The sequence below is a fragment of the Sinorhizobium sp. 7-81 genome (assembly GCF_030124405.1).
Lineage (GTDB): Bacteria > Pseudomonadota > Alphaproteobacteria > Rhizobiales > Rhizobiaceae > Sinorhizobium > Sinorhizobium psoraleae.
In genome coordinates, this window is record NZ_JASKLT010000006.1 from 149092 (window position 1) to 205916 (window position 56825).

Below are 56825 nucleotides of genomic sequence, written 5' to 3' on the forward strand. Positions count from 1 at the left end.
GGATCGCGCCGCAAGGCGGCGCAGTCGTACGGCGATCGGCATGTGCAAATGCCGAAGCGCAAGGGGGTCGGCGAGCGCGGCCTTCAGCGCGCCGGCCAACGATCTTTTTTTCAACTGCTCGACCAGCAGTAGAAACGAGCGCGCCTGGTGGAAGCCGCGGGTACGCTTGCGCTGCATCCTTTCCGACAGGACATCGAGCGGATAGCGGCGCAGGAACGCTTCATCTGCGGACATCATGGCGTCGATATGCTCCAGCTTGAGCACGCGTGAGATGGAACCCTCGCGGATATGATAGATGTAGCCGGCCGAGGGTTCGATGGCGCAGCGGCCGCCGGAGGCAAGGGCGGAGGCAAGCAGAATATAGTCTTCGCCGATCCGGAGCGTCTCGTCGAAACGAAGATCATGCTCCTCGAGGAAGCGCCGCTCGAAGACCGGCTTCATGTAGCCGAAGTTGTGCTGCGAGCGAAAAATCACGTTCGACCCGATGAAGGCGGCGAGTGTCAACAGCGGCTGTCGAGCGAGCTCGGCCTCCGAGAACATTCTAACGCTGCGCCCATCAAGCGAAACGACGTCGAGATTGTCGACGACGACCTGGGCTCCGGATTTCTCGGCGCGCTCGATCATTCGCGCCAGCCGATCCGGCCTTACGGTGTCGTCCGAATCGAGAACCGCGATCCATTTGCCGCGCGCCGCTGCCAAGCCCACATTGCGGGCCCCGCCGGGGCCGCGATTGTGCTCGAGCGCAATCAGCCGCACCCTCGGATCGCCGATCGTCGAAACAATGCCCACCGTCCCGTCCGATGAACGGTCATCGACGACAACCACCTCGACGGCAACGCCTTCCTGGCGAAGCGCGCTCTCGACGGCGCGGACAATCGTGTCCGCGGCATTGTAGGCAGCCACAACAAAGGTGACGTCCGGAACGAACTCACTCATGCCGACGTCACTCCCGTTGCTCCGTACTGTTCGAGTTGCTTGTGACCGAGAAGCCCGCTCACGACGCCGGCGTGCATGATCGCGCGCAACGCAAAACGATAGCGATGCACGGGAGAAGGCAGGAAAAGCAGGGCCGCCAACGAGCAATAGACCGACTTGGCAGACGCCAGAGCCAGATTCCACGGCTGCCGTGAACCGTTTGATTTCTCCGCCAGCAGGCGGCCGTGCGTCTGGCCGGAACGAAAGCGACGCTTCGAAAGCCATGAGAGGGAGGCGCGTTTTTCCGGAACCGGCTCATCGACCCAGGCCTCCGAAGCAAAAGCGATGGTTCCGCCGGCGTCATGCATCGCGGCGAAAAAGTCCGTGTCCTCGCCACCGCTCTTGCCGAGTGCGAGCTTGAAGCGGCGGCCATTAAGCGCAGGCGCTCCGATGTTCAGCAGGACGTTGCAGGTATAGCCGGTGCGAATTTCACCGCCGACCCAAACGGGCCGGGTCGAATGAAAGTCGCCGCGACGCATCCAGGCAGGTGCCGACGTGCCATAGGTGGCACGGACAGGCCCCAGAACCGCATCGGAGCGGGTCGTGCGCGCCGCTTCCAGCAGGCTTACCAGCCACTCTTTCGAAGCGGTCTCATCGTCATCGATGAAGGCGAGAAAATCGCCTGTGCTGCTGTCGAGGCAGGCGTTGCGTGCGAGCGAGATGTTCGACGCCGGGCAATGGACATAGGTCAAGTCGAAGGGCATCTCCGCTCGGAGAGCCTCCACGAGAGGTTTTGCGCTGGGTTCGATGTCGTTGTCCGCGACAATGATGCGGATCGCGGCCCCGGCAGGCACCGCGATTGCGCCGAGCGAACGAAGCGTCTGGACGAGCTCCGGCCGCCGAAAGGTGCAGACGGCAATATCGATCCGCACCGGCGAGACTTTCTCGGTCGCTGTCATCATGGGATCACCCGAAACCGTCGCAAGTCGAGAAGCTCGCGCCAGAAGCCGGCCGACCAGGCGAGGTGCATGACCATGGCCGAGATCGCGGCCAGCGGTCCATAGGGATTTCGCTCACCGAGCACCATCCATGCTCCATAGCCAAGGCACGCGAGCGCCCAGACACCGAACGGGATGACGGCGATCCAGTTGACGACCGCAAGCAGCGCCCCGACTGCCACGGGTGCTACCGCCAGCGGCAACAACTGCCGCAAGCCGGGCATGGCGCGATGTTTCAGGAAGTTCTTCGCCCGGCCCCGGCCATAACCGAAATATTGCCGGAAGAGCGGACCAACCTTCGAGCGCGGATAGTAAACCATGTTCGTCTTGTCGGTCATCCAGATACGGTAACCGGCTTTTCCCAGGCGATAATCCAATTCGGCGTCTTCGTTGTGGCTGAAGGTCTCGTCATAACCTCCGACCGCCTCGAAAGCGGCGATGCGCATGAGCGCATGGTGTCCGTGGTCGGCCCAATGGCCGGTGGCGCCGGCTCGATGCTTGGAGCCACCGTTGCCAAGCTTTGAGTTCTGCGCGAAGGCGGTCGCCTTCTGAAAGGTGCTGACGCCGACGGTCTCCATTGCCACGACCACGGCGTCGGCGCCGGTCGCCAAGGCCTCTTCGACGAGACGCTGGCAATAGTCGTCCGGGTAGCTTCCGTGCGCGTCGATGCGGATCAGGTAGTCGAAGGAGGCTCCAAGTTCCGAAACGGCGCGGTTTATCGCGGCGCTCTGTATGCGCATCGGGTTATCGAGGAAAAGGACACGCTCGTCCTCGGCTGCAAGACGGCTCGCAATCTTGCGCGTGCCGTCGGTGCTGCCGCCGTCGACAATCGCAATCGTTGCGTTCAGCGGCCCCAACGACGGCCGCAGCTTCGTGACCAGTCCCTCGATGTGCTCAGCCTCATTGAGGCAAGGAATGACGATCAGGCTGGATGTCAAACAGTCGGTGTTCATAGCAATCCACCCTCGTTGTGGCGGGGCTGCGGCACGGCCGGCGTCGGCATCGTCTCAGGCGTTTCGGCGGCGAGCGCCGTGAGGCGCCGCACCAGTGCCTCGCAGTCCGTACGATCGAACACCCAGGTTCCCGGGTTGCATTGGGCGACACCCTCAGTCGCCTCGATGTATCGATCCGGCGTCATCGGACCGAGCAGAGCGGCCAGGCTCTCGGCGTTGGCCTCCTCCAGCACCAGCCCAATGCCCCGCACCGAGAGAAAGCGCGCCGTCTCCGTGCCTTTCATGGCTATCGGAACCCGCCCGTAACGGCATCCCTCATAGAGGCGGTTCGGCAGCAGCCATGCGGAGTTCTGGCCTTCCTCGAAGAAATCGATCGCCCAGGTGAAATGGACGCCGCCATAGATGTCGGCGAGATCTTCGGGATTGCGATAGGCGCCCTCGAAGCTCATGAAGGGCTCATTTCGGACGAACGCGTCAAAGTCCTCGAATTCGGAGTAGGCGGGCCGGCCGCGGAGAACGATTTCGAAGCGGCCCTCCATCTTTCGCGAGAAGTCGGCAAGCAGCGCCAGCGACTTGCTGCAGCGCAATGCCCCAAACCAGCCGATCTTCCACGGTGGACCGGGCACGGGGCATTGCGCCGAATCGGCGATCCGATCGGCGGGGCCATCGATTTCGAGGACCTTGTTTTCGAGAAGCAGTGCTGGTGCATCGAGACCCGAGAGCGGGCGAAAATAGTGCTCGATGAAAGCCGGCGAACTGGTGATCAGCCAACGTGCGTCGCGTCCGAGGTGGGCTTCGGTGGCACGCAGCGCGCGCCCGACGACGTCCTTGCGCAAGAGCAGCCGGTGTATGTCAAGGCATTCATAGACAATCGGGACCCCGCCGCCGAAAAGCGCCACGGCGCGCTTGGCAACGGCCAGCATCTCGAGGTTGCGGGCGATGATGAGGTCGGGCTTTCCGACATTCGCCAGCTTGCTCTTAAGCGAAAGGCAGGCGGAGGCAATCGCTCCGATCCGTTGCGCGAAACGTCCGTCGGCTGTCACGCCGAGTTCGATCGGCTCAATGCCATGCGTCGCGGCGAGCGAATTGACGTCGCGGCGAAAGCCGGCAAGCGTCACCTTCGCGCCACCCGCGACAAGCGTCAGAATTCGACGACGCACCGCAGGATCGGCAAGGTCCTGTGCCAAATAAAGTATCTGCAGCATGAAAACATCCGTTTCCGTGCTCAGCCCCGGCCGAGCTTAGTTCAGTTTCTTGTGCATCGCAACATGTTGCTGCATATGCTCAATACTTGGTCAAATGCTCAGAAATCACTCACTCAAACGGCATGCGACCGACTCGGCGAACTGGCATTCGTCGCCGGGGGCCGTGAAAGCGACGCGGTCTACTTGGAGCCTTGTCGGCTCCATGTAGGAGAATGTGCCCATCCAGTCCCTGAGGGTGTCCGTGCCCCAGAGACTGAAGAATATCTTCTGCGCGTTGGTCGGTATCTTTTTCGGATCCGTGACCTCATGGACCAACTCGCCGTTGACGTAATAGCGGATCCGCTCCTTCTCCCAGACAAAGGCATAGTCGTTGAAGCCCTGGTTGGCGCCACCAGGAACATCGGCAAGATGTTCGTTGCCACCCTTGGCCGAGACATATTGATTGAGCTGGACCTTTGCCGGGTTCTTGCCGAGCACTTCGAAATCGATTTCGTCGTGCGGCTTCTTGTCGGCCGGACCGATATAGGTGAAGAAGGCCGAATTCAGCCCGGAACCGTCCGCTGTCTTGATCCGTGCTTCGTAGGTGCCATAGCCGAAGCGCTTGCGGGTCTGAATTTCACCGCAGACAAAATTGCGTTCGCCTTGCTTGCCCTCTTGAAAGACCAGCTCCAGTATGCCGTTGGCTATTTTTACCTGCTTCTTGGACCAGGTGCAATTCTGGTGAGGACCATTGTTCCACCCGTCCGAGACATACCAGAAGCCGGTGTTCAGTGTGTCGAAGTCGTCCATGAAGGACGCGCCGTTGGCGCCCGTCTGGGCGGTCGCGGTTCCGGCGAGGCTCGCAAGCGGGAGTGTGACGAGTGTGAGGCGGCGCAGACGCGCATAGCGGTCGGGTGTCATTGTCATTACCTTTGTTGCGGCGAATAGCTTGCGTGCCCGCCATCTTGTGCCGGAAGCGCCATTCGCCCGGAACCTGATCGGCTTCCCGCCAGGACGCCGAGCAGATCGGTTGCCAGTCGCTTCACTAGATCGTGGCAAGCGACCAGGACTGCGATCACCAGGATCGGCATCGTGAAGTCGGAGACGGGGTAGTCTGCAAACCTGCTGCCACTCCAGAGCAGACCTTCACCGGGATGGAAGAGGAGCCAGTCCAGAAAACCGTAAGCGCCCGGGAATGCGCTCGTTTGCCGATCAAACGGGACGTGCACGAACACGATGCCGCAAACCAGCACAATGCGCAGCAGATCGACTCGCGACGAAACATTCGCGTCCATACCCACGATGTCAGTCACTCCCTATCTGGCAGCGCCTCGGCGGCAGCCGTTTCAACAGAGCAGTCTTGAGCTCGTAGGAGACAAACTAGGGCACGGGCGAAGAAAAAATATGGCAGTGCAACAGAAAAATGAAACGAATCATGTTGCACTGCACCTAAGGAGCGAATCCTAAAAAAACCGGCGGCTACCGCCCCATGCCGCCCTTCTTCAAAAAACCTCGGATTCGCCGCATGTTGCAGAAATTGTGCCCTGCAAAATTCTGGGGCAATCAAGGGTTGAGTCCCGGAAATATGTTTTTTTTAATTGAATGTTTTTTTTCGAGAATAATCTGGCCTTGGAGCGAGGACGCGACGAATTGCGGCAAGGTTTGGGCAGCTTTGTAGCATTCGATCGAAGGTAAAGCCCGCAAGGCGACAAAGCCGTTGAACATGCTCGGATATTTCGCCGGTCCTGTTATGCAAGCCCGCCTTACCTTGTGGCGGTTACGCGACCTCGGTGCATAGTGGGCGCTGTGCAAATTGCCGTGCCGCGGAGCTGCCTTTCGCGATCTACATCGCCCTTTGAATCGCTGCATGGTTTTAGGCTACGGAAACATGCAGTGGCGCGGCGTATGTCAGACGCGCGAAGGCTCACTCACGCGGGTCAATCATCGTCCTGCTTTGCGGAAACGGTGTGCGCTTCGTCCTCCAGCAGCGGTCTGGCACTGTTCTCCGCATTGCCGTTTTGCTCGGCTGCCGCAGCCCTGTTCTCCGATTTCAACGAAGGCATCAGAAGCGCTGCAATGATGCCCACGGGGCCGAGAACGCAACCAATCAGCAGCCAGCGAAGACTGTGGCCGCCCCTGAGCGCGGCCACGACCGCGGTCACGATGCTGCATAAGATCCAGATTTCAACGATCATTGATTTCGCTTGCTGCCTTCACAGGTCGGCTTTCGGTTCACGCGTCCGGCCAGCGCCGGACATGACCGGCCGAACTGACTGCGCCAAATTCCGGCGCCAGCCGAGCGGGCGGTGGCCTGCGCGTCAGCATAAGCGCCCTTGCTGTGTTCTTCCCGGTCAATGGCATTGCCGGTCTCCACGAGCCAGCGGTTCACGTCTTTGCCGTCGGCGCGAAAGCAGGTGCCGACAAAACGGCCGTAGCGATCGCGCTTGACGAGGTCGCAGCGCGTAGGGCGGGCCGCCGCCAGAAACGCGTCCAAAGCAGAAGCCGCATCCTTGCCACATCGGAAGTCTGAGCCTTTCTCATCCGAGCAGACTTGCCAGCCTTCCGGTGCGTCGACACCACTGAACTGGATGCGCTCGCCGGCGATTTCAATGGTATCGCCATCGATAACCGACGCGTGGCCAACGATCGGCTCTGCTCCTTGCGCGCTGTTGGCCATGACCAACAGAACCAGGAAAAAATAAACTTTTCGCTTCGTTACTGGAGACACGGCGCTGCAACTCGATTTCGCTCGGCGCTGAAAAGCGGGAAGTCTGCCGTCGAAGGCCGCTGCCGCCATCTCAAAGCCGATCATGCGCCGTTCCCGTCCAGCCTCGTTGGCTGTCACACTAACTCAGGTGCCCCGTCGTGCGTATCCTGCAAAACTGGGGGTGAGTGGCCGTGTGAGGCGCTTTACCGCTGATTGAGCAGTTCTGCAGGACGGGGCCGGGACGTGAAGCGCAAGGGTGAGGCGCTCAGAAGACAAACATGTAAAGCAGGATGATGACGACCAGGGGAACACCCATTAGCCACAGAATGATGCCTTTCATACCGCTCACCTTCATTTCGTTGCTGTTGAGGCGGTAACGCGAAGGCCGAAGAAGCGTTCCTTTCCGGCATGCAGGCAACAAAAAAGGCCGGGGCAACCCGACCTTTCCTCTTCGCTGCTCTACCCTGCCAGTACATCCGTGGTCAGCGGCATAAGCGCAAAGCCTACCTGCAGGTCAGGCGATCTCGCCGACATCTGCACAGGCAATTTGTTAAGCGGGATGTGGGAACTCCAATGGAGGATTGCAAGGTCTGTCACGTCTAATCTTTTTCAAAGCCACTCTACGTAGGCCACGATCCGGCGCGCTGCCTCGCGAGCGCGGCGTTACGGACTCTGTTGAGCTTTGCCGCTACTCCCCGGCTCGATCATGGGCGTTTCAAGCAGGTAGCGGATGGCACCTGAGCCGCCGAGTGCGACCGGTGCCGACGATTGACGCGGCCGAAAGCGCTCGGTCTTGTCGGCAAGGATTCCGCCGACGATCGCCGGGAGCGCACCGGGATTTTTGAAACCATAGCCTATCGCGCGCAAGTAACCCGCCTGGTTCTTGAGATCGAGAAAGTGGCGCAGTTCGTAGCGGTCCCGGATGTGGCGCTCATGGCGACGGATGGCGGTCGCGGCATCGGCGCTCAATGGACTTTCGGTAAGGATCGCCCGGTCCGCCTCGTAAAGTCGCTTCAAGTCGTCCGTGCGGTGGCTACCGCTCAACGAATTGCCACGTACGACGGCGGCATAGCCGCAGCTGTGGATGATCTTGTAGCGAGCGCCCTTGGCCAGTGCTCTGGCATAAAGGTCGTAGTCTTCGCCGAGGCGCAGGTCTTCCTTGTAGCGGAGCCGATGTTCATCGAGGAACGAGCGTCGCATCAACGGCTTAAGGAAGCCGATCTCGCCGCGACGAACGCCGCGCCGGGAGATATTGCCCTCTACGAAACCGATAAGATCGAGCAGGCGGGGACGGGGCGTGAAACGGCCGATCCTGCCGTGCGCTGTGTCGGCCTGGCTAGCGTCGATGAACGCGATGTTGTCTGCAATGAAGTCCCAGTCTTCCTCTAAGAGGAGCTGACGAAGTCGACCAGGGAAAAAGAAGTCGTCGGCATCCAGCACGCCAAGAACCGGCGATTGCGAGATTGATATCGCATGATTGCGTGCGGCGGCCGGACCGCGGTTTTCTTCGAAGCGGACCACCTTCAGTCGGCCACTTCCGTCGTCCGCCGCGTGTGCGGTGCGGGCAGTGTCATCGGTCGAACCGTCGTCAATGATCACGACTTCGGCAGCTTCCGGTTCGGCAAGCGCGGAGGCGATCGCCCTGGTGATCGTGTCGGCGGCGTTCTTTGCGGCAATGATAATGCAGACGTTCGTCGGCGCGGCTGCGGTCATACTGGCCTCCAGCAGGTGATCGAGATGCGTCGGTGTAATGCAAGTTCCACCAGACCCGCAAAACATGTCCGGCGATCATGTCGCAAACGCGTCAAGCTCGAAATTTTTTGCAGTGCGGCAACGCAGCGGCTGATGCGGCCCCCGAATTGCTGCCTTGATCAGAGGCGATCGACGGAACCGGAACCTAGCGGTTGGAGTGGCCCGCGCGGTTCAAACGGCGGATCGAAACCTTGCCTGTTTGCTTGTCATCGGAAGCAGGTTCGACCGGCACCTTGCCGGTAGATAAACTGCGCCGGGCCCGAGCCTCCTTCCAGACCAGGAAGACGACGGCGATGAAATATCCGACTTGCATCAGCACGGCGCAGATCAGTGTCTGTATCGCCGCCGATATCAGTGAGCCGTTCAGGATGTAGGTTGCGATGGCAAAAGCCACCAATGCGCCGATCATGCTGGCAAAGACGCGTGGTGCGAACATCCCGCTACCCCGCCTTCGGATTCTTTATGCGAATGACCATCGGACTCTTACGCCTCTCCTCCCACTTTTTTCACTATATTAGTGGTCTCTTTTCTCTTCAACATGCAAAGCAGAACTTTGTCGCTACTGTTTTTTACCGCGAAAATCTTTCCGTCACGTTCACTGCGCGTGAGAGGGCGAATCACGTTGGAGTGATCATTCCTGGAATACAATGGGTGGTTGTGTGGCTGAAAGAAATGCAACAAAACTTGTGGAGATCGGGTACGAACTGGTTCGTTTGCGGACCCCTAAATTGAGAGGGGTAGATGCGAACTCATTCTGATCGCTGCATCTTTTGGCGCTGCGAAAGGAGTTTTCCTGATCAACTTTTGTTACAAGTAGTGTTCGTAAAGGTCGAGAAAAATGTGCACTGCAAAACTATGGTGCAATGCAAAAAATCGAACCGGATCGAACGTTTGTCAATTTCGTGCCGGCGCCGCTGCCGCCCGTCCGAGTGAAACAATGATAGGATCGCTGTAATACTTCGCGATCCGCAAGAGTTACGCGCCGCCAATGTTTCAACATGGCGGCCTTGTGACAAATTATCATGATTATAAGTTGCGGATGTTTGTAATTAAATTTTAGTAATAGTGCGTGCGCCCAAAGGGTTAAAACGCTCTGGCGAGGGTGCCCGCGGAGGCGGCCTTGTTTTTGCCTTCAAAAAACAAAATCTCACCATACACTCGCGCTAGATGACCCGCGTCCTGCGGGACCGACACTCGCAAAACGTAAATGGAGTCACCTCTATGAAGTCCGCGACTCGCTCGGCCACTTCGCCGTTTTTCATCGCACAAGAGACCGGGGTCTTCCGGCCGATAGGTGGCATATCAAAACGAAGTTTTGACGTTGCCGCGGCATCCTTGGCTCTTATCTTCTTCAGCCCGCTCTTCCTGCTCATCATGGCGCTCGTTAAGCTCTCTGATGGTGGGAGTGTTTTCTATGGACACCGCCGCATCGGCCACAACGGTCAGGCCTTCAAGTGCCTGAAGTTCCGGACGATGATGGAAAACGGCGATCGTGTGCTGAAGGACTATTTCAAGCAGAATCCAGCCGCCTACGAGGAATGGCGCACGACCCGCAAGCTCCAGCACGACCCGCGGGTTACCGCTGTAGGCAGCGTGTTGCGCAAGCTCAGCCTCGATGAATTGCCGCAACTTCTCAACATCATTCGCGGCGAAATGAGCGTGGTCGGCCCGCGCCCGGTCGTCGAGGACGAACTCGAGCTTTATGATTCGGCTGCCGTCTACTATCTGCGTTCCCGGCCTGGTCTGACCGGCCTTTGGCAGATCAGCGGCCGCAATGACGTATCTTACGAGGCCAGAGTGGCCTTCGATACGCAATACGTCCAGAACTGGTCGCTCCTTGCCGACCTTGCCATCGTCGTCAAGACGATCCCTGCCGTCTGCTTCTCACGCGGCAGCTATTGAAATCTTGGCACTGACCGCATGGTCGAGACAGTGTCAGGCATCAGGAAATCACGAAAATGCAACCTATCAGAATTTCGGGGACGTTCGCCGTCCAAAAGCTTTCCTGCTTCGCGCGTGTTGCGCTGATCGCGGTCATGGCCGTGGTAGGGGGCGCGGCGGCACAGGCCGACGAATACCGGCTCGGCGTGATGGACAAGCTGCGCGTCCGCGTCGCCGAGTGGCAGACTGCCGAGGGCGCCGTCCGCGACTGGTCGGCCGTCAGCGGCGACTATACGATCGGTGCATCGGGGAACCTCTCTCTGCCCTTTATCGGCGACCTGCCAGCCTCGGGCAAGACGACAACGGAAGTCGCTGCCGAGATCGGCATCCAGATGCAGAAGCTCTTCGGCCTGCGCGACCGGCCTACGGCGTCGGTCGAAATGGCGCAATACCGCCCGGTCTATCTTACCGGCGAGGTGGAGACTCCGGGCGAATACCCCTATGCGCCGAAGATGACCGTACTCAAGGCCGTCAGCCTCAGCGGGGGATTGCGCCGCGCTCCAAGCGGCCAACGATTCGTCCGGGACTACATCACCGCGAGCGGCGAATCCGCCGTGCAGGTCTCCGAGCGCAACAGGCTGCTCATTCGCCGCGCCCGGCTTCAGGCTGAAATCGGCAAGCGCGACAAGATCGAATTGCCCGACGAACTCAAGAACGCCGAGGGGGTTGAAAAGCTGCTCGCCAATGAGACGGCTTTGATGCAGTCGCGCGACAAGCGGCAGGAGCGGCAGCTGGCAGCCCTTGCCGATCTTAAATCCCTTCTTCAAAGCGAGATCGAGTCGCTTGCGAAGAAATCCGAGACCCAGGCGCGCCAACTCGAACTCGTCATGGAAGACCGCGAGAAGGTCGACAGCCTCGCCGAAAAGGGGCTGGCGTTGAGCCAGCGCAAACTCGCGCTCGAACAAAGGGTCGCGGACGTGCAGTCGTCGCTGCTCGACATCGACACCAATTCGCTCAAGGCAAAGCAGGATTACAACAAGGCGACGCAGGACGAGACCAATCTGCGCAACGATTGGGACGAGCAACTCGCCCAGGAACTGCAGAACACCGAGGCCGAGCTCGAAACGCTCTCGCTGAAGGTCGGCACCAGCCGCGACCTGATGGCCGAGGCACTGCTGCAATCGGCCGAGGCGGCACAATTGGAAGAGCAAAACGCCGAGGCGAACATCACCTATTCGATCATCCGTGAAAAGGATGGCACGCCGACGGAGATCGCGGCAAGCGAGAATACCGAGGTGCTGCCCGGCGACGTCATCAAGGTAAGCGCCGCGCTGGCGATGCGGTGAGTTCACCATGCGGATTTCGAAGGCGAGCCTCGTCAGCCCTGGGGTGAATCAGCTTTACGGCGCTGTGGCCGTGGCGCTGTCGTTGTTCGTCTTCGCCTATTCGCCCCGCTTCGGGCAGGTTTCGATCCTGCTCTATTACGCTTTGTGGCTGCCGCTGGTCCTCGTCGACTACCGCAAGGTTCTTGGCAACTACGGCAAGTATCTCTGGATCTTCGCCTTCACCATATTTGCCTGTCTTTCCTTCTTCTGGTCGGCGGCGCCGGCGATGACGATGCGCACTGGAGTGCAATATCTCAGCCACGTCGTCTGCGCGCTGATCGCCATGCGGACGATCGATATCCAAACACTGACGCGGGGAGGGATCGCCGGCGTCGCCATTGTCCTGCTCTATTCGCTGCTTTTCGGCGTCTATCATTACGATCCGCTGGACGGCACGTACAGCTTCGTTGGCGCTTTTGCATCGAAGAACCAACTGGGCTTCTACGCTTCGCTAGGCATCTATTTCGCCTTCGTTGCTGTTTTCACCCTTGGCGAACGTGGTTTCTGGATGGCGGCGGCGGGCGTCGCCGGGCTGATCTCTGCCTATTCTCTGCTGGCTTCCCAGTCGGCAACTTCGGTCCTGACGGCTGCGGCAATCATCAGCCTCTGCCTCGGAATGCGGGTGATATCCGCCCTGCGGCCCTCGAGCCGCAAAGGGCTTTTCGTCGCCGCGGCAGTGTTCGGCATCGTTGCCTCCGTGGCCGTGGTCTATGGCGGCGGGCTCGACCTGGTGCTCGGCGCCTTCGGCAAGGATTCGACCCTTACCGGCCGAACCTATCTGTGGCAGCAGGGCATCGAAGCGGCCGCGGCTGCGCCGATCGTCGGGATCGGCTACCAGGCCTATTGGATCCAGGGATTTTCGGAGGCGGAACGGCTCTGGGAGGAGTTTTACATCACCGCGCGCTCCGGGTTTCATTTTCACAATACCTATATCGAGGCGATCGTGGAAACGGGGGCGATCGGCCTCCTGTTGCTGACCACGATCCTGCTCACGACCGTGTTCGGCCATCTGAAGCGGCTGCTTTCAGAAGACCGCGATCCGGATTCGCTGGTGCTCTTCGGCATTGCAATGCTGCTTCTCATCCGATCCTTCGTCGAGGTCGACATTCTCAACCCGTATCACGTCGGGTCGTTCTTACTGTACTTTTCGGCGGGCAAGCTGACGATCCCGCGCACGCGACCGACCACGAACTGGCTCTGGCCGGAAGACGGGCGTTCCACAGCCTACAGGGTTCGTTTCAGCGCGTAATACTGCGTCATGGGGGCGCTCAATGAAAACGATCCACGGGGTCCAATACCTGCGCGCGGTGGCAGCGCTCGCGGTGGTGATATTCCACGCGGCTGAAAAGACCGGTCATCATTTCACGATCGGCGCGGCCGGCGTTGACGTCTTCTTCGTCATCAGCGGCTTCATCATGTGGGTCATCAGCGATCGCCGGCCCGTCACACCCGCAAGGTTCGTGATCGATCGCCTCCGGCGAATCGTGCCCGTCTACTGGATGGCGACGATGGTCATGGTCGCCGGAGGCGTCGCGGGGCTTTTCCCGAATATGGTTTTATCTGTGAAGCATGTGCTCGCTTCATTGTTCTTCGTGCCAATGCGCTCTCCGAGCAATGGCGAGATATGGCCGGTCCTGGTGCAGGGCTGGACGCTCAATTTCGAGATGCTTTTCTACGCGGTCTTCGCGGTCTCGCTGCTGCTGCCGCGAAACTGGCGCTTGCCGTCGATTGCAGGCCTGTTCTTCCTGCTGGTATTGGGCGGACTGGCGACCAGCATCGACAATCCCCTGATGCTGACTTATACGCGACCCCTCATCCTTGAATTCGTGGCAGGCATGGTCATCGGCGAGTTCTGGCTGAAGGGTAGGGTGCCACCGCTCGCGGCCGGCGTGGCGCTGATCGCCTGCTCGCTCGGCGGCTTCGCACTTATCGGCCTTCTCCGACTGCCGTTCGATGAATTCACAGTCGGCCCGTTGGCGACGATGCTTGTTGTCGGCGTCCTCTCAGCTGAGGCTAGCGGACGTGTCCGTTCGATGTGGTTGCCTAACCTTCTCGGCAACGCCTCCTACTCGATTTATCTTTGGCACACTTTCGCGATTTCCGTGGTCGCCAAGGCCGCTTCCATAATCAGGATCGATGCCGCCCTGTCGATGGCCATTTGCGTGCTTTCAGGCATCCTGATCGGCATTGCCGGCTATACGATGCTGGAGCGCCCGTTGCTTCATCGAAGCCGCATACAACCGGCGGCCCAGAGCTTGGCTGGGTAAGTCAGCAAGTGCTCGCCTGTTGAGGCGCGGCATGTTCCTCGGACGAGAACATGCCGCAGCGCCTGGCGCAGAAATCAGGCCCCTTGATTTCTGCGCGAGTGCCAGTTCCAGGCGGACTCGGTGATCGCCGCAAGGTCATATTGCGGTTGCCAGCCAAGCACCGCGCGAGCCTTGTCGTTGTTGGCGACCAGCGTGGTGGAGTCCCCTTCACGCCGCCCGGCATAGCCGATATTGAACGGTCGCTTGGCGACCTTTTCGATCGCGCTCAGAAGCTCCTTGACCGTCGTGCCGGTGCCCGTGCCAAGATTAAGTTCGACGCTCTCGCCGCCATCCAGCAGATAATCCACCGCCCGCACATGCGCATCGGCAAGGTCGAGGACGTGGATATAGTCGCGCACACAGGTGCCGTCGCGGGTATCGTAGTCGGTTCCGAACACGTTGAAGCTTTCCCGCCGACCGAGCGCCGTGTCGATCGCGAGCGGGATCGCGTGGGTTTCCGGTTCGTGCCACTCGCCGATCCGCCCCTCGAAGTCGGCGCCCGCGGCATTAAAGTAGCGCAGGATCACGGAACGCAAGCCCTTGTAAAGACCGTAGTCCTTCAGCGCCTGTTCGCAGATCCATTTCGTGCGCCCGTAGGGGTTGATCGGCGCTTGCTTGTGGGTTTCGTCCATCGGCACGCTGTCGGGCAGGCCATAGGTGGCGCAGGTGGACGAGAATACGAAGGCGTCAATCCCGGCAGCGAGCGCCGCCGACAGCAAGGTCAGCGTACCGATGACATTGTTGTCGTAGAACGCGGCCGGGTCCTTTACCGACTCGCCGACTTCGATCATCGCCGCAAAATGCAGGATCGCGCGCGGCCGATGTCGTGCGAGAACGTCATCGAGACGCTTGCGGTCGCGAATGTCGCCTTTTTCGAGGACACCCCATTTGACGAATTCTTCATGCCCGTTCGAGAGGTTGTCGTAGACGATAGGCTGGTAGCCTTTGTTGGCCAGCTGGAGGCACGTATGGGAGCCGATATAACCGGCGCCGCCGACGACAAGAATGTTGTTGTTCTGCACAGGCAACCTCGAGAATCACATCTAGTTTCAATAGGGACCGCTGCACGGTTTGCAACGAATAGCGGCGAAATTCCCAGCACATTGTGAAAGTTCTGCAACGGACGCGCATTTTCAGACAGCGCAGCCGCCTTGCGACAGGATGTGGCGAGCGACTGTTGCAAACCGGCTGCACCTTGCCCGCAGCGACACCGAAATACAATATCCGCGCTTGGCGCTATGGCCGTATTCAACTATAAGGGGTCTTCCGGTGATCAGAATCAGGGAGGCTAAGATGACAGTTTTTTCCATCTCCCTATCGGGCGATCCAATATTCTCCGTGTGACATGGGGCGTTTGCGCTTCTGATCGCAGTTTAGGGTATTGGCTCCGTCCGGTGCTCTCCGCCTTGGAGACCGCGCCGATTCATTGATGCCGCACCGGTTTCGCTTTCCCTGACGGCATTCCTTTCGTGACCTAGATTTTGAGGCCGGTGCACCGTCACCGGGCAATTCATATGGCTTTTACTCGTTTTGTCGCACGCGACCGCGCGTTCCGCAGCGTCTTCCGCTTTTGCTGGGCCCATTGGAAGAAACAGCCGGCGCGGCTTTCGGCGATCCTCGGCGCCGTGCTTCTCTCTACGCTTGCCGATGTATTGACGCCGCTTTATTCCGGCAGGCTCGTCGACGCCGTCGTCTCAGGCGCGCCGACCGATGAGATTGCCTGGAACGCGGCTGTTGCGGCCTTCCTGATGCTGATGGCGCTGTCGCTCGGCGCGATCGTGCTCAGGCACGTGACATTCATGGGCATCGTCAGCCTGACGCTGAAAATGATGTCCGATATCGCCTCGGCCGCCTTTCATCACATTCAGCGGTTTTCCAGCGACTGGCACGCCAACAGCTTCGCCGGCTCGACGGTGCGCAAGGTGACGCGTGGAATGTGGGCGCTGGATCTCCTGAACGATACGCTGCTGGTGGCGCTGTTCCCGTCGGTGATCATGCTGGTGGGGTCGACAGCGCTGATGGCCTGGTACTGGCCGATGATGGGCGTGATCATCGGGCTCGGCTCGTTAGCCTTCATAGTGACGACGGTCGCCCTTTCACTCGGCTATGTGGCGCCGATGGCGAGCCTTGCCAACAGTTGGGACACGAAGCTCGGCGGTGCACTGGCTGACGCCGTGAGCTGCAACATCGTCGTCAAGGGGTTCGGCGCCGAAAGTCGCGAGGATCAACGCCTCGCCAGGGTGCTCGGCAAGTGGCAGAACCGGACCCGCCGCACGTGGACTCGTGGAACTGTAAACGGCACGACACAGGGCGCCATGCTGCTCATATTGCGCGCGGCGGTGATCGGTTTTGCCCTGGTATTGTGGGCGAGGGGGCAGGCGAGCGCCGGCGATATCACCTTCGTGCTGACCTCGTTCTTCATCCTGCAAGGCTATCTGCGCGAAGTCGGCATGCACATCCGCAACCTGCAGCGCTCGATCAACGACATGGAGGAGCTTGTCGACATCCATGCCCAGCCGCTTGGCATCGAAGACCGGGCCGGCGCGAAGCCGATCCGCATCACCGACGGCAAGATAGAGTTCAAGGATGTAACCTTTCACTACGGCGCGCACCGTGCACCGCTTTATGACCGCTTCTCGGTAAGCATCCGCGCCGGCGAGCGGGTCGGCCTCGTCGGGCATTCCGGTTCGGGTAAGACGACCTTCGTCAAGCTGATCCAGCGCCTCCACGACCTGAAGGCAGGCGAGATCACCATCGATGGGCAGGATATTGCCGGCGTGACGCAGGCGTCGCTCCGCCAGCAGATCGCCATCGTGCAGCAGGAGCCGATCCTGTTCCATCGTTCGCTTGCGGAAAACATCGCCTACGGGCGGCCGGGAGCAACGCAGCGCGAGATCGAGGAGGCGGCGAGGCTTGCGAGCGCCCACGACTTCATCGAAGCTCTCCCGAAGGGCTACGGCACACTCGTTGGCGAGCGCGGCGTCAAGCTCTCCGGCGGCGAGCGTCAGCGCGTCGCCATCGCCCGGGCATTCCTCGCAGACGCGCCAATCCTGATCCTCGACGAAGCGACGTCGAGCCTCGATTCCGAATCCGAGGTGCTTATCCAGCAGGCGATGGAGCGGCTGATGATGGGACGCACGACACTGGTGATCGCGCATCGGCTGTCGACGGTGCGCGCGCTCGACCGCTTGCTTGTCTTCAACCGTGGTCGTATCGCGGAAGAGGGCGATCATGACACGCTCATTCGACTGAAAGGCGGCATTTACCGCGGCCTCTTCGAGCGCCAGGCGTTGGAGCTCACCAAGGGGCTGGTCCTCAGCGACGGCTAAGTGGCCCTCATTCGCACGAACGGGCCGGCGGTCGCAGCTCCTGCGATCGCGCACTCGTCCGCATCGCCTCACTCACAGGAGTCGAGCGAACATAAGCGAGCGCCATGTTGCGCCCATTCCTTGATCAGGCGCCCGTCCGGCCGCGAGAGCGCGGCCGGACGGGCGAGGGTGCGCCGGTCATGAGCCAGACGGGATCCGCCCATGTCATGCCGGTAACGATATGTCATTCCTGTCGTAGCAGTCGCATTCACTTGCGCCACAAAACCATGCCGCCGTGATGCAGAGTATTTTTGTCAACGAAGTCGCCATCGGCGGTAAAACCCGTATCATCCCAATATTCAATATGGGACCCTGTCACTTCGTAGCGGCCCTCATAGGCGCGTTCGCGTGCACCGCGCGCCTCGACATAGCGCCCGTTCGGTAGAAGTTCATGGCGGATGTAACCGTCTTCTGTGACCCACATGCCTGTGTAAGAGTTCTGTGTCACCTTCTGCTCCTGAGATTGCGATTGGGATGCGGTCGATGCCGGCGCTGCGCTCCGGTTTTGGTCTCGTGTCTGCGCCACGGCCGGGGAGGCAAGTGCAGCCATGGCTGCCGGGATGATTGCGAGTAAACCGATACGCATGTTGGTTTCCTTTGACCGAGGCGTCAGGTGCGGCGAGCCACGGAGGCTCCGCCGAAGATGAGTTGCTGAACCAAGGGGCGCTCGACGAAACGGGCCGGGAATATGGGGTCGGGGGCGCTTACTCGATTCAGTCGATCGAGATGCTCTGGCGACAGCACTAGGTCCAATGCGCCCAGATTGTCCTCGGCCTGGGCGACGGTGCGGGCGCCCATGACGGGCGATACGACCGTGCGGTTCGCAAGTGTCCATGCGAGCGACACCCGGGATGCTGTCGAGCCCAGCTCTTCCGCAACGGCGCGAACCTCGTCCGCGATCTCGATCGAGCGCTCGGTAAGATGTCCCGAGGAGGCGATTACGCCCTTACGGGTGGGAGACACGGCTGCCTCCCGTGATTCCTGAACGTCCGATCGGGCGTATTTGCCGGCCAGAACCCCGCCTCCCAACGGCGACCAAGGGAGCACGCCGATTCCGAGTGCTGCGGCCATCGGCATGAGCTCATGCTCGACAGTGCGCTCCACGAGGCTGTATTCGACCTGCAGCGCCACGAATGGCGACCATCCGCGCAGATCGGCGAGCGTCTGCATTTGAGAGATCCGCCATGCGGGCGTATTGCAGATACCGAGATAAAGAATCTTCCCCGACCGAACGAGGTCGTCGAGGCCCCGCATCACCTCTTCAGGCTGGGTCGTAAAGTCCCATCCGTGCAGGTAGAAAAGCTCGATGCGATCGGTGCCGAGTTGCCGGAGGCTCTGCTCGACGGATCGCATCATGTTGAGGCGATGGTTGCCGCCCGAATTCGGGTTGCCGGACTCGCGGGCCATCGTGAACTTCGTCGCAATGACGAGCCGCTCACGCTTCTCGCCGATGAATTCTCCGAGGAAGCGTTCGGCGGCACCGTCGGTGTAGTTCACCGAGGTATCGATGAAGTTGCCGCCCCGATCGACGTAGAGATCGAAGATGCGACGGGCTTCGGCTATATCGGCGCCCCACCCCCAATCCGACCCGAAGGTCATGGTGCCGAGGCTCATGGGCGAAACACGCAAGCCCGAACGTCCTAACAACCTGTAGTTATCGAGTGTCATTCTGGTCATCTCCAAATTCCAACGAGCCGAACGTAGAGACACTCAAAGGAGCGGACAATTTGCCCAATCATGACTATGCTGGTAAGCTGGGATAACCAATGGCTGTCGACCTGACCGGTATTTCTGTTTTTCTGGCCGTCGCGGAGGCGCGAAACTTTCGCGCGGCCGCCGAGCACCTGGGTATCACCCGGTCGGCGGTAAGCCAGACGATCCGACGCCTCGAGGATCGGCTTGGCGTTGCGCTCTTTCAGCGCACAACGCGCAGCGTCAGCCTGACAGAGGCAGGCGAGCAGCTTTACCAGCGCGTGGCACCAGCCATTGCGGAGGTCGGCTCGGCTCTGGATGCAACCGCGGATCGGGATACCGCCCCGAGCGGCCTCTTGCGACTGGCAGTGTCTTCGATTGCGGAACGTTTCATTTCAGGACCACTGCTGGCGAGCTTTGCGAATGCCTACCCTGCGGTCCAGATCGACGTGACCGTTACCGACGAGGAATTCGACATCGTGGCCGAAGGATACGATGCGGGGGTGCGGCTTGGCGAAGTGATCGACCAGGACATGATCGCTATCCCGGTATCCGGCGAACAACGTCAGACCGCAGTTGCCGCACCCTCCTATATCGAGCGCTTCGGCCGGCCGTCGCATCCATCCGAATTGGCGCAGCATCGCTGTATCGGCTGGCGTCCTGCACCGCAGACTGCGCCTTACCGCTGGGAATTCAGTGAAAACGGACGCGAGTTCGACGTCGCAGTCAATCCTCAGATTACCACCAATGATATGTGGCTGATGATCCGAACGGCCTGTGCAGGGGGAGGCATAACCTTCGGCATGGAGGACACTTTCAGCCCCTATGTCTTGTCCGGGCAACTGGTGCCTCTCCTCCAGGAATATTGCCCGCCGTTTGCCGGCTTTTTCCTCTATTTTCCCAACCGTCGGAACCTTGCCCCGAAGCTGCGCGCCCTGATCGAACACGTGAGGCGGCGGTAGCCCGGCGGTCCGCGGTTCAAGTGGCCACGCATGCTCGCAGACGGCGTGACCGCTGGTAGCGCTGCCTCTTCGGTGGATGCGCCAGGCAGCTACACCGGACGTCATGGATACTGCCATGGTTTGTAGGTTGGGGGTGCGATCCAGCCTCCTGGACACCCAGCTCGAGGCGGCGCCAGAGGCGCTCAGGGCGGGATCGACTTCGCGTCGTCACACAGGTATTCACAAGTCGTCCCGTTTGCCCTAAAAGGCCCGCAGGTAACACTCCGGTCGCAGCCTACCCGGTCAAAACAAGGACACCTGTCATGAAAACCATTGTGATCTGCTCCGGCGGATTGGATTCTGTTTCGCTTGCGTACAAGGTGGCGGCGGAACACGAACTTGTCGGACTGCTGTCGTTCGACTACGGCCAACGGCATCGGAAGGAACTGGATTTCGCCGCCGCCTGCGCCGAACGTCTCGGCGTCACTCACCAGATCATCGACATCCGCGAGATCGGCCGCTCCTTGAGCGGTTCGGCATTGACCGACGATATCGACGTGCCGGACGGGCACTACGCCGAGGAAACAATGAAGGTGACGGTGGTGCCGAACCGCAACGCCATCATGCTCGCCATCGCCTTCGGCGTTGCTGCCGCCGGCAAGGCAGACGCGGTCGCGACTGCCGTGCATGGCGGAGACCACTTCATCTATCCCGATTGTCGGCCGGGATTCATCAGCGCCTTCCAGACCATGCAGAACCACGCGTTGGAGGGTTATGCCGAGATCAGCCTCTACGCACCGTACGTCAATGTTTCGAAGGCCGAGATCGTCGCCGACGGGGTGAGGAAGGGAACGCCATTCGCGGAGACCTGGTCCTGCTACAAGGGCGGCGTGCGCCATTGCGGCCGCTGCGGCACCTGCGTCGAACGGCGCGAGGCCTTTCATCTCGCGGGTGTCAAGGATCCGACCGAATACGACGACCCGGATTTCTGGGCAGCCGCCACCGGCGCCTTCTCCGCCGAGGAGGTGAAATGATGTTCCGCATTACCAAGGAGTTCCATTTTTCCGCCTCGCATCAACTGACGAGCCTACCGGCCGAACATCAGTGCGCTCGGTTGCACGGGCACAACTATGTCGTCGAGGTCGAGCTTTCGGCGGAAACCTTGAACGAACATGGTTTCGTCCGCGACTATCATGAGCTCGCGCCGTTGAAGCACTACATCGACGAGACCTTCGATCACCGGCATCTCAACGACGTTCTCGGCCACGACCGCGTGACCGCGGAATGCTTGGCGCAGCACTTCTACGACTGGTGCAAGGCGCGGCTTCCGGAGACGACCGCGGTGCGCGTCAGCGAGACTGCCAAGACCTGGGCGGAATACCGGCCATGACCTCCGACAGATCCGTCGAGATCCGCGTCAGCGAGATTTTCGGGCCGACGATACAGGGCGAGGGCGTGCTGATCGGCCTGCCGACGGTCTTTGTCAGGACCGGTGGGTGCGATTATCGCTGTTCCTGGTGCGACAGTCTGCACGCGGTCGACAGCCGCTACCGCGACGAATGGCGCGCGATGTCCGCCGAAGAGGTCTGGCGGGAGATTACGCGGCTCTCCGGCGGCAAATCGGTGATGGTTTCGCTCTCCGGCGGAAACCCGGCAATCCAGCCACTTGGCGAACTCATCGCTCGCGGCCATAGCGAAGGCTATCGTTTTGCGCTCGAAACGCAGGGGTCGGTTGCCCGGGACTGGTTTGCCGATCTCGACGTGCTGGTGCTGAGCCCGAAACCGCCGTCAAGCTCGATGGAAACGGACTGGCAGGCGTTCGACGCTTGTCTCCGGATGTCTGAGGGCAGGCCGCAAACGGTGCTGAAGATCGTCATCTTCGACGAGGCGGATTATGCCTATGCCAGAGGGACGGCCGAACGCTATCCGCATCTGCCCGTCTATCTCCAGCCCGGCAATCACACGCCGCCGCCTGCCGATGACGACGACGCGACCATCGACATCGATGGCGTAATGGAGCGCATGCGCTGGCTGGTCGCCAGGATCACCGAAGACCGCTGGTTCGAGGCGCGCGTCCTGCCGCAACTGCACGTGCTGCTCTGGGGCAACAAGCGCGGCGTCTAGACCATTTCACTTGTTTCGTTGAAACAGCGAAATGATCGAACCCTTTGAAACGACGCGGTTCCGGACTGAGAACCGCTACGCGCTTTCCTGGCTTTGCATGAACCCGACGGAGTGTCCTCCGTCAAGGCGCACCGCTGGCCGCCACCTCCTTCTCGTGCGCGCTGCCACCAAAGCGAATAGGCTTGAGAACCGGTCCTTCGGGATCCTTCACGAGATGAATGACGCGGGAGAAGAGGGCGCCGTTCCGCGGTGTGCGGCCTATCTTGACGACGGCAGTCTCACGGAGGTCGTCTTCGAAGATGGATAGGGCCAGCTTCATTGCCTCCCCATCCATCGTCTCGAGCGCTTCGTCGAGGATCACCCATCGCGGCCGATGGAGGATAAGCCGTGCGAAGGCGAGCGAACGTTGTTCGTCATCGCTGAGTTCGCGCTCCCAACGCGCTTCGCGATCGAGCAGCGTGGTCAGCTGATCGAGTCCGACTTTGGAAAGCGCTGCAACGAGGCTCGCGTCCGAGAAGGCACCGGCTCGCGGATAGGAAAGCGCGTCACGCAGCTTGCCGCGCGGGAAATAGGGCGAGCGCGGGATGAATGCCACCATCTCGCCGGCCGGCATCCCGACGCGCCCGCCTCCCCATGGCCAGAGCCGTGCAAGGGCCCGGAACAGCAGCGTTTTTCCCGCGCGGGGATCGCCGCTGATGATCACGCGCTGACCCGCGCCGATCTCGATATGCGGTTCGGCAAGCCTGGTGCTTCCGCTCGACGACGCGACCTCGAGATTGTCGAAGGTCAGCTTGTTTGTGTCATTCTCGACGAACTCGATCCGTTTTTCCGCATCGTGCAGGACGTCCGTCATGATCAAGGCGCGGCGAAAGGCGGCAACGCGCAGAAGCGTCGCCCGCCAGTCGGCGATGGCGCTGATATTGGCGACGAACCATTTGAGCGACGTATGAACCTGGTTGAAGGCGCCGACGGCCATCATCAGGCCGCCGAAGCTGATTTCGCCGGCGAAATAGACGGGCGCGGCGACCAGGATAGGCGCGACGACCGTGACCCACCCGTAGCCGTCCTGGACCCATGCAAGATTGATCTGGGCACGGTAGATGTTGCGCATGGCCCCGAGCACGGTCGCAAGGTCGAGCTCCAGACGCCGCCGTTCGCCGGTCTCGCCTCCGGCAAGCGATATGGCGTCGATATGTTCGCTGGCATGCATCAGCGAGAAACGCAATTCCGCCTCGCGCGCGTAGCGGTCGCCGTTCAAGGTGATCAGCGGCCGCCCGACAAGCCAACTCAGCCAAGATGCCGAGCCAGCGTAGAGAATCGCTGCCCAGACCATATAGCCCGGAATTTCGAGCGAGTAGCCGCCGATGTGGAAAACGAAGCCTGCTGAAAGCGCCCAGAGAACGCTCACGAACGACGTGAGCAGGATGGACGACTGGAGAAGCCCGAAACCGAGGTCCGTGGTGAGATCGGCAAGATGGCCGGCGTCTTCCTGCATTCTCTGGTCCGGATTGATGCCCATTGCGCCGGAGTTGGCAAGCCGGAAGGCGCGCAGCGGCCGCATCCATTCGTTGATCAGGTCGAGCGTCAGTCCCTCGCGCAGCTTCAATCGCACCATCTGATTAAGCCATTGCTGCGTGACGTTGAGCACCAGCAGGCCACCGGCGATGCCGACAAACAACAGGAGCTGATAAAAAAAAGCGTCGAGATCGCGCCGCTCGATCGCGTCAAAAAACGGCCGGTTCCAGCGGTTGAGGATGATCTGTCCGATCGCTGTCGCGATGATGATCACGAAGCTGCCGGCCGTGAGCCACAGGATTGTCTTCAGCAGCGGGGACGCCATGAAGGCGTGACGCATCATGGCGAACTGGTCTCGGAGGGTCGTGCCCTCTGCTCCCGGGGGCTTGGGTGCTACGTTCGCTCCGGCTTGGTTCGTCATCTTCATTCCTTCCCTTCAGAAGGGCAGCCCATCAAAGCCGTTCAGTTATTCCAGGCCAGGCCATTGCCCAGCTTGGGCACCGCCATCGTGTTGAAGGATCTTGCGGTCGCGCTGGCCCCGGTGAGGGAGACAATTCCGTCGGATGCCGTGTCAAACCGGCGTCGCCGGTTTCAGGAGGCAGCGGCTGTCTATTCCGCGGAGCACCGGGAAATTCGCTGCCGTCGCGATATCGCGTTTCAGCGTCGAGCAGCAGCCTATGCAATGCAAATACGCCACTGAAGATCTTGAGGTGCTGAAATGCAGCGAAACTAAAAACGATCATGCTTGCAGTTTATGGCCAACGGCGCGTGCAGGGAACAGGGTTTTGCTGGGCGGGGAGTGGATCTCTCGCCCTGTGGATAAAGCAAATCCCGTGAGCGTGCCTACGGCGAGCTACAAGCGTTCGATTTGATCGAAGCGAGGCGAAGCCGTTGAGGTACGTTTCGCCGTATGGTGGCTTGTCTATGTTACAGTGATGACATAAAACGTTACCGCCGTCGCCAAGGCGCCTGTCGCCCCCCCTCAACATCGAATTTACAAAAATTCAATGCCAAGAGAAGGAGACATTTATGTCCATTTCACTCTCCAGTTTTGACAACAAGCAAGCCGCTGCCGTCGTCGGCAACGACGTTGCCGCCCGCGTCAGGGCCGCTCGTGAGGCCGTCGGCTACAGCATCGAAGACCTTGCTGTCACCTGTGGCCTTGCCAACGTCGAAATCAGTGAAATCGAAAGTGGCTTGGATAAGAATCCAGCAAAATTAAAGCGTATCGCATCTGCATTGCAGCTGCCGTTATCGGACTTTCTGACCGTAGAAATTTGACGGACAAGCCGACCGGTCTCGCCGTGCGGGCCGGTCGGAAAGTCTCGCGTCCTCTCTGCGCAACCTATAGTCGCCCGTCTCCAAACTTCCTTTTTCCTTCACCAGGCTCAGCGGTACGCCGCCGGGGCGCCTCCCTCGCGCGACTATGGTGCGCCGCAGCGACGAATTAAGCTTGCCATGTTTAGTAGAATGTATTTCACTCAACATATTGCTCAACATGAGGGAGTGACCGTGCTGGGCATTCATCGAAGGGAGAATTTTCCGAAATCGGCTTTTCGCCGGTTCCTGCATCTGGGAGGAATACATGCGGAAGATGATGAAGGCCCTGATGGGCATGTCGTCGGCACTCGTGCTGTCGGCGGCGCTACCGGGAATGGCGAAGGCGGATGAATTGACGCTTTGCTGGGCGGCCTGGGATCCGGCAAATGCGCTGGTGGAATTGTCCAAGGACTTTACCGCCGCAACCGGCACGACGATGAAGTTCGAGTTCGTGCCGTGGCCGAACTTCGCGGACCGGGTACTTAACGAACTCAACTCCGGCGGCAAACTCTGCGACGTGCTGATCGGAGACAGCCAGTGGATCGGCGGTTCGGCCGAAAACGGCTATTACGTGAAGCTCAACGATTTCTTCGACAAGGAAGGAATCAAGATGAGCGATTTCGCAGAGGCCGCGGTCAATGCCTATTCCACCTGGCCGAAGGGTACGCCGAACTATTGGGCGCTGCCGGCGATGGGCGACGCCAATGGCTGGTTCTATCGCAAGGACTGGTTTGCCAAGCCCGAACTGCAAGCGGAGTTCAAGCAAAAACATGGCCGCGATCTCGGTCCGCCTCAGACCTGGGACGAGTTGAAGCAGGTTGCGGAATTCTTCACCGGCCGGGAGATCGACGGCCAGAAGGTCTATGGCACAGCGATCTTCACGGAGCGCGCCTCCGAGGGCATCGCCATGGGCGCGACGTCCGCGCTCTATTCCTATGGCTTCAAATACGAAAGCACCGCCGGCAAATATGACATGGAGGGCGCCGTCAATTCAGCGGATGCCGTCGCAGGTCTCGAAGCCTACAAGGCGCTTTACAAGTGCTGCCAGCCGCCGGGATACACCGACAGCTACATGACCGAGGGCCTCGACGCCTTCAAATCCGGTCAGGTCGCAATGGCCATGAACTGGTTTGCCTTCTTCCCCGGTCTCTACAAGGACGAGAAGGTCGGCGGAGACAAGATCGGCTTCTTCGTCAATCCTAAGCAGAAGGTTGCGGCATCGACTCTCGGCGGTCAGGGAATGTCCGTCGTTGCCAATACCGACAACATGGACGGCGCGCTCGCCTACATCAAATGGTTCGCTCAGCCAGACGTCCAGAAGAAGTGGTGGTCGCTCGGCGGCTATGCCGTTCACAATGCAGTGCTGAACGATCCGTCCTTCAAGGACAGCCAACCCTTTGCTGCCGACTTCCTGCTCGCCATGAACCAGGTACAGGATTTCTGGCAGGAGCCGTCATACGCCATCCTCTTGCAGGCCATGCAGAAGCGACTGCACGACTATGTGGTCGCTGATCAAGGTACGGCACAGGAGGCCCTGGATGCTTTGGTCAGTGACTGGAAGGAAATCTTCGAGGACGAAGGCAAGCTCTAGATCACGCAAAATCGCAATACGTGATTGATTTTAGTGAGTTAGAGCGGGATGCTGGCCGAAAACCGCACACACTTTCCCTCATCTCGCTTTGAGTTTGCGATGAAATGGCTCTCCCAGGAAGGTGGCCCGGACGTCGTCGTTCGGGCCGCCATGACCGGCGCCCGACCCCTTGCTTCATTCAGGTGATTTCTGTGACTGATGCCCCTTCCACCATCGCGGAGCGATCAGCCGAGGTTCTTGCCCGCTCCACACCCATAGTGATCGCAAGACGCGTTCGCGGCCTTTCGGACCGCGCCATCGCCTGGCTGTTCATAACGCCAACGATTGCACTGCTGCTCGCGATAAACATCTTTCCGCTGATCTGGGCAGTCTACCTGTCCTTTACGAATTTCCGCGCGAACCGGCCGAATGCGGAAATCACAGGCGTCGGCCTGCGCAACTATCAGCGCGTGTTGAATGATCCCGATATCTGGATCGCGATGCAGACGACGGCACATTTCGTCTTCTGGACCATTCTGCTGCAGACGGTCATCGGGTTCTCACTGGCCTATCTCATCGACCGCAAGTTCCGCGGCCATGCTTTCTGGACGACGGTGATCCTGATTCCGATGATGCTGTCGCCCGCCGTCGTCGGCAATTTCTGGCGGTTCCTGTACCAGCCGCAGATCGGGCTCTTTAATTATATCGTCTCGTACTTCTCGGGTATTCCGCCGTCATCCTTCGAGATGCTCGGCTCTGTCTCGCTGGCACCATGGGCGATCATCATCGTCGATACGTGGATGTGGACGCCCTACGTCATGCTGATCTGTCTCGCCGGTCTCAGATCGATACCGGACTATATCTACGAGGCGGCGGAGGTCGACCGCGCCTCGGCCTGGCGGCAATTCTGGTCGATCACCGTGCCGATGGCCTTGCCCTTTATCATGCTCGCGGTGCTTTTTCGCGGCATCGAGAATTTCAAGATGTTCGACATGGTCATGCTTCTGACCGGCGGCGGGCCTGGTTCGACCACCGAGGTCGCGTCGATCACGCTGAAACGGGAGGCGTTCGAAAGCTGGCTGACCGGACGCTCCTCCGCTTTCGCGATCATCCTTTTCGTCGCGGTGTTCGGCCTTGCCAACATCTATGTCAAAGCCCTGAACAAGGTGAAGCAGAGATGAGTTCCGTCAACGCAGCCCATTCCGTGGTCGAGCCGACACCGACCAGCAAGCGCATCGCCGGCGCGATCGTCATCCTCTATGCGCTGGTGACGATGGTCCCGCTCGCCTGGATCTTCCTCACGAGCATAAAGTCGCCGCCGGACTCGATCAGCTATCCGCCGAAGATCGTCTTTAGCCCGACGCTCGAGGGTTATTGCAACCTCTTCACCACGCGCACCCGGCAGACGCCGGACTATATCCAGTCGCTTCCGCCGCCGACCGGCACCTGCGACGAGATCACCCGCAGCCGCAACATGGTCATAGCGGGGCCTTCGAACTACTGGCCGCGCTTTGGCAATTCGTTGATCATCGCCTTCGGCTCGACCTTCCTTGCCGTCTTGCTCGGGACATTTGCAGCCTATGGCTTCTCGCGGTTTCGCGTGCCCCTTGCCGACGACCTCCTGTTCTTCATTCTCTCGACCCGGATGATGCCGCCGATCGCGGTCGCGATCCCGATCTACCTGATGTACCGCCAGTTCGGCCTTTCCGACACGGCGCTCGGGATGATCCTGCTCTACACCGCCGTCAACGTCTCGCTCGCCGTCTGGCTTCTCAAGGGGTTCATCGATGAAATCCCCCGCGAATACGAGGAAGCCGCAATGATCGACGGCTACACGCGCCTGCAGGCCTTCTGGAAGGTTGTCCTGCCGCAGGCCACCACCGGAATCGCGGCGACGGCGATCTTCTGCCTGATCTTTGCGTGGAACGAATATGCGTTCGCGGTGCTGCTGACCTCGGGCTCCGCCCAGACGGCGCCGTCCTTCATTCCCACCATTATCGGCGAGGGCGGGCAGGACTGGCCGGCGGTTGCCGCGGGCACGACGATCTTCCTGATGCCGATCCTTGTCTTCACCATCATCCTGCGCAAGCAGTTGCTGCGCGGCATTACTTTCGGAGCGGTCCGCAAATGACGAACCACCGGCAAACCACCAGTCCGTCCCGGCAGAAGCGACCGTTCTTCATACGGCGCGGCCCGATGGAGAATATCGCGACGGTGCTGATCTCCGCGGGGTTTCTGATGCTGTTTCAGCCATTCCTGCTGGTGCTTTACACCTATTCGCTTGCGGCCCTGCTCGCCGGCACGGTGATGTTCATCATCGTTTCGAAGTTCCCGGAGTGAACGATGGCCGAGATCAGAATTGTAAATCTTCGCAAGCAGTTCGGCGAGTTTGCTGCAGTAGAGGATTCGAGCTTCACGGTGGCGGATGGCGAATTTCTGGCGCTGCTCGGCCCTTCGGGTTGCGGGAAGACGACCACGCTCAGAATGATTGCCGGGCTCGAGCTCCCAACCAGCGGCAAGATCTTTCTTGATGGCGAGGACGTCACATTCAACCGCGCCAGTGCGCGCGACATCGCCTTCGTGTTTCAGCTCTTCGCGCTCTACCCGCACATGAACGTGCGCAGGAACATAGGCTTTCCGCTCCTTTCCCAAGGTCTGCCCAGGGCAGAAATCCGCGCCCGCGTCGAGGAGACCGCAAGGCTGTTGCGCATCGATCATATTCTCGACCGGTCGGTCTCGGGTCTCGCCGGCGGCGACCGGCAGCGCGTCGCGCTCGGAAGGGCGATCATCCGCCGGCCCAAATGCTTCCTGATGGACGAACCTCTCGGGACGCTCGACGCCGAGTTCCGCGAGGTTATGGTCCACGAGTTGCGCGAACTGCACAATCGTATTCATGCGACAACGGTCTATGTCACCCACGATCAGCACGAGGCCATGGCCATGGCCGACAAGATCGCTGTGATGAACCACGGGGTGATCGAACAGTTCGGCACTCCACAGGAGATCTACAACCGGCCGGCATCCATGTATGTCGCCGATTTCATCGGCTCGCCGCCGATGAATTTCATGCGTTTTACCTCCGGGCTGCAACGGGGCATGCGATCGGTGGTCCTGAACGGCGTCGATGTCGCCGTGCCAGAAGTGGCTGAGGACGTGTCGCCGGGCGAGTTGGCCCTCGGCGTCCGTCCGGAACATATCCGCCTCAGCGACGCCTCTCGTCTTCGCGGCGCGGTCTATGGCAGCGAGTATCTCGGCACGAACCAGATCGTCGCGGTCGAAACCGCCTCCGGCATCGTCAAGGCGCGCGTCTCGGCGGACCGCAGCTTCAGGGTCGGCGAAACCGTGGGGCTGGAATTCAATCCCGCAAAACTTGCCGTTTTCGACTGCCGATCGGGCAGGGCGATAGCGTCATCCCTCTACGCGGAGGCCCGCAATGGCTGAAGTCATCCTTCAAGGCATCGCCAAGACGTTCGGCGACGCGGCCGCTGTCGACGATCTTTCGCTTACCATCAAAGACGGCGAGTTCGTCGTGCTGCTTGGGCCGACGGGGGCGGGGAAGACGACGGCGCTCCGCCTGATTGCTGGTCTCGAGCGGCCTGACAAGGGGCGGGTGACGATTGCCGGCGCGGACGTCGGCCGGCAATCGCCGGCCGAGCGCGACGTCGCCTTCGTCTTCCAGCAATATTCGCTCTATCCGCATTTAAGCGTCTACGACAATCTCGCCTTTCCGCTGCGCTCTCCCGCCCGTCGTGTGAGTAGCGACGAGGTGGACCGCCGGGTGCGCGAGGTGGCGCGCATGGTCCGCATCGACCACAAGCTCGAAAACCGCTCGACGAGGCTATCGGGCGGCGAGATGCAGCGCGTCGCGATCGGCCGCGCACTTGTGCGCCGGCCCGCCATCTACCTGATGGACGAGCCGCTTTCGTCGCTCGACGCGAAGCTTCGCGCCGAACTGCGGCTGGAACTGAAGCGAATCCAGAAAGAGTTGAACTCCACGCTTCTCTACGTCACTCACGACCAGGTCGAGGCGATGACGATGGCGGATCGTATCGGCATTCTTTCGGAGGGCCGTCTCATTCAGGTCGGCACGCCCAGGGAGATCTACGCGGATCCCGCCAACCTGCACGTGGCAGCACGCCTTGGCCAGCCACACATCAACCTGCTGCCCGTCGATCTGCTGCCCGGGGCCTCGGCGCCGACCGGTGCGCGAACGGTCGGCGCCCGGACCGAGCACCTGGAGATCGCAACAGCCGGGGCGGCAAACGCGGAAGTGGACTGGATCGAGCATCTCGGCGATCAGAACCACCTCCACATCCGCGTCGAGGGCCACAAGATCGTGACGCTCGCCGACCCGTACCTTTCGGTCAAGCCGGGAGATCGCGTCAATCTCACACTGAAGCAGCCGCTTTATTTCGGGACCGATGGCGAGCGGCTCCGATGAACTTAAAGAACGACATGAACATTCAAGGCGAACAGGCGGGAAGAAAACAATGAAGCACTTTTTCAACCGAAGGGAAAACATCGTTACCGAAGCGCTGGATGGTCTTTTGCAGACGGCGCCCGTCGGAAGTCTCGCCCGTCTCGATACCTATCCCGACATCAAGGTCATCCTGCGCGGAGATTGGAATAAGGATCGTGTCGCGGTGTTATCGGGCGGCGGCGCCGGTCATGAACCATCCCATGCCGGATTCGTCGGCCGCGGCATGCTGACGGCTGCCGTGTCGGGCGAAATTTTCGCGTCTCCGAGCGTCGACGCCGTCTTGACGGCGATCCGAGCGGTGACGGGGTCGATGGGCTGCCTTCTGATCGTCAAGAACTATACCGGTGACCGGCTAAACTTCGGACTGGCGGCCGAGAAGGCGCGCGTCGAAGGCTTCCGCGTCGAAATGGTGATCGTCGCCGACGATATCGCGCTTCCCGATCTTGCCCAGCCGCGCGGAGTCGCCGGAACCCTCTTCGTTCACAAGATCGCGGGATATCTCTCCGAAGGAGGCGCCGATCTCGAGACGATCGCGGCCGCTGCCCGTTCGGCGGCCGACAGCATTGTTTCCCTCGGCGTTTCGCTCTCATCCTGCTCCATTCCCGGTCAGGCCCATTCCGAACGGCTGGGCGCGGATGAGGGCGAACTCGGTCTCGGCATCCACGGCGAGCCGGGTGCCGAGCGCATTGCGCTACAAGAGGCGCGGAGCATCGTCTCGACAATGTCAGAGCGGCTTTCGGCCGCGCTTCCGGGCGACGGCGACTATGCGCTGCTCATCAACAATCTCGGCTCGGTGCCGCCGATCGAAATGGGATTGATCGCCCACACCGTTCTCACCTCCTCGCTTGCCGAGCGCGTAAAATTGACGATCGGTCCGGCGCCGTTGATGACCGCACTCAACATGAACGGCTTCTCGCTGTCGCTGATCCGGCTCGACGCCGAGCGGGAAGCGGCGCTCAGATCCCCGGTCGCACTGCATGCCTGGGTCCCCGCCGTCGAGCGGCATGAGGTGGTCGTCGTGCCGGCGGTTGCCGTGCCGGGCGCCCAACTGGCGGAGGCGAGCCACGATTCTGCTGCAGACCGACTGATCGCCGCGATCTGCGACCATCTTCTTTCGCTGGAAGCGGAATTGAACAGCCTCGACGCGCGAGCCGGCGATGGCGATACAGGTTCGACCGTGGCAACGGGATCGCGCAGCGTGTTGGCCCAGATCGCGCGCCTGCCACTGACGGATATCGCTGCGACGCTCTCTTCGATCGGCAGCATCCTCAGCACGAGCATGGGTGGCTCCAGCGGCGTGCTGTTGTCGATCTTCTTCACGGCGGCCGCCAAGGAATATTCCGATACGAGAGATATGGCGAGCGCGTTGCTTGCCGGCCTCGACCGGATGACGTTCTACGGCGGAGCGGGCGTCGGCGACCGGACAATGGTGGATGCTCTGGACCCGGCATTGCGGGCGTTGAAGGCCGGCGGACTGGCAGCGGCGGCCTCCGCTGCGCGCGCCGGCGCGGACGCGACCAGGAGGATGAAGAAGGCGAGAGCGGGACGGGCATCCTACATCGGAGAGCGAGATCTGGAGGGTGTGCCCGATCCGGGGGCGATGGCGGTGGCCGCCGTGTTCGAGGTTGCCGCAGGTCTGCGCTAGCGCGAGTCCGGGAAAGTGTATACGTCCGGAATTGTGTGGTTTCAAAGCGTTAGATCAATTCGTTGTTTCAGTAAATGAGCGAAACGATCTATGCTGCGACGAGAAAGGCGGCAGCGGTTTCGATCCATGCCGCTACAGCAAGCGACGGGAAGAACCGCGATGTTCGTCGAGCCGAGAAAACAGGCGCTGATAGGTGGGCTGATCGACATCTGCCGCGCCGTGATCACGGTGAATGCCGATCATCTGTCGGAACTCGACAGGGCGATCGGCGATGGTGATCACGGCACGAACATGCGTCGCGGCTGCGAGGCGGTCTACGCCGAGCGCGACCGGATCATGGCTCTTCCCCTGCCGCAGGCGCTGGAGCAGATCGGCTTCACTCTCGTCATGAATATCGGCGGCGCGGCCGGTCCTCTCTACGGGACGCTGTTGATCGAGATCGGTCGTCAGATGGGAAAGAACGGTGAGCAGGCGGATTTTCCGCGCATTCTGGAGTACGCGGTTGATGCCGTCGCGCGACGCGGACGGGCGGCGGCCGGCGACAAGACCTTGCTCGACGTGCTTTACCCCGTTTACACCGAAGTGCTAAGGCGCTCGGATCTGGCAGGCATTGCCGAAGAGGCGGAAAGGTCGGCGAAGCTCACATTCGGCATGAAGGCGATGCGTGGCCGTGCCTCGTTTCTTGGCGACCGATCGATCGGTCACGTGGATCCCGGCGCGATGAGTTGTGCACTCTTGACGGCGGCGGTCTGCCGTTTCTTGAAGGAGCAAGGTTCGGCATGAACCCGAAGTCTGCAAATGTCGGTATCGTCATCGTATCGCACTCGCCGCTGGTCGCCCAAGGCGCGGCCGACATGGTGCGGCAGATGGTTGGCGATTGCGTGCCGCTTGCCTGGTCCGGGGGCAACGCCGAGGGCGGGCTTGGCACCAATGCGGCCGGCATACTGGCGGCAATCGAACAGGCCTGGTCGGAAGCCGGTGTCGCCGTCTTCGTTGATCTCGGCGGAGCGGAGACCAACAGCGAAATGGCGATCGAATTGCTCGGGGAGCCCCGCTCGAAACGCGTGGTGATCTGCGATGCGCCGTTGGTCGAGGGAGCCGTGATCGCCGCGGCCGAGGCTTCCGGCGGCGCCGCCCTCAGTCGTGTCATCGCGACCGCGGAGGAACTCTCGCCTTGAGGGACAACAGGCCGCGAAAGGAAACGAAGGAGGTGGTGGAGGTGCATGGCTACTGCCAGACGGAGATCGAGGTAACGCACGGCTTCGGGCTGCATGCACGTCCATCCGTTACCTTCACCCGGCTGGCGAAGTCGTTCCCGTGCACGGTCGAGATCGAGGTCAATGGCAGTGAGGTTTGGCTCAACGGCAAGAGCATCGTCAAGATCATGGGAGCGAAGATCCGGCGGGGCTCGGTCCTGAAAATCCGTGCACACGGGTTGCGCGCCGCAGAAGCCATTGTTGCGCTGAAGGCGCTGATCGAGCGCAATTTCGACGAAGAAAAGAAGCATGGCCGAACCGCTTGAAATCGCGGGAATTTCTGCCTCTCCGGGTGTCGCTGTCGGGCCGGCTCATCTCTGCGCCCAGATGGCGCCAGTCGCCGTCGAGCCCCCCAGCACGTCCGCAGTAGAGCGTCAGGACCTGCAGGGGGCCATAGCGGCGGCCATTGCGGAACTGACAGCTCTCGCCGAACGCTCGGACGAGGAAAGCGCCGGCATTCTCGATTTTCAGATAGAAATGCTGCTTGATCCGGCATTGATGGAAATGGCGGAGGAGCGGCTGGCCGCCGGAGACGGCGCAGCGCTTGCCTGGGTCGGAGCGCTGGACCTCTATATCGCCGGGATCGCCGAGGCGCCCGACGAGCAGGTGCGGGCACGCGCAGTCGACGTCATCGATATTCGCAATCGGGTTCTGGGTGCGCTCACGGGCAGACCGATCGGGGATTTTCCTCCGGGATCCGTTTTTGTCGGAAAGGACCTGGAGCCCAGTCTTTTTCTTGCCCACGACTGGACGGGCGGCGGCGGCGTCGTGCTTTTCGACGGCAGCGTGTCCAGTCATGTTGCCATGCTGGCCCGGACACGTTCGATACCGATGGTGGTGGCAACGGGGCCGTTCGAGATCGATGGAGGCGAACGGGTGCTCGTGGATGCCACCGCCGCGACCGTAATTGTCGCCCCCGACGACACGCACATTCGCAAGACGGAAGCGAGGGCGGGGTCCACAGGAGCAGCCGTAAAGCTCGATGCCGGCGGATTGGCACGAACCATGGATGGCGCCGAGATCCGCCTGTCGGCGATCATCAACGACCCGGCGGAGCTCGCCGTCGTCGATGCATCGTCGTTCGCGGGCATCGGGCTGATGCGCACGGAGTTTCTGGTGGGTTCGCCGGCAGATGCCCTCAACGAGGAAAGGCATTACGCCATCTACCGTGAGGCGTTGCGCTGGGCCGGCGCTGCACCGGTGACGATCCGCATGCTGGACCTTGGCGGTGACAAGACATTGCCTGGAATCGGCGGCAAAAGCAGCGATCCTTTCATGGGCCTCAGGGGTGTTCGGCTGCTGCTGGCGCGGCCGGAACTCGCTCGCGTGCAGGCGCGCGCATTGCTGCGCGCCGCCGCTCACGGCAATCTCGAGGTCCTGTTGCCGATGATCACGGTTCCGGACGAAATCGATGCCCTGCGTGTGATCTTCAAAGAAGAAGCGGCCGATCTCTTGCGTCGAGGGATGCAAACACGCATGCCGGAGATCGGCATGATGGTGGAGGTTCCGGCGGCAGCCTTGACGCTCGATGGCTTTTCGAACGCGGCCTTCTTTTCCTTCGGAACCAACGATCTGGCGCAGTACGTAATGGCGGCGGCAAGGGGGAGTTCGGCAGTTGCCGGGCTTTATGATGCGGCTGCCCCGGTGGTCTGCCGCCTGATTGCGCAAGGTGTGGAACGCGCCAAGGCTATGAAAAAGCCGATCGGCATCTGCGGCGAAATGGCTTCCGACCCGCGCCACCTGCCGGCTCTGCTGGCCGCGGGGCTTCGCCACTTTTCCGTGGCGCCGAACTGTATCGCCGACATAAGGTCGGCAATCGCCGGCTTGCGGTCGGACGGCCTGCCGGCGGCGGAGAGAAACTGAATGTCTCGTGAGACGGTCGAAGACGCCATGACGGCTTATAAGACGATCCTGGCGCAGATCATCGACAACCGCCCGTCGGGAACCCGTCAGCGGTTGGCCGCAGCTCTCGGCAAGCATCGAAGCTTCGTGACGCAAATAACGAGCCCCGCCTATTCGACGCCGCTGCCCGCACGGCACCTCGCGACCATCTTTCGGGTTTGCCACTTCAGTCCCGGCGAGCAGGAACGTTTCCTTGAGGCCTATCAATCCGCCCATCCCGGCAAGTTGCCGGATTTCGGAAGCACCGAGAAGCTACGCCAGCTTTCGCTGATTGTTCCCGACTTCGGAGATGAAGCCAAAAACCGCCTGTTCGACGCGGCGATCGAGGAACTCGTCCGCAATATGGCAAAGCTGGTCGGAACGGTGGATTAGCGACGTGCGATATGGTTGAGTGTGTCGCTGCCGGGAGCGGTTCCACGAGGCGCCTCGCATGGAAGTACGCGGGCACGCTTCCCTCGGCTGGAACAAGCCGAAAGGGAATGATGCCAAAATTTCAGAGTGTTGCGGTGGCCGCGTCTGAGGGGACGGGCGCCGTTGGAGGGCACGATGAAGAAGTTCATGAATAGCGCCGAGACGCTCGTTGCCGAGAGCCTGGCGGGCTTCGTCGCGGCTCATGAGCGCCTGGTGGCTTTTGGCGCCGACGGCAAGTTCGTCCGACGCCGGACTCTTCGTCCCGGCAAGGTCGCTGTCATTTCAGGAGGCGGGGCGGGGCACGAGCCGATGCATGTCGGCTTCGTTGGACCGGGCATGCTTGATGCCGCATGCACGGGCCATGTCTTCACGTCGCCGACGCCCGATCAGATCGTCTCGGCGATCCGCGAAACGGACGGCGGCGCCGGATGCCTGCTGGTCGTCAAGAATTACGATGGCGACGTCATGAATTTCGAGATGGCGGCAGAGCTCGCCGCTGCCGATCACCAGGTTGCCACTGTGATCGTCCGCGACGATATCAATCCGGACGGATTCCGTCGCAGCCAGGGCAGGAGAGGGGTCGCCGGAACCCTCGTCGTCGAAAAATTGCTCGGCGCAGCGGCGGAGGCGGGCTGGCCGCTCGATGATCTCAAGCGGCTCGGCGAGGACCTGGACGGGCGCATCCGCACGATGGGGGTCTCGTTGCGCGGCGTTAGGGTGCCCGACACTCAACGCGAAACCTTCGCGCTCGCGGAAGATGAAATGGAAATGGGCGTCGGCATTCACGGAGAACCGGGGCGTGCGCGCGCCAAGTTCGCGACGGCAACCGAGATCGTCGCGATGATCCTGGAGGCGATCAGGTTGGATCTTTCACCGGACAGGAACGACCGCCTTCTGCTTTTCGTCAACGGCTTTGGCGGCACACCGGTGTCGGAGCTCTATCTTGCGTACAATATCGCTCGGTCGCTCTGCGCCGATTTTGGCCTGGCTGTGGCCAGATCGCTGGTCGGGACCTACGTGACGTCGCTGGACATGGCCGGGCTTTCGGTGACGATTGCGCGCCTCGACGGGCGTGAGCTGTCGCTTTGGGACGCTCCCGTCGATACGGCTGCGCTACGCTGGGGGCCGTAGTTGCGGCATGGCGGCGGGTCACTTCGCAGCCAAAAGGTTTTCAACCTGCCTGATCAATTCAGGGCCGTTGAACGGTTTTGCCAGGCGAGGCAAGGCGCGAAACCGCTCCGGCAGATCCGACGCCGTATAGCCCGTCAGCAGCAGGACGGGCACCCCGCGGGCCAGCAACTCATCAACAAGCGGATAGACGAACTCGCCGCGCAAATTCAGGTCCAGTGTGGCGATTTCGAAGTTCTGTTCGCGTGAAGCATCGATCGATCCCTGTAGCGTCGTGAACGGGCCCACGACGACGTAGCCGGCCGCGATGAGGTCATCCTCGATCTGCAATGCCACCAGAAATTCGTCTTCGACGACGAAGACCCGGCATCCCTCGGCTCCAGTCATTCGGTTCCCCCGGGATAGGGCACGTCGATCGCGCAGTTCAGGCCCTGCGACGCGAATTCCAGGCGGACATCGCCGCCCAGATCGGAAGCGAGGACACGTTCGAGAAGCAAACGGCCAAAGCCGTTTCGGGTCGGCACCGAGACGGAAGGACCTCCCGTCTCAATCCAGCGGATGCGAAGCCGCTTCTCCGTCGGATCGACGACCCAATCAACGCTTACGCGGCCGGCCTTCACGGACAGCGCCCCATGCTTGGCCGCGTTGGTGGCGAGCTCATGTGCTGCCATACCAAGCGTAAGAGCATGTTTGGGCGGCAGCGTCGTTGGCGGACCATCGAGAGAGATGTTGTCCACGTTCTCGTTTCGATAGGGAGCCAGCTCGTCGGAGAATATGGTTTGAAGAGAGACGCCCGACCATCGCGATTCCGCAAGTCGGGTATGCGTCTGTGCCAGCGCCCGGATGCGTGCATCGAACGACCGCTGCGCATCATGCGCATCGGGGTTCGTCGAGAAGGATTGCCGCGCGATAGAGTTGACGGTGGCCAGCGTATTCTTTACGCGGTGGCTGAGTTCGGCAACAAGAAGGTCCCTCTGCGCCTCGGCTTCCTTCCGCTCCGTGATGTCCATGCAAATGCCGGCCAGACGCTCGCCCGTGCCGCCGTCTGCGGGCGAGAACCGGCCGAAAGCCTCCATCCAGCGTATCGTACCGTCCGCGAGGAGAATGCGGTAGGCGACATGGTAGTCCTCCCGCGTCTCCAGCGCCTTCTCTATCGCCTGCTCGACGGCCGCAAGATCGGCGGGATGAATATCGCGCTTGAAGGCGGCGAATGTCCCTTCGAATGTTCCAGGATCGACCCGGTGAAGCTTCTCGAGGCCGGGTGACCAGATTACCCTGCCGGTCTGCAAATCCCACTCCCAGGCGCCCATCCGCCCGGCATCCAAGGCCATCTTCAGCCGACGCTCGCTTTCCAGCAGCGCTTCCTCTGCCTGTTTGCGCTCGGTAATGTCGACGAAGGCGGCCACGGCGCCGGTCTGTTCCCCGAGCGGGTTGCGCAAGGGGGTGGCGTTGCCGAGCAGATGGCGCGAGGTGCCGTCATCGAAGCGGATCTCCTCTTCGAAGTTTTCGACCTCTTCTCCGCGCGCCGCGCGCTGCACGGGCATTTCATCGGGCGACAGCATCCTGCCCCCCGAAAAAATCCGGAAATGAGAGGGCTGTTCATCAGGCGGGGCCGAAAACGAGAGGTTCGAATCCGGCGGCAGGTGCAGAAGGTCGTATGCACTTTTGTTCCCGTCGATGACACGGCAGTCAGACGTTCGTGTTATCCAAATGGGGGTCGGCACGGCTTCCATGATGGCCTGCAGTTCGGCTGCGCGAGCCCTTTCGTTGGCTTCGTTGCGTCGCAGCTGCTCTTCCGCGAGCTGCCTCGCCCTTTCGGCTCGGATGCGCTGGATGCTGAAGCCGAGCTGTCGCGCGATCGTCAGCGCGAGGCTGATTTCCGTTTCAACGAACACATGCGGCCTGTCGTAATAGGCCATGAACTTTCCGACAAGCCTTCCCTCCGTAATCAAGGGAATGAACCCGAGCGCGGCAATGCCTTCCGATGCAATTGTCGCCCTGAGTTCGTCGGAAAGCTCGGCTCTCGTGACGTCTTCAACGAAGATGGGGTCCGGATCCTGCGCTTCCGGGGTCCACGGAGAATGTCCTTCGACGGCGCGACGGTAGTGGTCGGACAATCCCCGCCAGGCGACGAAGCGCATTCTGTCGGACTGGTCGAACAAAAGAATCGACGCGCGACTGCAATTGAGTGCCGCGCGAATGGCATCCAACGCCGCGTCGTAGACCTCTTCGATCCCCTTGGCGCGATGAAGCTGTTCAGTGAGTTGATAGAGCGAAGCCTGCTCGCGCAGGCGCTTTTCCATCGTCTCTTCGGCTTGCTTTCGTTCCGTGATGTTGCGGGCGATCTTCGATGCGCCGATTACGCGGCCTGTGGCATTACGAACGGGCGAAACGGTGAGCGAGATGTCGACAAGGCTCCCATCCTTGCGCTGACGCTTCGTTTCGTAGTGATCGACACGCGCGCCACTGCGGATACGCTCAAGGATCCGAGGCTCCTCGTTTTCGTGGCCCGGCGGCATGAGAATGGTGATTGGTTTCCCGATCACTTCATCCGCGGTGTACCCGAACAGACGTTCGGCGCCGTTGTTCCAACTGGTGATAATGCTGTTCAGATCCTTGCTGATGATGGCATCGTCGGAGGACTCGACGATCGCTGCGAGATACCGCGAATCCTGTTCGGCCCGTCGATGGCTCTCGGCTTCGCGCTGGCTGACGAGCAGCAGATGGGCGTTGTCGATCGCGATTGCAGCGTGCGCGGCGAGGGCCTCGACGGCATCCTCGGACTCCGTTGAAAACACCCCCGGTTCGTCATGCCCGAGAAACAGCCCGCCCAGCACGTCGCCAGACCGGGAAATGACCGGGACGGCCAGGTAGCTGACGATCGGGAGATGGCCCGGTGGCATCCCGAGGTGAGGCTTGCTCAGACCGTACTGCGGATGTTTGCGGATATCGTCGCTCCTCACGACACCGTGGCCGCGGAAGGTCGCGGCAAAAAGGGCCGTATTGCGTGGTAGCCCCAACCGTTCGAATGCTGCGCGCGGTGCGCCGGATAACGTGTAAAGCTGGAAATGCTCGCCGGCTTCATCGGTGACACGGTAAAAGAACGCGCCATATTTCGCGCCGCTCAGCTTTGTAGCGCTGTCCGTGACGGTTTGGATGATGTGTTCCAGATCGAGGTCGCTGGAGAGCGTTTTAGCGATGCGGCCGAGTGCTTCCAGCCGCTCGGTCTTCGTGCGCAGAATAGTTTCGGAGCCTTTGCGTTCGCTGATGTCGACCAGAAGATTGATTGCGCCCGTCAACGTTCCCGACTTGTCAAAGATCGGTGTCGGATACGGAAGGACCGGAATCATCGTTCCATCCGGCCGTACGACAACAAGCTCGTGTCCCCTGATCGCCCGCCCTTCCTTCAGCGTCTGGGCCATCGGACATTGATCATGCGGGAGATTTGAGCCGTCGGTGCGACGCAGTTCCCAACTGATGCACCAACGGTCCTTGCCGAGTCTGGGTTCTCGTCCGGCGAAATCGGCGGCCGCCTGGTTGAAATAGGTGATGATGCCCTCTCGGTCCGTGGCGTAGACAGGCATCGGCAGTGCGTCCAGCACCGCCCGAAAATCCGGCGAATCCAAAGTGCCGATCTTGCTCTCCAAACTTTTCGGCAGAGCCTCCGCGCTGCTCATAGGTCCCTCCGCAAGCGCTCGCTGACCCCCAGAAACGCGGCGCGAGCAGGTTTGTTCCGGATCGGCAGTCATCAGCTTGCCGAACCCCCAAGGTCACACGGTAGATCCTCGGCGAACCCGATGTTAGGTTCCCCCGCGGGTGGAGTGACGACTGTCAGGACCCGTGGAGGAGATCGACCAACAAACCGGAGACGTTTTTATGAGCAGAACTGTGCTGAACGCCGTGGGCAAGACGCTGTATTACAGCGGAAACTCAACGGCGTGGTTTTCCGCCACCGGATCGGGACCCACACTCTACGGGACGTCCGGCAACGATTCCATGTGGGGCGACAGTTCCGTCAATGTCACCATGATCGGCGGCAGAGGCGACGACATTTATTATCTCTATTCCGGGATCAATCGCGCCTACGAGGCAGCCGGCGAGGGTGTCGATACGATCAACACCTGGATGAGCTACACGCTCCCGGACAATTTCGAGAACCTGACCGTTACCGGCAATGGACGGTTTGCTCTCGGCAACGATGCCGACAACATCATTACCGGCGGTTCCGGCAGCCAGACGCTCGATGGCGGTGCCGGCAACGACGTGTTGCGAGGCGCGGGCGGCGCCGATGTCTTTGCCTTTACGCGCGGCAACGGCAGCGACCTTATCACCGATTTCAATTTCGACGATATCGTCCGCCTCGAGGGCTATGGATTTACGTCCTTTGCCCAGGTCCAGGCCAATCTCAGGCAGGAAGGCGCCAATTTGCGGCTCAGCCTCGCCGACGGCGAGAGCCTGGTTTTCGCCAACACTACCGCCGACCAATTGCAGGCGAACCAGTTCAGACTGAGCCTCGATCGCTCCGTGCTGACGCAGACCTTCTCGGACGAGTTCAACACGCTTCAGCTTCGCAGCGGCTCGAGCGGCGTCTGGGACGCGAAATTCTGGTGGGCTCCCGATAAAGGAGCGACGCTCTCCGAGAACGGCGAGCTTCAATGGTATATCAATCCGGCCTATCAGCCGACCGCCGCGGCCAAACCGTTTTCGGTCAACAACGGCGTCCTGACGATCACGGCAGCACCGGCGTCCCCGGCCATCCAGGCCGAAATCAACGGCTATGACTACACCTCGGGCATGCTGACGACCTACTCGTCCTTTGCCCAGACCTACGGCTATTTCGAGATCCGCGCGGACATGCCGGACGACCAGGGCGTTTGGCCGGCCTTCTGGCTCCTCCCGGCCGATGGTTCCTGGCCACCGGAATTGGATGTCGTGGAAATGCGCGGGCAGGATGCGAACACCGTCATCGCTACCGTCCATTCCAACGAAACCGGCTCGCAGACCAGCATTGCCAGCGCCGTCAAGGTTGCCGATACCAGCGGATTTCACAAGTACGGAGTGCTTTGGACGGAAGAGGAGATCGTCTGGTACTTCGATGACGCCGCGATCGCGCGTGCCGACACCCCCTCGGACATGCACGACCCGATGTACATGCTCGTGAATCTCGCCGTCGGGGGCATTGCCGGCACGCCGACCGATGGCCTCGTCGACGGGGCCGAAATGAAGATCGACTATATCAGGGCCTATTCGCTCGACCCCGACTGGCAGATCTGAGCGGCAGAGCCGCATGGGCGGAGACCGGCATGAAAAGCCGCCGGCCTCCGCCGGATGCCCTACTTCTGAATGCAGGTGTCGACGGTATCCTTGGTGCATTCGTCGAGACCGGTGAAGACCGGATCCTCGACCGGCTTGCCGGCGATGAGGTCCAGCATCACCGATGGCGCCTTGTAGCCCATTTCGAAAGGCCGTTGCCCGACAAGGGCCGTCACCAGGCCCTCGCGGGCGATCGCGACTTCCTCGCCAATGGTGTCGGCGGCGCCAATGACGAACTCGTTCTTGGCGATCTTGTCGGCCATCGGCTTGAAGAGGTCACGATAGGGTTGCGGCGCGCCGAACAACGGCCAACCACCCATGATGCCGAAGGCGTCGAGGTCCGGATTGGCTGCAAGGATATCGGTCATCGCCTGGACGCCCCTGGCGCCGTCGTCATTGGTGAAGACCGGGCAGCCGGCGACTTCGGTCCAGCCGCCTTCGCCCTTCAGTTCTGTAAGCCCCTTCTGTCCGGTCAGCGCGTCCCGCATGCCCTGGGCGCGGCGCAGAATGTTGTCGGCGCCCGGGTTGCCTTCAATCGTGCAGATCTTCCCGCCGTTCGGCTTGGCCTTCTTGATGTACTCGCCGATGCGTGCGCCCATCAGGTAGTTGTCGGTCCCTAAATAGGTCTTGCGTAGCGCCGAATCCTCCTCGGCGAGGTCGGCATCAAGCGTCATCACCGGAACCGACGGGTTGGCGGTTTTCAGTGTCTGGGCGATCAGCTTGGCGTTGGAGGGCGAGATGGCGATGGCGGCCGTTTCGGCCTTGCCCAACATATCCTGGACGATCTGCGCCTCGCCGGCTTCGTCCGACGTCGATGCCGGACCGGTGTAGAAGCACTCATATTCCGAATCCGGGTTTTCCTTGTTCCACTTCTGGCAACCCTGGTTGATCGCCTCAAAGAATGGGTTGTCGAGGCCCTTCACGACGATGACGAGCTGTTTCTTCTGGGCCATGGCCGTTCCGGCGCTGAGTGCCAAGACGGCAACGGCAAGCAATAGTGCCTTCCTCATTCCTTCCTCCCTTGAAACAAACGGACACCCATGTGCCCGCCACACAGATCAACCCGGATACCAGACGATGCGCGGGTCATCCCGTGAGCGCTCGTACTGCCAAGCCGAATCGATAAGCCTTTCCATGTCGTAGTCGGGTCGCCAGTCCAGCAGGTACTTCGCCTTGCTGTTGTCCATCCAGTTCGAGTGAAACTGGCTTGGGATGTCGACGCAAGCGAGGCTGCGGGTGTGGGCGAGATAGGCGGCGACCTCGCCGTAGTCGACGGGCCTATCCATCGAGATATTGAAGAGCTGGCGCATCGCGCGTGGATTGTCGATCGCCGCCAATATGGCGGAGACCAGATCATCGACATGCACGAAATTGCGTTTCAGTGGCCGCCCGTCGGCATCGCGTATGAGTGGTACGGTGCCGTCTTCGGCATAGCGCTTCGCATCGGCTTCGGGAACCAGGTTCTTCCACACCGGGCCGCCGAACACGTCGTCGCCGAAGGACAGCGTGTACTTGAAGTCGTCCTTTTCCATGATCCACGGCGCGCGAAGGCAGCAGCCGTTGAGGCGGTATTGAATGCCGAACTGCTCCAGCATCACCTCTTCCAGCACCTTCGACAGCGCGTAGCACCCGGGATACGCCTGATGGGGTGCCTTCTCGGTAATCGGCCCGTCGTGACGGTAATAGAAATGGCCGATCCCGGCGTCGCCGCCAATGAGGATGAACTGGCGCGCCGCGGCGCTTGTCCGGAATTCCTCAAGCAGCCAGAACAGCCCCTTGACCGTGACGTCGATGATGTCCTCGGGCGTTTCCTTGCAGGTGGCGAGATGCACTACATGGGTGACGTCGGCGAGTGCTTTTGCCACGACGTGCCGATCGGCAATCGATCCGCGCAACACCTCGACTCTTTCGGTTTCCGGGCACAGACGATTGTGGCAAAGCGCACGGATGCGCGCCTTGGAAAATCGCGGATCGTCAAGCAGCCCAGCGATGAAGTGCCGCCCGACCTTGCCCGTTGCACCGGTAACAAGGATCAGCATGCTCTTGCTCCCCTTTCTACAGCTAATATCCGCGCGCTTCGCTCGTCAACGAGTATTTGTAATACAAAATGGATTCTTGGCCGGGTGGAGCGAATGAATCGCGGGACAATCGATTGACGCTATCGTAAGGTTTTGCGTAAATTCGCTTAATCGCACGTCCGGGAAGAAATCGGAAAAGCGAGATCGCGACGGCTCCGGATCCAAGGTGGGGTTTCGGAGCGGCCGCAAGCCTGGAGCTAGCGGGAGGATAGAAGGCCGTGGCGGTCCTCGAACTCGCCAACATTTCCAAACATTTCGGCGCCATCCAGGCGGTCAGTGATATTTCGCTTTCGCTCGAAGCGGGAGAAGTGGTCGGCCTCATGGGCGACAACGGCGCCGGCAAGTCCACATTGGTCAAGATGATCGCCGGCAACTTTCGGCCAAGTCACGGCACGATGCACCTGGACGGCGCGGAGCTCGTGCTTCACCGGCCCGTGGAGGCGCGCCAGCATGGCATCGAGATCGTTCACCAGGATCTGGCGCTCTGCAACAATCTGACGGCCGCGGCGAATGTCTTCCTCGGACGCGAACTGCGGCGCGGCCTCGGCCCGCTGCGGATCCTCGATCACAAGACGATGTACAAGCGCGCCGGCGAAATTTTCAGGGAGCTGAAATCGGAAACGCGACCGCGTGATCTCGTCAAACAGATGTCGGGCGGTCAGCGGCAGGCGGTGGCAATCGCCCGCACCATGCTCTCCGAGGCAAAGATCGTGCTCATGGACGAGCCTACCGCGGCGATTTCGGTTCGGCAGGTGGCGGAAGTTCTGAACCTGATCCGGGAACTGCGCGACCGGGGCATTGCCGTAATCTTGATCAGCCACCGCATGCCGGACGTCTTCGACGTCGCCGACCGTGTCATCGTGATGAGGCGCGGCAGGAAGGTTGCGGACAAGCCGATTGCTGCAAGTTCACCGGAGGAAGTCACCGGGCTCATCACCGGCGCGATCGAACAAGTCTGAACGGGACTACAGCGCCGCGCTTCATCGGACGCGCGGCAGCGGCTAAAAGAAACGAAGGTCGACAATGGCAACGACGCTGGAACGGACCATGGAAGAGAGGCAGCAAACCTGGCCTGCGGCGTTGCTGGCCAGCCAGACTTTCTGGGTGCTGATTGCCGTCATCCTCGCCTGCATATTCCTGTCCTTCGCAACCGACTCCTTTGCGACGGCAAAGAACCTCTACAACATCACCCGCAACGTGACCTTCGTCGCGATCGTCGCCCTCGGAATGACGTTGGTGATCATCACGGGCGGCATCGATCTGTCCGTTGGATCCGTGCTTTGCCTCTGCAGCATGGTTCTGGCCGTGGTCATGCACGCCGGCTACAGCATCGAGGTCGGCATCGCCGCCTCGATCGGGACCGCGCTTCTGATCGGCGCCTTCAACGGCGTCATGATCGCTTATCTGGGATTCCCGCCCTTCGTGATCACGCTCGGCATGCTGTCGATCGCCCGCAGCCTGGCGATGGTCGCGTCCAACAATACCGTCGTCTTTCAGTTCGGTCCCGATCATGACGCGTTGCTGGCGCTCGGCGGCGGTGCATGGTTCTTCGGCATCGCCAACCCAGTGCTCTACATGATCGCGCTGGCGCTCCTCACCGGTTTCGTGCTGCGCTGGACGAAATTCGGCCGTTACGTCTTTGCCATCGGCGGCAATGAACACGCGGCTACACTCACGGGCGTACCGGTCAGAAGGATCAAGGTTACCGTTTATATGATCTCTGCGCTCTCGGCCGGGATCGCCGGTATCATTCAGACCGGCTGGCTCGGCGCCGTCACGACCAACATCGGCGCGGGGATGGAGCTCCAGGTCATTGCGGCTGCCGTCATCGGCGGCGCCAATCTCGCCGGCGGCGTCGGCACGGCGTCCGGGGCATTGATCGGTGCGGCGCTCATCGAAGTGATCCGAAACAGTCTCGGCCTGCTCGGCATCAATGCTTTTTGGCAGGGCACCTTTATCGGCGGGGCCACGGTGCTTGCTGTCCTGTTTGACCGGATACGCAACTTCCGACAGAGCGAATAAGCGCTCCTCGCGTCAACCCTTGAGCAGGATGCGCCGCATCTCCTCCATCGCAGCGTCGAATTGAGCATCCCGTCCTGCCGCATAGGGCAGGCTGAAGATCACCGGGATATCAGGATCGATGCCGCGGCCTTCGAGCCGCAGACCCTCGTCGATGACGGCATCCGAGACTGCCAGTTCCAACAGGCTGTCGTCGGGCAGCAGATAGGCGCGGCCGGCGAGCAGAGCGCCGGCCGTTCGCGTTCCGACCAGAGGGATCCCGTTCGCCTTCAATGCATAGGCGAAGAGTTCCAACCCGCTTCTGGCACCTTCATCGATGATCGCGACCACCGGCCGGCGCCAGCGCACATTGGCCGGGGTCTCCTTGCCATTCCGATTGATCAGCCGGAACGTCGGCGTGTCGCCGACGAAAAGCTCCGCCGCGTCGGGCGGACCGCCACCCCAACGGCCGCGCAGATCGACGATCACACCATCGGCGTCCTTGAGGCGTCCGTTGGAAAGCTCGCGGGCGACAATGTCCAGGCCGTCGGGAGCAGAGAGCGTCCATAGTCGAACGTAACCGATCCGCCTTCCATCATGCTCCGTCACCGTTACGCTGTTCTCAATTGCCTTCTCGAATGTCCGCAGCGGCCTCAGCCGTTCGACCATTACCTTGACGGTGATCGGCGCAGCATCGGCATGCCGCCGCAGCCGCACCTCGACGTTTCGGCCGATCTTGCCTTTAAAGGATCCGATTTCATCATAGGGCGCGCCATCGACCGACAGGACCTCGTCGCCGACCAGAATTCCGGCGCGGTCGGCCGGCGAGCCATCGTAGACGTCGCTGACGAACCGCTGGCCGTCGCCTCGTGCGATCATGCCGATGCCCGCATAGTTAGCGTCGCCCTCCGGGGGGAACAATCGCCGCATGTCGTTGCGAACGGCAAAGCGGAATATGTCGATGAGCTCGTAATAGTCGATGCTATCGCGTTTGAAGCGGGCCGTATGCGAGGCATCGAGGCTGCTGAGGATCGCGTCAACCGCCCTGTCGACCTGCGCCTGTGAACTCTTGGCAGTCACCGGCACGTCTTCTACCGCGCGGCGCACCGTTGCAGCGAACCGGTCAAGCGCCTCCTTATCATGAAAATTGTCGACCACGAGTTGGACGGCGCGGTCGAAGACCGGATGTCCCGACCGTGGTGGGTCAACGCCGAAGGCTTGCCCTGATGTAAGTAGGAGCAAAAGTATGAGAGGGAGGGAGCCGACCGTCCTTGCGCGCATGGGCCGATTTCCGTTTCTGTTTCGACCAGTATCGGCGAAACCGCGGCCGGATTGCGACGTCCGCCAACAACATTCCGTGAGCGCCGTGCCTATGCCGCAACGTTTCGCCGATTATCGCGAGGCGCATTACCGGCCGGTGCCTTCGCGCGAAACAATCGGCTGGCGGAACAACGCACGGATGGGCACTGTTTCGGTAGCCTGTCGCAATGGGAAGGACGGATCATGATTCTGTATCTGACAGCACTTGCTTCGCTTTTGCTCACAGCGCTCAGTCTCGGTCCGTCCTTTGCCCATGTGTTGGAGGCGCCACCGCGGCTGACCGTCTGGTCGCCCGAACTCTGGCGTGAGGCGACGGTCTTCAACGGCCAATTTGAACTGTTTGCCAGAATTGGCGGCCCGCTCGACGTGGCGGCAATATTGATGGCGGGTTTGCTGACTTGTCTCCTTGCGAGGGAGCGGCCCGCCTTCTGGTCTGCCTTGGCGGGCACCTGCCTGTTGGCGCTCGGCCTCATGGCTTGGTTTACAGTCGTTGCGCCGGCCAATGCCGTATTGGCTTCCTGGACGCCGGGTCCCATTCCGGCCGACTTCGCGTCCATCCGATTGCGATGGGAGACGGGACACATGGTCGTTGCGGCAGCAAAACTCTTGGCCTTCGCATCGATAAGCATGGCAGTGTTGGCGCCGCGATTTCCTGCTCGGCACACCTGATCCCGATCAGGCTAGAGCGCGACCGCCATTGCAAGGAGGACCAGGCTGATCAAGCCGAACGCCGCCCGCGCGACATGAGAGAATTCCCACCGGTCACGCAGATACGTCCAATCCCGGGTTGCGGAATCAGCAACATCATGTGAAGCGCCCAGCGAGAAGAAGTCGGCGCTCATACCCTTCAATTTGACGTCCTTAAGCCAAAAATTGTTCACCGGATGCGTCAGGATCCAATAGATCGCCTGCATGGCCAATAGTCCGATGAAGGCGGCGGCAATCAGCCAGAAAGCCAGCGTCAGGGGAGGCGTCAGGAAGAGGAGAACGGCACTGAGCACGAGGCTCGCAGGCTCGGCCGCGCCACCGATGGTGAAGCCGGGATAGTAGATCGGCTGAACGGCGAAATACTGTTCCTTGCCCAATCTGAGCTTGCCTGGCAATTCAAGCGCGTGCGCGAGCGCAAGCGCCATTGCAACAGCCACCACGGTGATCGTCAGAACCTGTAAGGTGAGGAGCATTGCCGAAACCCCATTCGATTTCCGAAGTCGAACGTTTCAGCCCATGTTCGGTTCCGGCGCCAAGTTGCCTGAATGTTTCAAAGATGGGTGTAATCAGACTTGTCCCGGCGCAGGTGGCCAAACCGGAAGCTGCCTGGGGCCGCCGCGCGTACCATCATCATTTCGCCGATCGTCTCATGCGTCATGAGGCCGACGAGATGGTCCGAGCCGTCGACAACTGCAACGGCAGGGGAACTGGCCTGCTGCATCAGCCGCAGGCTCTCCTCGAGGCGCTTGCGATAGTGGATTCTGGGAACGTCACCGCGCATCGCGCTGACAACCGGCGTCTCGGCTCCTCTTTCCTTCAGTGTCCGGATCATGTCATCGCGCGTCAGCAGCCCCTCGAAGCGGCCGGTGGCATCGACCACCGGAAACTCGCGCTGCGTCGTTGCAAGCAGCATCTCGATCGCCTCGTCGATGGTCGCCGACCGGTCAAGCCTTGCGAATTCGGTGACCATGACGTCCGCGATGAGCACGCTCCCGGAAACCGCGCGGATGTGCGCGTTCTGCGCTTCGGCCGTCGCCGCAAGATAGACGAAGATGGCGATGAAGATCAGCAGCGGGTTATAGAACAGCCCTATGAAACCGAAAACGAAGGCGAGACCTTGGCCGATTGCCGCGGCGATCTCGGTCGCCCGCGCCCAGGTGAGGCGCGAGGCGAGGGCGGCGCGCAGCACGCGGCCTCCGTCCATCGGAAAGGCAGGGATCATGTTGAAAAGCACGAGAAAGACGTTGACGCCGGCAAGCCTTGCGAGAAAGCTCCTTCCGGGGTCTTCGACACCTGCCATCTGCTCCATGCCGACCGATCCGCCGAGCGCAAGAAAGATCAGCGCCGCGATCACGACATTGACGAGGGGGCCGGCAATGGCAATTATAAATTCCTCGCGAGGTTCCTCGGGCATGCGTTCGAGACGGGCCACTCCGCCGATCGGCAGCAGCGTGATATCCGGCGTCTTGATTCCGAAATAGCGCGCGGCGGCAATGTGCCCGAACTCGTGCAGCACGACGCAGACGAAGACGGCAATGATGAAGAAGATGCCTTCCCAGGCGGCTGGTGCGCCGCCAATCCGGTAGTGCATCAGCCATATCCAGATGAGCAGGAGTGCGAAGGTGACATGCAGCCGTATGGCCGTGCCGCCAATCGTTCCAATCCTGAGAGACCAACCCATGCGCGTTCCGCTCCTGCGTGCTGCTGCCGGTAAGCGGCCGTCCTCTTCGATGAACTCGCATATCAGGCCGAGGTTCCGACAATCACTATGATAGTCGATCACCTCGGCATCGCCATGGCGAAAGGGCCAACGGCGGCTGACGGTTGGGCCAGTTCAGAGAATTTTCAATAGGCGCGCGGCGGCACGAACAGGCAAATTGTTTTGCTGCGCTCTTCACCGGCGGCGGAGCACCAGTGGTAATAACCGTCCGGCGAGATGCGCACTCGTCCGTCGGTGTAGGGAAGCACTTCTCCGGTGGCTTCGATGATATAGCCTTGCGGGCGTTCGCTTACTGCCGTCTGGGTAATCTGCCGGCAATCGATATTCGAGCAGCAGGAGTTCGGGTATTTCCATCCGCTGGGGGCGTCATGGGCAAAGGCGGTCGTTGACAGTCCGAGAAGGGCAGGGACAAGGAAAATTCCGCGCATTGAAATCTCCTTTCAGGAGGCGGCCGCCAATCCTCCGACGAGGAGACTGGCCGAAGCCGATGATTGACTTACGTGTTCAAACGCCGGAGTTGCGGAAATGATCCGTTAGGGCCATCGGCAGGCTCCAAATCCGATGGATGACGCCAGCCGATCGCGTGCCGCAGGCGTGCCGGGACACTCAGCGCAGGGGGACGCGGAACGTGTCGCTCTCGCCTTCGACAAGCTCCAAGGGCCAGACCTTGTTTGCAGGTGCGTCCGGATAGTGACCCTTGAAGGCGGGCATGGCGGAAAGCAGGGTTTCCGCCAGCGCGATGCCGAGATCACGCAGCGACAGGCGGAAGCAGGTGAGCGGCGGTGAGAGAAAATGCGCGTGCGGGCTGTAGCGCCCGATCACTGCGATGTCGCGCCCCGGCTTGACGCCTGCCTCGGAGAGCGCCTGATAGAAGCCGATCGCGATCGTCTCGTTGATCAGCACGATCGCCGTCGGCGGCTTGTCGAGCGCGAGCAGATCGCGAGCGATCTGGTAGCCACCTGCCTCGTTTGGCGTAGAGCGGAAGATCAGGTTCTCTTCCAGGGGCAGGCCGTGTGCCGCCAGCGCATCGCGGCAGCGATCGACGAAGATATAACCGAGGTTGACGTCGTCATGCGGCCGCGTGACGGCGATGCGGCGATGCCCGCGGGCCACCAGACGATCGATAGCCGCCTGCGCCATGCCCTCGAAATCGAGATCGATCCAGGGCTGGCCGGCATCCGTCAGGCTTCGACCAAGCGTGACGAAGGGAATATTGCGTTCGGCGAGGAATTCGATCCGGGGATCGCGCCTCTGCGTAGACGAAAGGATCAATCCGTCGGCGAAGCCGCGCGCCACGACCCGGCGCAGGTAATCGCTCGGATCCTCCTCCGAGGAGCAGAGCAGGGCGACGAGATCAAGCTTGTGCCTCGCAAAGACGGCCTGCACGCCATCGAAAACGCTCATGAAGAACGTGTCACCCTGGCCGGTAATCTCCGTGCCGGTCTGCATCATGAAGCCGATGATGTTGGTCGTTCCCTGCCTGAGGCTGCGGCCCGACTGGTTCGGGACATAACCCAGTTCGGCGGCTGCCTCGAGCACGCGCTTACGCGTCTCGTCGTTGACGTCAGGCTTGCCGTTGAGTGCCCGCGAGACCGTGCCGATGGAAATATCGAGATGTTGCGCAAGACGCCGAATTCCCTTCATCCCGACCGTGATCCTCCGTCATTCATCCACCGTCTCCGAATCCCTATTGACATGTTTTGGAAACTCCGCATAGTTTCGTAAACGTTTACGGTCGCCAAAACAAGGCGATTTTTCGTAGACTTACGGGAGGAGAAACGTGATTTTGCGCGCAGTTCTGTGCGGGTGCGGAGCTATGGCCAAGGGTTGGCTCAAGGCGATCGCCGCAAACCGCGAACTTCAATCTTCAATCCGCATCGTCGGGCTCGTCGACGTCAACGCCGATGCAGCCCGCGGCCTCGCGGCGGAGTTCGACATCGCGGGTGCGGTCACCGGCTCCGATCTCGACGCGGTCTTGAGCGAAACCAAGCCAGACGTACTCTTCGACATCGTCGTACCGGCCGCCCGCCACGAGGTGGTCTCCATCGGACTCCGGCACGGGTGCCACGTACTGAGCGAAAAGCCGATGGCTACCTCGCTCGCCGCCGGCCGCGAACTGATCCGCCTTGCGGGCGAGGCCGGCAAGGTTCATGCCGTCGTTCAGAACCGACGGTTCATCTCCGGCGTCCGCCGCATCCGGCGCTTCGTCGAAAGCGGCGCGATCGGCGAGCTGACCGGTCTTCATTGTGACTTCTTCATCGGCGCGCATTTCGGCGGTTTCCGCGAAGAGATGGACAACGTTCTGCTCCTGGACATGGCGATCCATACCTTCGACGCCGCGCGCTTCATCGCCGACAAGACGCCGCTTGCAGTCTATTGCCACGAAAGCAATCCCCGCGGGTCCTGGTATGCGCATGGCGCGGCCGCGAATGCCATCTTCGAACTGTCTGATGGCGTGACCTTCACCTATCGAGGCTCATGGTGCGCGGAGGGGGCGAATACGAGTTGGGAAAGCCAGTGGCGGATCATCGGCACCGGGGGCACGCTGCTCTGGGACGGCGCAGAAAGCTTCCGGGCGAACAGGGTCACCGGCAGCGAAGGGTTCCTGCGCGAACTTGTGCCGCTCGAGGTTCCCGAGCCGGTCGATCAGGCGGAAACGCATGGCCACGCCAGCGTGATCGCCGACTTTCTCGCGGCCATCCGGTCCGGCGGAACGCCGGAGACGGCAAGCGACGACAATATCAACAGCCTTGCCATGGTCTTCGCGGCGATCGAGAGCGCCCGCACCCGGCAGCGCGTGACAATCTGAACGAGGTATCTGATGAGCAATCCAGCCAAATCCATCCGCATCGGTACGATGGTCAGCGCCACCAAAGGCGACGCCGCCAAACGCATCGGCCAGATCGCCGACATGGGCTTCGAAAGCTTCGAGCCGTTCTTCTGGCAGACCACGAACGGCCAGGACCTCGCTGAACTCGGGAAGCGTTGCAAGGACGTTATCGGCGATCGCGACATCACGATCTCGACGATTGGCATGTTCGGCAATCCGCTCGAGGAGACCGACATCGACCTGCAGACGCTGCAAGGTTGGAAGGATTGCATCGACAATGCGCATCACTTCGGCGCAACCTGCGTTGCAGGATTTACCGGCCGCATCCGCAATCGGCCACTTACCGACAGCCTGCCGCGCTACCGGAAGATCTGGCGGGAGCTCGCCGCTCGCGCCGCCGACAAGGGCGTGAAGATCGCCTTTGAGAATTGCGCCATGGACGGCAACTGGGCAACCGGCGACTGGAACATCGCCCACAATCCGGATGCCTGGGAACTCATCTTCAACGAGACCCCGGACGACCATATCGGTCTCGAATGGGAACCTTGCCACCAGATGGTCTATCTGATCGACCCTCTGCCGCAGATCCGCAAATGGGCTCAGAAGATCTTCCACGTTCACGGAAAGGACGCGACGATCCGTTGGGACGTGATCCGCGAGCACGGCATCTTCGGCAAGGAGAAGTTCGTCTTCATGCGCACGCCCGGCTTCGGCGACAGCAACTGGACCGACATCATCTCGGAACTGCGCCTTGCCGGCTGGTCCGGTTCGATCGACATCGAAGGCTGGCACGATCCGGTCTATCGCGATGCGCTCGAAATGACCGGCCAGGTCCACGCGCTCAACCACCTGAAAACATGCCGGGGCGGCGATTTCGTCACCGATCCGGTCTGAGGCATGCCTGACCGCCGGCATGGAGGATGCCGGTCGCGGGACAACAAAGGAGGAAATTATGGGCTTCCGCAGATATGCAATTCTGGGCACCGTCGCCCTCGGCACTTCCCTGGCGGCGTTCTCCGCCAGCGCGGAGGATGTGACGATCAGTGTTTGGTCGCTGGATCGAGACATTCAGCCGGCGCCAAACTTGATCAACGATTTCAACAAGCTCAACACCGGAATTAAAGTCGAATATCGCCAGATCCAGTTCGACGACGTGGTCAGCGAGGCGATGCGCGCCTATTCGACGGGGCAGGCACCCGACATCATTGCGGTCGACAATCCGGAGCACGCGCTCTTTTCGTCACGCGGCGCATTCCTCGACCTCACCGACATGATCGCGAAATCGTCGGTCGTCAAAATCGAGAATTACTTTCCGGGGCCGCTCGCCTCGGTGACCTGGGACGGAAAATATTACGGGATTCCGAAGGCGACCAACACGATCGCGCTCTACTACAACAAGGACATGTTCAAGGCCAAGGGCCTTGACCCCAACAAGCCGCCGCAGACCTGGGACGAACTGGTAGAGACGGCGCGCAAGCTGACCGACCCGGCCGCGAATGTCTACGGTCTGACTTTCTCGGCCAAGGCCAATGAAGAGGGGACGTTCCAGTTCCTTCCCTGGGCGCAGATGGCCGGCGGCAGTTATGATGCGATCAACTCCGACGGAGCGGTCAAGGCGCTCGACGTCTGGAAGAAGATCATCGACGAGAAGCTGGCGTCGCCGGATACGCTGACGCGAAGCCAATGGGATTCGACCGGTACCTTCAATTCGGGCAATGCGGCGATGGCGATCTCCGGGCCATGGGAACTGGATCGAATGATCGAGGAGGCGAAGTTCGACTGGGGCGTGGCACTCCTGCCCGTGCCCGAACCGGGAGCCGAACGCTCCTCGGCTATGGGCGACTTCAACTGGGCGATATTCGCCAACACCGAGCATCCGGCGGAAGCCTTCAAGGTTCTCGAATATTTCGTGTCGCAGGACAACAGGATGTTCAAGGACTTCGGGCAATTGCCGGCACGCTCTGACATCACCATTCCGCCGACCGGCGAACCGCTGAAGGACGCGGCGCTGAAGGTCTTCGTCGAGCAGCTGAAATACGCCAAGCCCCGCGGTCCGCATCCGGCATGGCCGAAAATCTCCAAGGCGATCCAGGACGCGATCCAGGCGGCTTTGACCGGCCAGATGACTTCCAAGGAAGCGCTTGACCAGGCGGCCGAGAAGATCAAGGCGGTTCAGGGTTGAGATAATGCCGCCGCCCCGGCTTGCGGAGCGGCGGCAGGCATTCACCGGCGGATCGCAATGTCCGCCCGAGTTTCCTCCCGAAAGGCGATCTCCGGCTTCGGCCGGGTCGCCGGCGGGAGAGGGGATCGCCATGAAGAGAATTCTATCCAGTGTCACGGACGGCAAGGGCTTCGACATCGGCCTCGTCGCGCTGCCGCTCGCTTTCCTGTTCGTCATGTCCGGGTTGCCGCTCGTCTACAACGTGGTGATGAGTTTCCAGGAAGTGGACATGTTCAGCCTCGGCAGCTTCGCGCGGCCCTTTGTCGGCTTCCGCAACTATGTCGATCTGTTTTCGCAGCCCGAAACCCGGCCGATTCTCTTCAATACGGCGCTCTTCGTGGCGGCCTCGATCGCCGGACAATTTGCGATCGGCTTCGGCCTCGCGCTGTTCTTCTGGACCAATTTTCCCGGCGCCTCGTGGCTGCGCGGCCTCTTTCTCGTCTCCTGGGTAATGCCGGGGCTCGTCGTTGGCGCCATCTGGAACTGGATTCTTTCGGGCGACTTCGGTGTTCTCAATTTCCTCCTGAGGGAAACGGGTGTCATTGACGGCAATATCTTCTGGCGCTCCGATCCGAATTATTCGCTCTGGGCCGTCATCATCGCCAATATCTGGCTCGGCACGTCCTTCAACATGATCCTGCTCTCCGTCGGGCTCTCGGGCATACCGAAGGATCTCTACGAGGCCGCCGAGCTCGATGGCGCCAATGGGCTTCAACGCTTCTGGACGATCACGCTGCCGATGATGCGTTCGACGATCGGCGCGATCATCGCGCTCGGATTGATCTTCACGCTGCAGCAATTCGATCTCTTCGCCGCGATCACATCGGGAGGACCGAACAACACCTCGAACGTCACGCAGTATTGGGCCTGGGATCTCTCCTTCCGCCAATACGACTTTGCCAAGGGCGCAACGATTTCGGTGATCATGATCGTCTTCGTTATGTTCGCCTCAGTCGTCTATGTGCGATCCACCCGTCATGAGGTCAGGGGATGAGCGAACAATTCCGCAATCGACTGATGCTGGCCGTGGCACTGGTGCTTGCCGCCATCTATCTCTTTCCGCTCTACTGGATGTACATCACGGCGTTGAAGTCCGGCTCGGCCATGTTCGCGACGCCGCCGAAATTCTGGCCGAGCGAGCCGCAATGGGGCATCTACGGGGATGTCTGGCAAAGCCGCAACATGGGGCGCTATCTCTGGAACT

At 61.0% G+C, this 56825-nt stretch carries 55 protein-coding genes (2 of these 55 only partly in view); 32 read left to right on the plus strand and 23 right to left on the minus strand.

What is annotated here, in order from left to right; all coding sequences use genetic code 11:
• From QN224_RS20595 to QN224_RS20640, 10 genes are all read right to left on the minus strand, one after another.
• Nucleotides 1–936: the 5' portion of a glycosyltransferase family 2 protein gene (locus tag QN224_RS20595; protein ID WP_173513486.1), read on the minus strand. It extends 78 nt beyond the left edge of the window; 936 of the gene's 1014 nt are visible here — the first part of the coding sequence; it begins with the start codon at nucleotides 934–936; its stop codon lies beyond the left edge, outside the window.
• Nucleotides 933–1874 (minus strand): glycosyltransferase family 2 protein, encoded by a 942-nt coding sequence (locus tag QN224_RS20600; protein WP_173513605.1) that lies wholly within the window; start codon nucleotides 1872–1874, stop codon nucleotides 933–935. The genes QN224_RS20595 and QN224_RS20600 overlap by 4 nt, the downstream gene beginning before the upstream one ends.
• Nucleotides 1874–2866 (minus strand): glycosyltransferase family 2 protein, encoded by a 993-nt coding sequence (locus tag QN224_RS20605; protein WP_283978170.1) that lies wholly within the window; start codon nucleotides 2864–2866, stop codon nucleotides 1874–1876. The genes QN224_RS20600 and QN224_RS20605 overlap by 1 nt, the downstream gene beginning before the upstream one ends.
• Nucleotides 2863–4071, minus strand: coding sequence for a glycosyl transferase family 1 (locus QN224_RS20610; protein ID WP_173513488.1), 1209 nt, complete (start codon nucleotides 4069–4071; stop codon nucleotides 2863–2865). The genes QN224_RS20605 and QN224_RS20610 overlap by 4 nt, the downstream gene beginning before the upstream one ends.
• A 105-nt stretch (nucleotides 4072–4176) precedes the next feature.
• The gene (locus tag QN224_RS20615) at nucleotides 4177–4971 is read right to left on the minus strand and encodes a glycoside hydrolase family 16 protein (protein ID WP_173513489.1); all 795 of its coding nucleotides are present in this window, start codon (nucleotides 4969–4971) and stop codon (nucleotides 4177–4179) included.
• A gap of 5 nt (nucleotides 4972–4976) precedes the next feature.
• Nucleotides 4977–5363 carry a hypothetical protein gene (locus QN224_RS20620; protein WP_283978171.1) on the minus strand — a complete coding sequence of 129 codons (387 nt, stop codon included), beginning with the start codon at nucleotides 5361–5363 and terminating at the stop codon, nucleotides 4977–4979.
• A 624-nt stretch (nucleotides 5364–5987) separates the two neighbouring features.
• On the minus strand, nucleotides 5988–6245 hold the full coding sequence (locus QN224_RS20625; RefSeq protein ID WP_173513491.1) for a hypothetical protein: 258 nt from the start codon (nucleotides 6243–6245) through the stop codon (nucleotides 5988–5990).
• A complete protein-coding gene (locus QN224_RS20630) occupies nucleotides 6242–6727 on the minus strand; it encodes a thermonuclease family protein (protein ID WP_246299801.1) in 486 nt (161 codons plus the stop codon). Before QN224_RS20630 ends, QN224_RS20625 begins: the two co-directional genes overlap by 4 nt.
• Nucleotides 6728–7420: 693 nt before the next feature.
• Nucleotides 7421–8470: a glycosyltransferase family 2 protein gene (locus tag QN224_RS20635; protein WP_173513493.1), complete on the minus strand. Its 1050-nt coding sequence runs from the start codon at nucleotides 8468–8470 to the stop codon at nucleotides 7421–7423.
• A gap of 184 nt (nucleotides 8471–8654) precedes the next feature.
• On the minus strand, nucleotides 8655–8945 hold the full coding sequence (locus QN224_RS20640; protein ID WP_283978172.1) for an exopolysaccharide production repressor protein: 291 nt from the start codon (nucleotides 8943–8945) through the stop codon (nucleotides 8655–8657).
• Between the two features lie 785 nt (nucleotides 8946–9730).
• On the opposite strand from QN224_RS20640, the gene QN224_RS20645 reads away from it, so the two are divergent.
• The 4 genes from QN224_RS20645 to QN224_RS20660 are packed head-to-tail and all read left to right on the plus strand — an operon-like array spanning nucleotide 9731 to nucleotide 14042.
• Entirely contained in the window at nucleotides 9731–10411 is a 681-nt protein-coding gene (locus tag QN224_RS20645; RefSeq protein ID WP_269275484.1) for a sugar transferase, read from the plus strand.
• A gap of 56 nt (nucleotides 10412–10467) precedes the next feature.
• Complete coding sequence (locus QN224_RS20650; protein WP_283978173.1) at nucleotides 10468–11736, plus strand: polysaccharide biosynthesis/export family protein; 1269 nt, start codon at nucleotides 10468–10470, stop codon at nucleotides 11734–11736.
• A 7-nt stretch (nucleotides 11737–11743) separates the two neighbouring features.
• A complete protein-coding gene (locus tag QN224_RS20655) occupies nucleotides 11744–13024 on the plus strand; it encodes an O-antigen ligase (RefSeq protein WP_173513497.1) in 1281 nt (426 codons plus the stop codon).
• A gap of 22 nt (nucleotides 13025–13046) precedes the next feature.
• A complete protein-coding gene (locus QN224_RS20660; RefSeq protein WP_283978174.1) occupies nucleotides 13047–14042 on the plus strand; it encodes an acyltransferase in 996 nt (331 codons plus the stop codon).
• A gap of 74 nt (nucleotides 14043–14116) precedes the next feature.
• On the opposite strand, the gene galE is transcribed toward QN224_RS20660, so the two are convergent.
• Entirely contained in the window at nucleotides 14117–15103 is a 987-nt protein-coding gene (gene galE / locus QN224_RS20665; protein ID WP_173513499.1) for a UDP-glucose 4-epimerase GalE, read from the minus strand.
• Between the two features lie 492 nt (nucleotides 15104–15595).
• Between galE and QN224_RS20670 the strand changes: the two genes are divergently transcribed.
• Nucleotides 15596–17410: an ABC transporter ATP-binding protein gene (locus tag QN224_RS20670; protein ID WP_283978175.1), complete on the plus strand. Its 1815-nt coding sequence runs from the start codon at nucleotides 15596–15598 to the stop codon at nucleotides 17408–17410.
• 247 nt (nucleotides 17411–17657) lie between these two features.
• Here QN224_RS20670 and QN224_RS20675 read toward each other — a convergent pair whose 3' ends face one another.
• Both QN224_RS20675 and QN224_RS20680 read right to left on the minus strand, forming a co-directional pair.
• The gene (locus QN224_RS20675; RefSeq protein WP_173513501.1) at nucleotides 17658–18035 is read right to left on the minus strand and encodes an Atu4866 domain-containing protein; all 378 of its coding nucleotides are present in this window, start codon (nucleotides 18033–18035) and stop codon (nucleotides 17658–17660) included.
• Nucleotides 18036–18058: 23 nt separating this feature from the next.
• Entirely contained in the window at nucleotides 18059–19117 is a 1059-nt protein-coding gene (locus QN224_RS20680) for an aldo/keto reductase (RefSeq protein WP_283978309.1), read from the minus strand.
• A 98-nt stretch (nucleotides 19118–19215) separates the two neighbouring features.
• On the opposite strand from QN224_RS20680, the gene QN224_RS20685 reads away from it, so the two are divergent.
• The 4 genes from QN224_RS20685 to queE all read left to right on the plus strand — a co-directional run bounded on the left by QN224_RS20685 (nucleotide 19216) and on the right by queE (nucleotide 22206).
• Entirely contained in the window at nucleotides 19216–20103 is an 888-nt protein-coding gene (locus QN224_RS20685; RefSeq protein ID WP_283978176.1) for a LysR family transcriptional regulator, read from the plus strand.
• Nucleotides 20104–20405: 302 nt separating this feature from the next.
• Nucleotides 20406–21116, plus strand: a complete 711-nt coding sequence (gene queC, locus QN224_RS20690) for a 7-cyano-7-deazaguanine synthase QueC (RefSeq protein WP_283978177.1) — start codon at nucleotides 20406–20408, stop codon at nucleotides 21114–21116.
• A complete protein-coding gene (queD, locus tag QN224_RS20695; protein ID WP_173513505.1) occupies nucleotides 21116–21472 on the plus strand; it encodes a 6-carboxytetrahydropterin synthase QueD in 357 nt (118 codons plus the stop codon). The genes queC and queD overlap by 1 nt, the downstream gene beginning before the upstream one ends.
• Nucleotides 21469–22206: a 7-carboxy-7-deazaguanine synthase QueE gene (gene queE / locus QN224_RS20700; protein WP_283978178.1), complete on the plus strand. Its 738-nt coding sequence runs from the start codon at nucleotides 21469–21471 to the stop codon at nucleotides 22204–22206. The genes queD and queE overlap by 4 nt, the downstream gene beginning before the upstream one ends.
• Before the next feature lie 121 nt (nucleotides 22207–22327).
• On the opposite strand, the gene QN224_RS20705 is transcribed toward queE, so the two are convergent.
• Nucleotides 22328–24142 (minus strand): ABC transporter ATP-binding protein/permease, encoded by a 1815-nt coding sequence (locus QN224_RS20705; RefSeq protein WP_283978179.1) that lies wholly within the window; start codon nucleotides 24140–24142, stop codon nucleotides 22328–22330.
• A 608-nt stretch (nucleotides 24143–24750) separates the two neighbouring features.
• Between QN224_RS20705 and QN224_RS20710 the strand changes: the two genes are divergently transcribed.
• The 14 genes from QN224_RS20710 (at nucleotide 24751) to dhaK (ending at nucleotide 37436) form a co-directional block, all read left to right on the plus strand.
• A complete protein-coding gene (locus tag QN224_RS20710) occupies nucleotides 24751–25002 on the plus strand; it encodes a helix-turn-helix transcriptional regulator (RefSeq protein ID WP_173513508.1) in 252 nt (83 codons plus the stop codon).
• Between the two features lie 304 nt (nucleotides 25003–25306).
• Nucleotides 25307–26632 carry an ABC transporter substrate-binding protein gene (locus tag QN224_RS20715; protein WP_173513509.1) on the plus strand — a complete coding sequence of 442 codons (1326 nt, stop codon included), beginning with the start codon at nucleotides 25307–25309 and terminating at the stop codon, nucleotides 26630–26632.
• 191 nt (nucleotides 26633–26823) lie between these two features.
• Nucleotides 26824–27792 (plus strand): carbohydrate ABC transporter permease, encoded by a 969-nt coding sequence (locus QN224_RS20720; RefSeq protein ID WP_269275509.1) that lies wholly within the window; start codon nucleotides 26824–26826, stop codon nucleotides 27790–27792.
• On the plus strand, nucleotides 27789–28742 hold the full coding sequence (locus QN224_RS20725) for a carbohydrate ABC transporter permease (protein ID WP_283978180.1): 954 nt from the start codon (nucleotides 27789–27791) through the stop codon (nucleotides 28740–28742). The genes QN224_RS20720 and QN224_RS20725 overlap by 4 nt, the downstream gene beginning before the upstream one ends.
• The gene (locus QN224_RS20730) at nucleotides 28739–28951 is read left to right on the plus strand and encodes a hypothetical protein (RefSeq protein ID WP_269275513.1); all 213 of its coding nucleotides are present in this window, start codon (nucleotides 28739–28741) and stop codon (nucleotides 28949–28951) included. Before QN224_RS20725 ends, QN224_RS20730 begins: the two co-directional genes overlap by 4 nt.
• 3 nt (nucleotides 28952–28954) lie before the next feature.
• A complete protein-coding gene (locus tag QN224_RS20735; protein ID WP_283978181.1) occupies nucleotides 28955–30052 on the plus strand; it encodes an ABC transporter ATP-binding protein in 1098 nt (365 codons plus the stop codon).
• Nucleotides 30045–31052 (plus strand): ABC transporter ATP-binding protein, encoded by a 1008-nt coding sequence (locus QN224_RS20740; protein WP_283978182.1) that lies wholly within the window; start codon nucleotides 30045–30047, stop codon nucleotides 31050–31052. The genes QN224_RS20735 and QN224_RS20740 overlap by 8 nt, the downstream gene beginning before the upstream one ends.
• Before the next feature lie 49 nt (nucleotides 31053–31101).
• Complete coding sequence (locus QN224_RS20745; protein WP_283978183.1) at nucleotides 31102–32736, plus strand: dihydroxyacetone kinase subunit DhaK; 1635 nt, start codon at nucleotides 31102–31104, stop codon at nucleotides 32734–32736.
• A 159-nt stretch (nucleotides 32737–32895) separates the two neighbouring features.
• A complete protein-coding gene (gene dhaL, locus QN224_RS20750; protein ID WP_283978184.1) occupies nucleotides 32896–33519 on the plus strand; it encodes a dihydroxyacetone kinase subunit DhaL in 624 nt (207 codons plus the stop codon).
• Entirely contained in the window at nucleotides 33516–33914 is a 399-nt protein-coding gene (gene dhaM, locus QN224_RS20755; RefSeq protein ID WP_173513517.1) for a dihydroxyacetone kinase phosphoryl donor subunit DhaM, read from the plus strand. The genes dhaL and dhaM overlap by 4 nt, the downstream gene beginning before the upstream one ends.
• Nucleotides 33911–34258, plus strand: a complete 348-nt coding sequence (locus tag QN224_RS20760) for an HPr family phosphocarrier protein (RefSeq protein WP_283978185.1) — start codon at nucleotides 33911–33913, stop codon at nucleotides 34256–34258. Before dhaM ends, QN224_RS20760 begins: the two co-directional genes overlap by 4 nt.
• Complete coding sequence (locus tag QN224_RS20765) at nucleotides 34242–35855, plus strand: putative PEP-binding protein (RefSeq protein ID WP_283978186.1); 1614 nt, start codon at nucleotides 34242–34244, stop codon at nucleotides 35853–35855. The genes QN224_RS20760 and QN224_RS20765 overlap by 17 nt, the downstream gene beginning before the upstream one ends.
• Nucleotides 35856–36266 (plus strand): hypothetical protein, encoded by a 411-nt coding sequence (locus QN224_RS20770; protein WP_283978187.1) that lies wholly within the window; start codon nucleotides 35856–35858, stop codon nucleotides 36264–36266.
• A 174-nt stretch (nucleotides 36267–36440) separates the two neighbouring features.
• The gene (gene dhaK, locus QN224_RS20775; RefSeq protein WP_283978188.1) at nucleotides 36441–37436 is read left to right on the plus strand and encodes a dihydroxyacetone kinase subunit DhaK; all 996 of its coding nucleotides are present in this window, start codon (nucleotides 36441–36443) and stop codon (nucleotides 37434–37436) included.
• Nucleotides 37437–37454: 18 nt separating this feature from the next.
• Here the strand turns inward: dhaK and QN224_RS20780 are convergent, their stop codons facing one another.
• Together QN224_RS20780 and QN224_RS20785 are read right to left on the minus strand one after the other, a co-directional pair.
• Nucleotides 37455–37820, minus strand: a complete 366-nt coding sequence (locus QN224_RS20780; protein ID WP_173513522.1) for a response regulator — start codon at nucleotides 37818–37820, stop codon at nucleotides 37455–37457.
• On the minus strand, nucleotides 37817–41110 hold the full coding sequence (locus tag QN224_RS20785; protein ID WP_283978189.1) for a PAS domain S-box protein: 3294 nt from the start codon (nucleotides 41108–41110) through the stop codon (nucleotides 37817–37819). The genes QN224_RS20780 and QN224_RS20785 overlap by 4 nt, the downstream gene beginning before the upstream one ends.
• Nucleotides 41111–41309: 199 nt before the next feature.
• Here QN224_RS20785 and QN224_RS20790 point away from each other — a divergent pair, with 199 nt between their 5' ends.
• Entirely contained in the window at nucleotides 41310–42707 is a 1398-nt protein-coding gene (locus QN224_RS20790) for a family 16 glycosylhydrolase (RefSeq protein WP_283978190.1), read from the plus strand.
• 59 nt (nucleotides 42708–42766) lie between these two features.
• On the opposite strand, the gene QN224_RS20795 is transcribed toward QN224_RS20790, so the two are convergent.
• Both QN224_RS20795 and QN224_RS20800 read right to left on the minus strand, forming a co-directional pair.
• The gene (locus tag QN224_RS20795) at nucleotides 42767–43756 is read right to left on the minus strand and encodes a sugar-binding protein (protein WP_173513524.1); all 990 of its coding nucleotides are present in this window, start codon (nucleotides 43754–43756) and stop codon (nucleotides 42767–42769) included.
• Between the two features lie 48 nt (nucleotides 43757–43804).
• Nucleotides 43805–44785: an NAD(P)-dependent oxidoreductase gene (locus QN224_RS20800; protein WP_283978191.1), complete on the minus strand. Its 981-nt coding sequence runs from the start codon at nucleotides 44783–44785 to the stop codon at nucleotides 43805–43807.
• Between the two features lie 257 nt (nucleotides 44786–45042).
• Here QN224_RS20800 and QN224_RS20805 point away from each other — a divergent pair, with 257 nt between their 5' ends.
• The gene (locus tag QN224_RS20805) at nucleotides 45043–45783 is read left to right on the plus strand and encodes an ATP-binding cassette domain-containing protein (protein WP_173513526.1); all 741 of its coding nucleotides are present in this window, start codon (nucleotides 45043–45045) and stop codon (nucleotides 45781–45783) included.
• A 64-nt stretch (nucleotides 45784–45847) separates the two neighbouring features.
• Nucleotides 45848–46846 carry an ABC transporter permease gene (locus QN224_RS20810; protein ID WP_173513527.1) on the plus strand — a complete coding sequence of 333 codons (999 nt, stop codon included), beginning with the start codon at nucleotides 45848–45850 and terminating at the stop codon, nucleotides 46844–46846.
• 12 nt (nucleotides 46847–46858) lie between these two features.
• On the opposite strand, the gene QN224_RS20815 is transcribed toward QN224_RS20810, so the two are convergent.
• A complete protein-coding gene (locus QN224_RS20815; RefSeq protein WP_283978192.1) occupies nucleotides 46859–48103 on the minus strand; it encodes a S41 family peptidase in 1245 nt (414 codons plus the stop codon).
• A 222-nt stretch (nucleotides 48104–48325) separates the two neighbouring features.
• Between QN224_RS20815 and QN224_RS20820 the strand changes: the two genes are divergently transcribed.
• Nucleotides 48326–48811: a DUF1772 domain-containing protein gene (locus QN224_RS20820; RefSeq protein WP_283978193.1), complete on the plus strand. Its 486-nt coding sequence runs from the start codon at nucleotides 48326–48328 to the stop codon at nucleotides 48809–48811.
• An 11-nt stretch (nucleotides 48812–48822) separates the two neighbouring features.
• Here the strand turns inward: QN224_RS20820 and QN224_RS20825 are convergent, their stop codons facing one another.
• The 4 genes from QN224_RS20825 to QN224_RS20840 all read right to left on the minus strand — a co-directional run bounded on the left by QN224_RS20825 (nucleotide 48823) and on the right by QN224_RS20840 (nucleotide 52214).
• On the minus strand, nucleotides 48823–49323 hold the full coding sequence (locus QN224_RS20825) for a DUF1772 domain-containing protein (RefSeq protein WP_283978194.1): 501 nt from the start codon (nucleotides 49321–49323) through the stop codon (nucleotides 48823–48825).
• 77 nt (nucleotides 49324–49400) lie between these two features.
• Nucleotides 49401–50531 carry a site-2 protease family protein gene (locus QN224_RS20830; protein WP_173513529.1) on the minus strand — a complete coding sequence of 377 codons (1131 nt, stop codon included), beginning with the start codon at nucleotides 50529–50531 and terminating at the stop codon, nucleotides 49401–49403.
• Between the two features lie 164 nt (nucleotides 50532–50695).
• Entirely contained in the window at nucleotides 50696–50998 is a 303-nt protein-coding gene (locus QN224_RS20835) for a hypothetical protein (protein WP_173513530.1), read from the minus strand.
• Nucleotides 50999–51176: 178 nt separating this feature from the next.
• A complete protein-coding gene (locus QN224_RS20840; RefSeq protein WP_173513531.1) occupies nucleotides 51177–52214 on the minus strand; it encodes a substrate-binding domain-containing protein in 1038 nt (345 codons plus the stop codon).
• A 136-nt stretch (nucleotides 52215–52350) separates the two neighbouring features.
• On the opposite strand from QN224_RS20840, the gene QN224_RS20845 reads away from it, so the two are divergent.
• The 5 genes from QN224_RS20845 to QN224_RS20865 form a co-directional block, all read left to right on the plus strand.
• On the plus strand, nucleotides 52351–53379 hold the full coding sequence (locus tag QN224_RS20845) for a Gfo/Idh/MocA family protein (RefSeq protein WP_173513532.1): 1029 nt from the start codon (nucleotides 52351–52353) through the stop codon (nucleotides 53377–53379).
• 12 nt (nucleotides 53380–53391) lie between these two features.
• The gene (locus QN224_RS20850) at nucleotides 53392–54294 is read left to right on the plus strand and encodes a sugar phosphate isomerase/epimerase (protein WP_283978195.1); all 903 of its coding nucleotides are present in this window, start codon (nucleotides 53392–53394) and stop codon (nucleotides 54292–54294) included.
• Between the two features lie 58 nt (nucleotides 54295–54352).
• On the plus strand, nucleotides 54353–55582 hold the full coding sequence (locus QN224_RS20855) for a sugar ABC transporter substrate-binding protein (RefSeq protein ID WP_173513534.1): 1230 nt from the start codon (nucleotides 54353–54355) through the stop codon (nucleotides 55580–55582).
• 130 nt (nucleotides 55583–55712) lie between these two features.
• A complete protein-coding gene (locus QN224_RS20860) occupies nucleotides 55713–56615 on the plus strand; it encodes a carbohydrate ABC transporter permease (protein WP_269275559.1) in 903 nt (300 codons plus the stop codon).
• On the plus strand, nucleotides 56612–56825 hold the 5' portion of the coding sequence (locus tag QN224_RS20865) for a carbohydrate ABC transporter permease (protein WP_173513536.1). It continues 614 nt past the right edge of the window; 214 of the gene's 828 nt are visible here — the first part of the coding sequence; the start codon lies at nucleotides 56612–56614; the stop codon falls past the right edge of the window. Before QN224_RS20860 ends, QN224_RS20865 begins: the two co-directional genes overlap by 4 nt.

Bases quoted from the DNA above. Each gene is read 5' to 3' on its own strand.
- QN224_RS20635 (WP_173513493.1), bottom strand. From the start codon at position 8,470: ATGACCGCAGCCGCGCCGACGAACGTCTGCATTATCATTGCCGCAAAG.
- QN224_RS20730 (WP_269275513.1), top strand. From the start codon at position 28,739: ATGACGAACCACCGGCAAACCACCAGTCCGTCCCGGCAGAAGCGACCG.
- QN224_RS20610 (WP_173513488.1), bottom strand. From the start codon at position 4,071: ATGCTGCAGATACTTTATTTGGCACAGGACCTTGCCGATCCTGCGGTG.
- QN224_RS20850 (WP_283978195.1), top strand. From the start codon at position 53,392: ATGAGCAATCCAGCCAAATCCATCCGCATCGGTACGATGGTCAGCGCC.
- QN224_RS20780 (WP_173513522.1), bottom strand. From the start codon at position 37,820: ATGACTGGAGCCGAGGGATGCCGGGTCTTCGTCGTCGAAGACGAATTT.
- QN224_RS20710 (WP_173513508.1), top strand. From the start codon at position 24,751: ATGTCCATTTCACTCTCCAGTTTTGACAACAAGCAAGCCGCTGCCGTC.
- dhaL (WP_283978184.1), top strand. From the start codon at position 32,896: ATGTTCGTCGAGCCGAGAAAACAGGCGCTGATAGGTGGGCTGATCGAC.
- QN224_RS20715 (WP_173513509.1), top strand. From the start codon at position 25,307: ATGCGGAAGATGATGAAGGCCCTGATGGGCATGTCGTCGGCACTCGTG.
- QN224_RS20615 (WP_173513489.1), bottom strand. From the start codon at position 4,971: ATGACACCCGACCGCTATGCGCGTCTGCGCCGCCTCACACTCGTCACA.
- QN224_RS20680 (WP_283978309.1), bottom strand. From the start codon at position 19,117: ATGACACTCGATAACTACAGGTTGTTAGGACGTTCGGGCTTGCGTGTT.
- QN224_RS20790 (WP_283978190.1), top strand. From the start codon at position 41,310: ATGAGCAGAACTGTGCTGAACGCCGTGGGCAAGACGCTGTATTACAGC.
- QN224_RS20820 (WP_283978193.1), top strand. From the start codon at position 48,326: ATGATTCTGTATCTGACAGCACTTGCTTCGCTTTTGCTCACAGCGCTC.
- QN224_RS20825 (WP_283978194.1), bottom strand. From the start codon at position 49,323: ATGCTCCTCACCTTACAGGTTCTGACGATCACCGTGGTGGCTGTTGCA.
- QN224_RS20800 (WP_283978191.1), bottom strand. From the start codon at position 44,785: ATGCTGATCCTTGTTACCGGTGCAACGGGCAAGGTCGGGCGGCACTTC.
- QN224_RS20795 (WP_173513524.1), bottom strand. From the start codon at position 43,756: ATGAGGAAGGCACTATTGCTTGCCGTTGCCGTCTTGGCACTCAGCGCC.
- QN224_RS20830 (WP_173513529.1), bottom strand. From the start codon at position 50,531: ATGGGTTGGTCTCTCAGGATTGGAACGATTGGCGGCACGGCCATACGG.
- QN224_RS20765 (WP_283978186.1), top strand. From the start codon at position 34,242: ATGGCCGAACCGCTTGAAATCGCGGGAATTTCTGCCTCTCCGGGTGTC.
- QN224_RS20745 (WP_283978183.1), top strand. From the start codon at position 31,102: ATGAAGCACTTTTTCAACCGAAGGGAAAACATCGTTACCGAAGCGCTG.
- QN224_RS20705 (WP_283978179.1), bottom strand. From the start codon at position 24,142: ATGACGAACCAAGCCGGAGCGAACGTAGCACCCAAGCCCCCGGGAGCA.
- queD (WP_173513505.1), top strand. From the start codon at position 21,116: ATGTTCCGCATTACCAAGGAGTTCCATTTTTCCGCCTCGCATCAACTG.
- QN224_RS20670 (WP_283978175.1), top strand. From the start codon at position 15,596: ATGGCTTTTACTCGTTTTGTCGCACGCGACCGCGCGTTCCGCAGCGTC.
- QN224_RS20840 (WP_173513531.1), bottom strand. From the start codon at position 52,214: ATGAAGGGAATTCGGCGTCTTGCGCAACATCTCGATATTTCCATCGGC.
- QN224_RS20740 (WP_283978182.1), top strand. From the start codon at position 30,045: ATGGCTGAAGTCATCCTTCAAGGCATCGCCAAGACGTTCGGCGACGCG.
- QN224_RS20725 (WP_283978180.1), top strand. From the start codon at position 27,789: ATGAGTTCCGTCAACGCAGCCCATTCCGTGGTCGAGCCGACACCGACC.
- QN224_RS20835 (WP_173513530.1), bottom strand. From the start codon at position 50,998: ATGCGCGGAATTTTCCTTGTCCCTGCCCTTCTCGGACTGTCAACGACC.
- QN224_RS20735 (WP_283978181.1), top strand. From the start codon at position 28,955: ATGGCCGAGATCAGAATTGTAAATCTTCGCAAGCAGTTCGGCGAGTTT.
- QN224_RS20655 (WP_173513497.1), top strand. From the start codon at position 11,744: ATGCGGATTTCGAAGGCGAGCCTCGTCAGCCCTGGGGTGAATCAGCTT.
- QN224_RS20815 (WP_283978192.1), bottom strand. From the start codon at position 48,103: ATGCGCGCAAGGACGGTCGGCTCCCTCCCTCTCATACTTTTGCTCCTA.
- QN224_RS20605 (WP_283978170.1), bottom strand. From the start codon at position 2,866: ATGAACACCGACTGTTTGACATCCAGCCTGATCGTCATTCCTTGCCTC.
- QN224_RS20860 (WP_269275559.1), top strand. From the start codon at position 55,713: ATGAAGAGAATTCTATCCAGTGTCACGGACGGCAAGGGCTTCGACATC.
- QN224_RS20770 (WP_283978187.1), top strand. From the start codon at position 35,856: ATGTCTCGTGAGACGGTCGAAGACGCCATGACGGCTTATAAGACGATC.
- QN224_RS20675 (WP_173513501.1), bottom strand. From the start codon at position 18,035: ATGCGTATCGGTTTACTCGCAATCATCCCGGCAGCCATGGCTGCACTT.
- QN224_RS20630 (WP_246299801.1), bottom strand. From the start codon at position 6,727: ATGGCCAACAGCGCGCAAGGAGCAGAGCCGATCGTTGGCCACGCGTCG.
- QN224_RS20660 (WP_283978174.1), top strand. From the start codon at position 13,047: ATGAAAACGATCCACGGGGTCCAATACCTGCGCGCGGTGGCAGCGCTC.
- queE (WP_283978178.1), top strand. From the start codon at position 21,469: ATGACCTCCGACAGATCCGTCGAGATCCGCGTCAGCGAGATTTTCGGG.
- QN224_RS20650 (WP_283978173.1), top strand. From the start codon at position 10,468: ATGCAACCTATCAGAATTTCGGGGACGTTCGCCGTCCAAAAGCTTTCC.
- queC (WP_283978177.1), top strand. From the start codon at position 20,406: ATGAAAACCATTGTGATCTGCTCCGGCGGATTGGATTCTGTTTCGCTT.
- dhaK (WP_283978188.1), top strand. From the start codon at position 36,441: ATGAAGAAGTTCATGAATAGCGCCGAGACGCTCGTTGCCGAGAGCCTG.
- QN224_RS20625 (WP_173513491.1), bottom strand. From the start codon at position 6,245: ATGATCGTTGAAATCTGGATCTTATGCAGCATCGTGACCGCGGTCGTG.
- QN224_RS20645 (WP_269275484.1), top strand. From the start codon at position 9,731: ATGAAGTCCGCGACTCGCTCGGCCACTTCGCCGTTTTTCATCGCACAA.
- QN224_RS20785 (WP_283978189.1), bottom strand. From the start codon at position 41,110: ATGAGCAGCGCGGAGGCTCTGCCGAAAAGTTTGGAGAGCAAGATCGGC.
- QN224_RS20600 (WP_173513605.1), bottom strand. From the start codon at position 1,874: ATGACAGCGACCGAGAAAGTCTCGCCGGTGCGGATCGATATTGCCGTC.
- dhaM (WP_173513517.1), top strand. From the start codon at position 33,516: ATGAACCCGAAGTCTGCAAATGTCGGTATCGTCATCGTATCGCACTCG.
- QN224_RS20855 (WP_173513534.1), top strand. From the start codon at position 54,353: ATGGGCTTCCGCAGATATGCAATTCTGGGCACCGTCGCCCTCGGCACT.
- QN224_RS20685 (WP_283978176.1), top strand. From the start codon at position 19,216: ATGGCTGTCGACCTGACCGGTATTTCTGTTTTTCTGGCCGTCGCGGAG.
- QN224_RS20810 (WP_173513527.1), top strand. From the start codon at position 45,848: ATGGCAACGACGCTGGAACGGACCATGGAAGAGAGGCAGCAAACCTGG.
- QN224_RS20640 (WP_283978172.1), bottom strand. From the start codon at position 8,945: ATGTTCGCACCACGCGTCTTTGCCAGCATGATCGGCGCATTGGTGGCT.